Origin of the sequence: Aquaticitalea lipolytica (genome assembly GCF_014641635.1) — a bacterium.
Lineage (GTDB): Bacteria > Bacteroidota > Bacteroidia > Flavobacteriales > Flavobacteriaceae > Aquaticitalea > Aquaticitalea lipolytica.
Genome location: NZ_BMIC01000001.1, coordinates 794878 through 852548, shown reverse-complemented (window position 1 = coordinate 852548; position 57671 = coordinate 794878). Strand labels below are relative to the sequence as shown.

Sequence of the window (57671 nt, the reverse complement as noted above, 5' to 3'; positions counted from 1 at the left end):
ACATCTTTAAGTGAAGCACCTTCTTTAGCTAAATTCTTTTCTATATTTAAAATTACTTCACGTGTTTGTACTTCAGCATTTAAACGTTTGGTTCCCATTTCGTCAATAATATCAACGCCTGCAATAGTATTGTCTGCACGACGAGAACTAGTTCCAGAAACAAATATAAAATCGCCAACGCGTTTTGTGTGAGGATAAGCACCTCTTGGTGTTACTATTTTTTCACTCATAGTTTAAGTTATTTTAATCCTGCAATTTTATCGTCTTCTAATATGTTTTTAGTAGCTGCTTTAACTTTTTCTAAGATGATTTTTAAATCATCATTAATATTAATGTCTTTGTCTGCAAGTAAGTTTAAAATTGCTTTGTCTTGAGCTCTCCCTTGTAACATTGCTTGCCTATAACCTATATCTTCGTTAAAGGTAACTAACGAATATTTTGAAGAATACTCATTAGGAAATGTTTTTTCTAAAGCCATCTCTAAGTTACGTTTTTCTCTGAAAATAGCATTGTTTACATGATCTTTCATTTCATGAAAATTATCAATAGCTAAATCTGCTATAGCGTCTGTATCTTTTTTACGAGTCTTTTCGTAAGCTTTAAAAACGCTTTCCCAATTTTGATGATGTTCATCTAAAACTTTATCAAATTCTACAACATCTTCAAAAGAGGCATTCATACCTTGGCCATAAAAAGGGACGATGGCATGTGCTGCGTCTCCCATTAATAGTGTATTGCCTTTATAATGCCAAGGCGAACATTTTACGGTTCCTAATGGTGACGTTGGATTTTCAAAAAAGTCGTCTACTAAGTTTGGCATCAACTCTAAAGCATCTTTAAAGTATTTACCAAAGAATTCTAATACACGTTCTTTAGTAGTTAGGTTATTGAAATTGTATTCGCCTTCATCAAAACTTAAAAACAATGTCACAGTAAAACTACCATCTAAATTAGGTAATGCAATGAGCATAAAATCGCCTCTTCCCCAAATATGAAGTGCATTTTTATAAGTTTTGTAGCCTCCATTTTCGGCAGGAAGTATACTTAACTCTTTATAGCCATGGGTTAAATAATCTTGTGAAAAACTGAACAAGAATTTTTTGCCTAGAAAATAACTTTTTCGCATTGCAGAACCAGCTCCATCTGTTGCAAAAATAGCATCTGCATCTTCAATAAATTCTACATTATTTTCGTAATCTTTAAAAGTAGCTGTTGTATTTTCGAAATCTACAGATTTACATTTTCTATTAAAATGTATGGTTACATTTTTATGCTTTTCGGCTTCATCTAGCAACAATGCATTAAGTTCTCCTCTTGAGATTGAATTAATAAATTCGTGCTCACGACCACTGTAAGGTGCTAAAATGGTATTGCCTTCTATATCATGAAGCATTCTGCCATTCATAGGTATGCAAAGTGTTTTAACTTTATCTTCAATACCAACCAATTTCATAGCCTTATTACCACGATCTGAAAAAGCTAGATTTATTGAGCGACCAGCAGAGATATTTACTTTTCGCAAATCTGGACGCATTTCCATTACAGTAACATTGTAGCCACGTTGCCCTAAACGTAATGCAAGAAGACTTCCGCAAAGCCCAGCGCCAATGATGAGTATGTTTTGTTGTTTATTCATTTAAAATAGCTTTCAATTTTTCAACCATTCTGTAAACATCTTCAAAGGTGTTGTATAATGGAACAGGAGCACACCTTATAACATCTGGTTCTCGCCAATCTGTAATGATATGCGCTTTGGTTAATTTTTTATGTAAATCTTTATCAGCATCTTTTACCTGAATAGAAAGTTGGCAACCTCTTTCTTTAGGATTTGATGGTGTTATGATTTTGATTTTGTTGTTATTCAATTCATTAATTAAAAACTCAAAGTAACCTGTTAGTTTTTCAGACTTCTCCCTTAAAGCATCCATCCCAACTTCATTAAACATATCTAAAGATGCTTTTATAGCTGCCATTGATAAAATTGGAGGATTGCTTAGTTGCCAGCCTTCGGCTCCAGGGATTACGTCTAATGGTTGTCGCATATTAAAACGTGTAGATTTGTTATGACTCCACCAACCAGCAAATCGTTTTAATTTTTTATTATGTGCATGCTTTTCGTGTACAAAAAGTCCGCCTAAACTTCCTGGTCCTGAGTTTAAATATTTATAAGTACACCAAGCAGCAAAATCTACTCCAGAATCATGAAGCTCTGGTTTTATATTTCCAACGCCATGTGCTAAATCGATACCAACCATACAGTTCTCAGCGTGCCCTAATTCGGCAATTTTTTTTATATCTAAATATTGTCCTGTGTAATAATTAACACCACCAATAAGTAGCAAAGCAATTTCATCTCCTTGTTCTTTAAGAATAGTTTCTAAATCTTCAATATGTAAAAGCTCTTCACCTTTGCGAGGTTTCCACTCTATTAAGCCTTCAGTAGCATCAAAACCATGAAAATTTAATTGGGTTTGTACTGCATATCTATCAGAAGGAAATGCATCACTTTCAATAACTATTTTATACTTGGTTTTTGTTGGTTGATAAAAACTCACCATTAGTAAATGCAAGTTCGTGGTAAGTGTATTCATAACAACAACCTCAATAGGTTTTGCGCCTACAACTTTTGCCATAGATTCCGTTAAGAACTCATGGTAAGGCATCCAAGGATTTTTAGCTTCAAAATGACCTTCTACACCAAAATTTGCCCAATCTTCTAATTCTTGATTTATATATTTTTTTGTGTTTTTAGGTTGCAACCCTAAAGAGTTTCCTGTGAAGTATAACCAATCATTTCCATCCTTATCTTTTGGAATATGAAATTGACTTCTATAATGAGATAATTTATCGTTTTGGTCTAGCTCCTTAGCAAAATCAAGACCTAATTTATAGTTGGACAAGGCGAATTGTTTTTCGGTTTCCAACAAAAATAGCAATTATAAATTTAGAAATGAACACTTAGTTAAGCGATAAATTGAACTTAGTTTTTTTGTATATTTAATACAAATTATTTGGTATGAGCAAAACAAAAGAATATTCAAACGGAGAAGTTACAGTTGTATGGGAAGCAGAAAAATGCATTCACTCTGCAATATGTGCTAAAGGTTTACCAAAAGTTTTTCAGCCTAAAGATAGACCATGGATTAAAATTGATGCCGAAAACACACAGGCAATTGTTAATCAAGTAAAACAATGTCCATCTGGTGCTTTAAGTTTTTATATGAATGCTGAAGGTGATAAAACATCAGAAAGTATGGAAACAAAAATTGAGGTAGTTGAGAATGGTCCTTTATTGGTTTATGGAACATTAAAAGTGACTCATAAAGATGGTAAGCAAGAAACTAAAAACAGAACAACTGCATTTTGTAGATGTGGACTATCTAACAATAAACCATTTTGTGATGGAACACATGTAAAACAAAATTTTGTTGGATAAAAAAGAGAAAGTGCTTCAACTTGTTAGATGAAGCACTTTAAATATATATAGACGCATACTGCGGAATATTTATACAATATATACGTCTTAATTGTAAGTTTTAGATGTTTTGAAGTAAAATTATTCTTCCAATACTACCTTAATATTTCTTAAAAGGAGATTCCAATCACCTTCTGCTTTTTTATGTTCTAGGGCTATTTTTATGCCATTAAATTCTTGATAATTTTCAAAAGTGTTTGATAATGACGGTTCGGTAGTATTTCCTTCACGATAGCTCCATTCTTTAATAATATAATTATCATCAAAGTAAATGTCATATGCGTCACCAGGAGTATAACCACCTTCATTAGAATACAAAATAGTAATTTTGTTGAGTTTTTCTTTTTTAATTGGAGATTGAGATTTTTCTACTTCAGAAATTGTAGTGCCTTCATCCCAAATTAATTGAAATGGAATTAACGCCCAAAATTTATCATTTATAAACCCTCTATCAGCTTTTAATGCTATTGAGTCCATATTATTCCTATTATACACTGTAACTACACTATCACGAACTAATTTAATGTCATTGGTTTTTGGATTCCATACCCAAGCACGACCACTTTGAGGATCATCTGCTTTACCACCAAATGTAAATTCAAAAGATTTTACCTTATTCCAATGTTCAAAACCGTGAGCATTTGCTATTTTTTCAGCAATAGAAAGTTCTTTAATAGTTTCTTTTTTCTCCTCTTTACAAGAAGAGACTATTAAAAGTAGAATGAATAATGCAATAGAATTTTTCATAGTATTTTTATTCAAAGTTAAGAAAGCTATTGTAATTGATGAACTTATTTTATTTTAGTTGTGAAATTTTAAAAACTATGAGTGATAATAACCATTATTTTGAAACCAATAGAGCAACTTGGAACACTAAAGTGAAAGAACACTCTAAAAGTGATATGTATAATATAAAGGCTTTTAAAGAAGGGAAATCTTCTTTAATGTCTTATGAGTTGAAGGCTCTGAGTGATGTTAAAGATAAATCTTTACTGCATTTACAATGTCATTTTGGGCAAGATACATTAAGCTGGAGTAGGTTAGGAGCTAAATGTGTTGGAGTTGATTTGAGTGATGAAGGTATTAAACTAGCGCAGCAATTAAATAAAGAATTAAAACTTGATGCTGAGTTTGTATGTTGTAATGTTTTAGAAACTTCGAAATATGTAAACAACACGTTTGATATAGTTTTTACTAGTTATGGAGTTATTGGTTGGTTACCAGATTTAAAGCCTTGGGGAAAAATGATTGCCGAGCGTTTAAAGAAGGGAGGAACATTTTACATGGCAGAATTTCATCCAATTGTTTGGATGTTTGACTATCGTGAAGGGAAATCAATTATGAGATATGGTTATATGCAAGACGAAGTTATTTATGAAGAGTATGAAGGAACTTATGCCAACCAAGACGCAAAAATGACAAGTAAAGAATATGGCTGGAATCATGGTTTAAGCGAAGTTATAAACGCGCTTACTGAGGCAGGTTTGCATATTGATTATTTAAATGAGTATGACGAATGTCCTTATAATGTATTGCCAGACTTAGAGCAAACTAAATCTGGAATGTATGCAACAAAAGATAAACTGTATCCTTTAATTTTTGAAATTAAGGCAACAAAGTTTTAATGTTTGCTTTTTAATAACTCTGGAAATTTAGCTTTAAACCTATTTAATCTTGGTATAGATACATTTTGGATGTATGGATTTTCAGGATGTAAACGCTCGTAATTTTGATGATAATCTTCGGCTACCCAAAATTTTTGAAAAGGATAAACTTCGGCAGCTATTTTAGTATTTAGCTGTTTGGCTAGTGCTTCTTTCTTCTTTAAAATAATTTGTTTTTGCTCATCATTCTGATAGAAGATAATGGAGCGATATTGCGAACCTTTGTCAGGGCCTTGTCCATTTACCTGTGTTGGATTTTGAGAACCAAAATAGACATCTACTAAAGTAGCAAAACTCACTATTTTAGGGTCATATATGACTTCAACAGCTTCAGCATGACCAGTTCTACCTGTATTACTAGATTCATAAGTTGGGCTTTTTGTGTAACCACCAGAATAGCCACTTATAACTTCGTCAACCCCTTTAATGCTTTCGTAAATAGCTTCAACACACCAAAAACATCCACTTGCAAAATATGCTTTTGCTTTTCCGTTTTCTAAAGCTACTTCAATAGGTTTTGCATCAATAACAGCTTGTTGTTTGCTGTTAACTTGTGCATTATTCTGACAGCTAAACAAAAGAGTAACAAAAATAAAAGTGAATATGTTTTTCATAATTATAGTTTTCTTTTAGTAGTCGAACAAAACTATAAAACCTTAAAGGTTTAAATGTGAAAATTATACTAAATAAAAAAGCCTTCATTTAGATGAAGGCTTTTGGTATAATTTGATGTTTGCTTATGCTAGCTTAGCAAACATTTTTTCCATTTTTGCTTTTTCTTCTTCAGCAAGTTGTGCATCAACTAAGATACGACCACTATGCTCATCAGTAATAACTTTTTTACGAGAAGCTATTTCTACCTGCACTTGAGGTGGAATTGTAAAGAAAGAACCTCCAGAAGCACCTCTTTCAATTGGTACAACTGCTAATCCGTTTTTTACATTCTGACGAATTCTGTGGTATGCTTCAACTAAACGAGTTTCTATTTGATTTTGGAACTCTTCAGATTTTTTAATTAAAGCTGTTTCTTCTTTTTCAGTTTCAGCTAAAATTGCGTTTAATTCACCTTTTTTATGCTTTAAGTGAGTTTGACGATCTTTAAGTCTGTCTTTAGTTTCAGAAATAACTTCCTTTTTTTGCTCAATCTGAACTTTAAATTCTTTAATATGCTTTTCAGCTAATTGAGTTTCTAATTCTTGAAATTCAATTTCTTTAGTTAATGAATTAAATTCTCTGTTATTTCTAACATTCTTTTGTTGTTCAGCATATTTTTTAATTAAAGTTTTAGCTTCTTCAATTAAATTCTTTTTTGCTTTGATATCGTTATCAATCAATTCAAGACTATTGTTTAACTTTTCAAGTCTGGTATTTAAACCTTCAACTTCATCTTCTAAATCTCTAACTTCTAAAGGAAGCTCTCCTCTTATGTTTCTAATCTCGTCAACTCTTGAGTCAATTAATTGTAAATCATACAAAGCTCTTAATCGCTCTTCAACAGAAAGTTCAGCTTTTTTTGCCATAATTATAAATACTTTACAGGATTGGTGTTTATCATCGATAAAACGACTGCAAAATTAGTAATTTTTTTTGATAGATAGTCAGCTAAAAAGTTTTTTGTGAATTGTTCGCTTTCATAATGGCCAATATCTGCTAAAATTATTTGATTTTCTGCTGAGAAAAAATCATGATATTTAAGATCTGAAGTTATTAAAACATCAGCGTTTACTGACTTTGCTGCATTAATGGCAAAACTTCCAGAGCCTCCTAATACAGCAATTTTTTTAACCTCTTTTTTTGTAATATTTGAATGCTTAATACAAGAAACATTCATTTTTTGTTTTACAAAGTTTAAAAAATCTTCTGTTTTCTGCTCATTTTCAAGTTCTCCAACCATTCCCATACCAATAGTTTGGTTATAATTATCTAAGGTAGCAACCTCAAAAGCAACTTCTTCATAAGGATGATTCTCAAAAAGCGATTTTAAAATTTTAGATTCTAAATGTTTCTGGAAAGTTACCGAAATTTGTGTTTCTTCTTCACTATGTAATTTGCCTTTAGTGCCTATAACTGGATTGGAATTTTCATTGCCTTTATATGTGCCAACGCCATCACTATTAAAGCTACAGTTTTCATAATTACCAATTTGCCCTGCTCCAGCATTAAATAATGCTACTCTTAATGTTTTTGCATCTTTTTTAGGGACATAAGTTGTCAGTTTTTTTATTGTTCCTTGTTGAGGTAATAATATTTTTTTATTTGTTAGTCCAAGAGTGTTACAAATAATATCGTTAACACCTTGTAAGCAATTATCTAAAGCTGTATGAATGGCATAAATAGCAATATTGTTTTTAATTGCTTTTATAACAACTCTTTCGACATAATTAGAGCCATTAAGTTTTTTTAAGCCTTTAAAAATAATAGGATGAAAGCTTACAATAAGGTTACACTTTTTTGCTATAGCTTCATCTACAACTTCTTCAAGCGTGTCTAATGTTACTAATACTCCAGTGAGTTTTGTTTTTTTATCACCAACTAAAAGGCCAACATTATCAAAATCTTCGGCATATTGTAAAGGAGCTAATTCTTCTAAGTAATTTATGACGTCTTGAACAATCATATTATTTTTTTGTATTAGGTTTAAAACAAATATAAATATTATATTTTCGTTGTGATGAAAATATTGAGATACATATTATTTCCTGTTGTTCCTATTTATTATTTGGTAACTTGGATAAGAAATATTTTATACGATTTAGGAATAAAAAACTCTAAAGCGTATGATTTACCCATAATTTGTGTTGGTAATTTAAGTGTTGGTGGAACAGGTAAAACACCAATGATTGAATATTTAATCAATTTACTTAAAAAAGACAACAAGGTTGCAACTTTAAGTAGAGGTTATAAGAGACACACAAAAGGGTTTATTGTGGCTGATGAATCTGCTTCTGCTTTATCCATTGGAGATGAACCATTTCAATTTTATAAAAAATTTAATGATATAATAGTTAGTGTTGATGCTGATAGGCAAAGAGGTATTGATAGTTTATTAAATTTAGAGTCAAGACCTGATTTAATATTGTTGGATGATGCTTTTCAGCATCGAAAAGTAAAAGCTGGATTTTATGTTTTACTAACACCTTATAGCGACTTGTATGTTAACGATATGTTGCTTCCAACAGGAAATTTACGTGAGCCAAAAAATGGAGCAAATAGGGCAGATGTTATTGTTGTTACTAAATGCCCTGATGGTATTGATAATAACGAAAAGCAATCAATAATTGCTGCATTAAAACCAAAAGCGCACCAAAAGGTGTTTTTTAGTACAATAAAATATTCTGAAGTTTTGAAGAGTGCTACTGATGACAAAGATTTTAATTTTTTAAAGTCTAAATCATTTACATTGGTAACTGGAATTGCAAACCCAAAACCTTTAGTAGATTTTTTAAAAGCTAAAGATTTAAATTTTGAGCACCTTAATTTTGATGATCATTATGAGTTTACAGAAAGCGATGTAAAGCTTTTGCGTGAAAAAGAATTGATAATTACTACAGAGAAAGATTTTATGCGACTTAATTCGCATTTTAAAAAGGACGATAATTTGTTCTATTTACCAATAAAAACAGATATTGATAATAGTACTTTATTTAATAAAATAATTACTGATTTTGTTAAATAGAAGTTGCTGATTTTTTATTATTAATTAGAGCATTGTATAGCTTCTTCTCAAAATCATCTTGTTTAAACGGTTTTGAAATAATATCATTAAAACCAGCCTCATCAAACTCATGCATTTTGTCTTCTAAAGTCACAGCAGTTAAAGCAAAAATTGTAAGCTCTTTATCGAAGGTTCTAATAATTTTAGTAGCTTCTAGGCCACTAATTCCTGGCATATGAATATCCATTAAAACAACATCATAACGATTTTGTTTTACACGTTCTACAGCGTCTTCTCCGTTGTCAACAATATCACAAGAGAGACTCATTTTGTTTAAAATCTTTTTGGTTATCATTTGATTGATTTTGTTGTCTTCAACAACCAAAATTTTAATAGTACTTAAGTCCAATTCGTTAATGTTATTAAAATGATTAGGTTTTTCAACTTTTATAGTTTCTTCAGAATATGTTAGAGGGATTTCAAAAATAAATGTTGACCCTTTTCCAAGCTCGCTTTTAAGGTATATTTTACCTTTTAGAATTTCAATAAGTCCTTTTACAATAGAGAGACCAAGACCAGTTCCTCCATATTTTCTGTTAATTTGAATTGAACCTTGTGAGAAACTTTCAAACATATGTTCTTGCTTTTCTTTTGTAATACCAATTCCGTTATCTTCAATTTCAAATCGGAGTGTATAATCATTGTCTTTTTGGCTTATTTTATAAACCCTTACCCAAATATCACCATCTTTAGTGAACTTAATTGCGTTACCAATTAGATTGATTAATATTTGAGATATTTTTAATTGATCAGCAATGTAAGTTTCAGGCAATCCTTTTTCAAATTCATAATGCATTATTACATTATTGTCTAAAGCCGAATTATTAAGTGCTGAAACAACATTTTCTACTTTCTTTTTTAAGTTAAAAATCTCTGGATCTAATTCAACTTTGTTTGCTTCAATTTTATTTATTTGTAGTATGTCATTAATGAAAGTTAGTAAATAATCACCTGAAAATTTTAAAGACTTTAAGTGAGTTATTTGATCTGGTTTTGGGTCTTCGTCAAGTAGCATATTTGTTAACCCGGTTACTGCATACAAAGGAGTTCTTAGCTCGTGAGTTACAGTAGATAAAAAGTTAGCTTTTGTTTTTGAAGCTAGTTCAGCTTTTTCTTTAGCAACAATCAACTCATCATTTTTTTTATGAAGCATGTTGTTTGTTTTTAGTCTAATATTATTATTCTTATAAAGAGAAAGTGTAAGTAATGATAGGATTGTAATTAATGCAATACTTAAAATGGTTGTAATTCTTGTTAAGCTATTTTCAGCATCAGCCTCTTCTAGTTTCACCTCCATATCTTTAGTTTTCGCATCTTTATACTCATTTATAAATTGAGCTCTTCGTTCTGGAGATAAGTTTTCACGCTTTATATCTAAAAGCGAGTCTGAAAGTCTAATATGTTTTTTTAAAAATTCATTAGCAAGTTTATAGTTTTCTACACCTTGGTATACATCGCTTAATGTTAAATAGCCATCATTAATGTTTTCTATTATGTTGTTAGATTTTGCAATTTGCAAACCTTCTTCAGTCATAGAAAGTGATGAAGGATTGTTTTTATCAATATGCTGTAATACTTTACCGCTATTAATAAGCGCGCTACTTAATATTTTTGTTTGATTATGTTTTTTTGAAAGAACAATAGTTTTTTCTAAGAGTGATTTTGCGTTTTTGTAATCTTCAAGTTCTATATAAACTTTTGCTTCATTTAAGGTTACTTCAGAAATATATGCTTCTAATCCTTCTTCTTCAAATTTTGTTTTTGCTGAGTTAAAATATTCAAGAGCAGTTTTGTATTCTTTTTTACTACTATGTAATATTCCTCTAATGTTGTAGGTAACAGCAAGGTCAGCATAATCATTAATTTCTCTTTGTAATTCTGCTGCTTTGGTAAGTGATACTAAAGCATTTTCAGGTTCCTCTACTAAATATTGAAGTTTGGCTATTTTAGTATAAATATTACCTGTACTTTTTTTGTCGTTAACTTTTTTAGCTAATTCTAATGCTTTTTGAAGGTTGTCAATTGCATTATAATAATCGCCACGATCACTCTCAAAACCTGATTGAGTGACATAATTATCAACACGCATTTTTAATAGTTCAACGTCTTCATTTGCACTATTTTGTGCAGATAAAATTGTTGAAAAGCATATTAAAATAGTAACTATGTAATACTTGATTGGGGACATATTTGGCCACTTTAATTGAACAAATATAATTATTTATTCGATAAAAGTTACGATTTGTCCGATAAATTGCAAATTAAATCAATAATTCTGCAAGAGTAGCCAGTTTCGTTATCGTACCAACCTACAATTTTTATCATGTTTCCTATAACTGAAGTCATTTGAGAATCAAAAACACAAGAGTGTGGATTTCCAACAATATCAATAGATACAATTGGGTCTTCAGTATATTCTAAAATGTTTTTCAGATATGTTTCTGAAGCTTTTTTAAATGCCGAATTTATATCCTCAATTGATACAGTTTCTACAACATTAAAAGTAATATCTGTTAGTGATCCGTTTGCAACAGGAACGCGTATTCCGCAACCACCAATAACATCAGACAATTCAGGAAAAATTTTTGTTAAAGCTTTTGCTGCTCCAGTTGTAGTAGGAACTATAGATTGTCCTGCTGCTCTAGCACGACGTAAATCTTTATGAGGTTGATCATGTAAGCTTTGATCTGTAGTGTATGAGTGTATAGTAGTAATATATGCTTGCTTAATTTTGCATAAACGATTTATAACATCAATCATTGGCGCTGCATTATTTGTCGTGCATGATGCGTTAGAAATAATGGTTTCTGTACCATTTAAAACAGATTCATTTATGCCAATTACTACAGTTTTTATATCATCTTCAGTTGGAGGTACAGATAAAATTACACGTTTTGCTCCATTATTAATATGATATTGTAATTCACTTTTGGTTTTAAATTTTCCTGATGATTCAATAACAAAATCAACCTTAAAAGGTGTCCAATCAATATCTTCAGGGTGTTTATGATTTAATAGACTAATCTTTCTACCATCAACAATAATAAAACCGCTTTCTGATGAAATAGGTTTATTAAACACACCATGAATGCTGTCATACTTTAACAAATGGCTTAATGTTTTTGCATCTGCTAAATCATTAATAGCAACAATTTGCATATCACTACGCTCTTGTATTAATCTAAACACACGTCGTCCTATTCGACCAAAACCATTTATTGCAACATTAATCATTAGTTAATGTGTTTTTGTGCTTTGTATGAAGATCTAACCAATGCACTACTTTCTACATGACGGAAACCTAAGTCTAAACCAATCTGTTTATATTCATCAAATTGTTGTGGTAAGATAAATTGTTTTACTGGTAAGTGTTTTTTACTTGGCTGCAAGTACTGACCAATAGTTACAACATCAACATCATTAGCTTTTAAGTCGTGAAGTGTTTCAATAACCTCTTCTCTTGTTTCACCAAGCCCTAACATAATACCAGATTTTGTGCGACGTTGTCCTTGAGATTTTAAATATTTTAAAACTCCTAGACTTCTATCATATTTAGCTTGAATACGTACTTCTCGAGTTAAACGTCTAACAGTTTCTATATTATGCGAAACGACCTCTGGAGCAACATCAATAATTCTGTCAATATGCTGTTCTATACCTTGAAAATCTGGAATTAAAGTCTCTAATGTAGTTTCAGGATTCATTCGTCTAACTGCTTTAACAGTTTCTGACCACATAATACTTCCCATATCTTTTAAATCATCTCTATCTACACTTGTTAATACAGCATGTTTAATATTCATGATTTTTATTGAACGGGCAACTTTTTCAGGCTCATCCCAATCTACAGTTTCAGGACGTCCTGTTTTTACACCACAAAACCCACAAGAACGTGTACACACATTTCCTAAAATCATAAATGTTGCAGTACCTTCTCCCCAACATTCACCCATATTTGGGCAACTTCCAGATGTGCAAATTGTATTAAGCTTGTATTTATCAACTAATCCTCTTAACTCAGTATATTTCTTTCCTGTTGGAAGTTTAACACGTAGCCATTTAGGTTTTGCTTGACGTTCTGGTAATATATTTGAAGACGTTTCTGTATTCATTTAAAATGCAATTAACTCATGCAAAGATACAAAGTTAAATTGTAATAAAATGTTATAATGTAGATAGATACCAAATGCTAAAAGCGATTAAAAATAGGATGCCTAAAATGCTTAAAATGTGCATTTTTATTGAAGGTTGCCACTCTTTAGGAGTGTGCTTGCTACTAATTAATCTGTAATTTATAATAGCGTAAAATGGTGCAGTAAGAAATGATAGTATAGTTGCTATTTTAATTAATAATCCCATTTCTGAGTTTAAAAAGAAGAAAATAAAAATAGTTCCTAAAGCTAGTATGAGTAGCCACAATAAATATCCTCTTTTTAGAATGTTACCAAATAGCAATTGGGTAGTTTTTTCCATTGCTCGAGGTGAAGCATCTAATGTTGTTAGTGTAGTGCTAAACATTGTTGTAAAAGCAGCAATGCCAATTATTACATAAGACCAACTGCCTAAATTTTTAGTATACATATTAATAAGTTGGTTTGAGAACTCACTAGCTGAGCCACTAAAAACATCTTCGGTATGAAACATTACCAAAGCACCTAAAGAGATAAAACCTAATCCTAAAATTATTGTAAATAAATAGCCTACATTAAAATCGAAAAGTGATGATTTTACATCATAAGTATTTGTGTCTTTGTGTTTTTCAATTGCCCAAAGAGAATGCCAAATTGAAATATCTAAAGGAGCTGGCATCCATCCCATAAAAGCAATTAAAAATGCTATTTCTACACTGTTTTTTGGAAGTATTTGTGCAAATGAAAAAGATGTTTGGTTATTTGACAATGCGATAATTACAGCTACAACAGTACTAATTGTAAGGGTTAGCACAATTACTTTCATTAGTTTGTCAAGAAAACTATATTTCCCAAAAACAAGAATAGAAAAACTGATACCTAAAATTATTACTGTCCAAAATTCTAAAGAAATAAAATCTCCAAAAATAGATGAAGCCAAACCTGCAGTTACTATAGTTACTGCAAGTTGGATGGTAAACATTGTAGCAATGCTTAAAATGAAATAGGTAATTAAAACGCCTTTTCCTAATTTTTTGTAACCATCTAAAAGGCTCTCGCCAGTTGCTAAAGCATAACGCGGACCAAATTGAAAAAAAGGATATTTAAAAATGTTTACAAGTAGTAAAGCCCAAACTAGGCCAAAACCAAAATCTGCTCCTGCACGTGTTGATTGTACCAAATGAGAAACACCAATAGCAGCACCAGCAAATAATAACCCTGGGCCAATATTTTTAAGGTTAAAACTCAAAAATCGATGCTTTTTTAAATTTAAAACTGTTTCTAATTTTTATTAAATGTTGATTGTCAACATATATAGGTTCAAGTACAGTAGTGATATCTTTTTTTCCTTTTCCTCTTTCGGTTACTCTTATATTATCAATTGTAACTATACTTTTTTGTTCAGTATCAGATTTGTAAACTGAAATTTTTGAATGTCTTAAACCATCACCTTTTTTTAATTCACTAATTGCTTCTGAAGGATTAATTTGAAATTTTTCTATGAACTCTTTTTTGAATGCAATATGTTCGAAATCAAAATCAATATAATCTTTTTTAAACCATTTGTTGTCTTTTTCTGAAAATGGAATTGTTTGAAAATGTAAATAATTATTATATGACAAAAACATGATTATAGCAGCTTCAACCAACCAAACTAACCATAAAACAATGCCTTTAAATGTAGTTCCAAACATTTCCCAAACACCAAATTTATTTATGATAATTATATTTTCAATTACTAAATCTGGTCTGAATATCATATTAATAAAAAAAGTAATTCCATCTATAAAACTAAATTCAACAGAATTAATAATATATAAATACCATATCCATTGAAAACACACAGCTATAAAAGCTAAAACTAAAGTGATGATAATGCTTTTTTTCCTGTTTCTTATTTTGAATATACTATTGAAAAAACGACTAACAAAGGAGATTGAAATGCCAAATCCTATAGCAATTAAAAAATTAAAGTAAACAAGAGGTAGGTAGTGAGTAATTATACTGTAAAGAAAACTCAAAATGCATATTGCAATGAGGCTGCATGTTACTGATAGCGAAATATTTAGTGGGTTGGCTATTCCAGATTCTTGATAAAACTGACTTTGTGTTTGATTCATACTTACTTCTTCTTAATAATTTCTGCCAATAGTTTTTTAGCACGAAGCAACTTTACTTTCACATTGTTTATGGGCTCGTTTAGTTGATCTGAAATTTCTTTGTAGCTTAACTCTTGGAAGTATCTTAAATTAATAATTTCTTGATAATGAGGTTTTAACTTCTTTATGTCTCGAAGTAATTTTGCTAAGTTTTGCTCTGTGATTAAGTCATCTTCAGGCGAAGGAGATTCATCAATAATATCGTAAAAATCATTATCATGAGGTTTACTTGTAGTATTTGCTATTGATGATTTTTGCTTTCTAACCAAATCAATATGAATATTCTTTGAAATGGTTATTAACCAAGTTTTAAATTCATAATTTTCATTATAAGTATGAATTTTATCAAACGCCTTAGAGAAGGTTTGTATGGTTATGTCTTCTGCATCATTTTCGTTTTCTGTACGTTTTAACTGAAACCCATAAACATCATTCCAAAAGGTGTCCAATAAATAATTAAACGCCATTTGGTCGTTTAATTTGGCTTTCTCAATAGCTTGTTTTATTTCCAATGATTGGGCTTTGAAGATATATTTTTCATAAATATAGAGAATTGCGAGGTAATTAAAAACAATTCTAACAAAGGTAAATAGGGTATTAGGTCGTTTTCTTTAAGTTTTTTTGATGTAACTATAAAACTTGTAAAGAGAACAATGTATCTTAAAGCTATTAGTATAAGTACAATTTTCCAATATGTAAGTGTGCTTATTAATAGAATAGCTAAAACATAAAAAAGTATCTGTGACGCATAAAATGTAGCTAATAGTAATTTATGTTTTGATTTGTAATGCTTTGCTGTGCTAATATGTCTTCTTTTTTGAAGTATCCAGTCTTTAAAATTCTTTTTAGGGATTGATTCTGTAAAGCTATTTTGGTTTATACAAATTATTGTATTTGAAGCATCAGCAATTTGATTTATAAACAAATCATCATCACCAGATTTTATATTCATATGATCCATAAAACCTCGAGCTTCAAAAAAGGTGTCTTTTGTGTATGCTAAATTACGACCTACTGCCATGTAAGGACTTCCCATTTTTGCATAAGAGACATATTGGGTTGCTGTTAATAAGGTTTCAAATCGTATAAGTTTATTTAAGAATGATTTCTTCTCTTTTTTATATGGACTATATCCAATTACTATCGATTTTTTATCAGAAAAATGACTGCTCATCTCACTAATCCAGTGTTTTGATACAGGTTTGCAATCTGCATCAGTAAATAGTAAATGATTATGTGTTGATGCTTTTATTCCAAGAGTAAGCGCATATTTTTTGTTTCCCCAAAACGCTTCAATACTTTTTACATTAACAATTTTAATATTATTGTGTAATTCTTTGAAGCTCTCCATTACTTTTAAAGTTTTATCTGAAGAACAGTCATTAATTAAAACGACTTCAAAGTTTGGATAATCTTGTTCTAAAATTGAAGGCAAAAAATGTTTTAGGTTTTTTGCTTCGTTTTTAGCACATATAATTACTGAAACTGGGTGTTTTTTTGAGGTTTTATGAAGAGTGTTTTGTTTTTTGAAAGCAACAAAAAATACACCGTAATAAATAATCTGAATAAGTATAACTACAATAAATAAGTAGAATAGAATATTAAAAATTAGCATTAATACCTATGAGTGTTGAGGTTCATTACAATTTTCAAATTGATCTGGAGTCTTGCCACAAAAACCACAAGATTCACCACTTTTATTCAACATCGGATTTTGACTTGCACAAGTTCCAGCAAATTTTCCATCCTTTTTTGCCCAAATTTTTATTGCAATTCCTGCTATTGCAAGTCCTAAAAGAATAAGAGTAATTAAAAAAAGTTTCATTATAAAAATATTTATGCAAAGATAGTGCTTTTCATAAATATAAACGAACATCTTTTTAAGTCTTAAACGCTAATTTATTTGCATAAAAAAACCACCATAATTTGGTGGCTTTTTTTAATATTAAAAAGATACTAATATTTGTTTTTTAGTGTAATTTCTGCAACTTCATTTTCTGCTGTTGCTCTCTCACTTACTTTATTTTTTGGTTCAATTGTAATACTTAAGCCAAGTGCGTTTTCCATGTAAGGAATAGATTTTAAACGTCTGTCATTAGCATCAAGAATTCCAAGATTTACCATTCTATCTTGCAACTCAGCCCAAATTTGGTATTGTTGCTCTTTTGGTAATTTTGGTAATGAAACAACATCTATCATTGATGTTTTATCAACCGAATTAATATAGGCTACAGTTTTTAAATCTTTAGCTCTATCATTACCACGTAACACATATTTTTCAGTTTCTGGATTGTTTAATTTCATTAACTGACGCATTACATTGTCTAGCTTGTTGTTGTTATTTTCAATATCGCTTCGTAAATCAAAAAGTTCATCAACAACTACGTTATTTTCTCTTATTAAGTCGCTATTTTTTTGATACAATAAGAATGCTGTGACAGCAAACATAATTGCTGCAAAACTAGCAGCTATGCTGTACCAAGGTGTGTGTTGTTTTCGTGTATTTAATGCAATTACTGGTTTGTCATTAATATCATTAAGAATTGCATCTAAAACAAACTTTGGTGCCTCAACAGCATTAGCTTTTGCAATAATTTCTAAATTATCTTGTAGTCTGTTATATTCAGCTTTTACCTCAGGATACGTTGAGATATAGTGTTCAACTTCTAATGTTTCATTAGGAGTAGTTGTACCTAATATATATTTATCTATTAGGCCAGATTGTAAAAAAGAATGTAGTTTTTTTTCCATTATTTCCACTTTTTTATGGAGTATAGAGTTTTTTTAATTCTCTTAATCCTATTTTTAATCTAGACTTTATAGTACCTAATGGAATATCTAATTCATCACTTGCTTCTTGTTGTGTCATACCTTCAAAAAACAAGGCATTTAGTACAATTTGATACTTCTCGTCTAGTCTCCCAACATGTTCTTTAATATCAATAACATCTTGATTTAAACTTGATGTTGGTAGTATATATACGTTTGATTTATCGATTTGGACTTCTTTTTCAAATCTATTGTTGTGGCTTCGTAGTTTATCTATAGCTGTATTTCTTGCAATTCTATATAGCCAAGTGAATAATTTTGCCTTTTTAGAATCGTATTTTTTAGCATTCTTCCATATTTTAACAAAGCTTTCTTGTAAAGCATCTTGAGCTAATTCTTCATTTTTTGTAATCTTTAAAATAACACCATAAAGGCTGTCTGCATAATTTTCATAAAGTAAATTTATGGCAGCGGTATCACTTTTTTCGAGTAATTGTACAATATGTTGTTCTAAAGAAGTGCTCAATTTTTTTTATTGTAAAAAATCCAAATAGGCTTTTTAAGCGTATATATATTTAAGAAGTAAAATTAGTAAAATATAACGTAACAGTATTTTTAAAATAATATTGTTTTTACAGCATAGAATGTTATTCCCTCAAAAGAATTGATTAATAGCTTTTTCAAAACACATTCTATTATAAATTAAGAGTTTCAGAATTACTGAAGCTCTTTTTTTATATAATATTAACTTCGGTTTCTATTGTAATTTCAAAAAGGCGATTAATTGTTTTTTGAATTAATCTTGCCAAATCTAAAATATCTTTTCCATTTGCGTCTCCATAGTTTACAAGCACAAGAGCTTGGTTTTTATGCACGCCATAATTTCCTAATGTTTTTCCTTTAAAACCAGCCTTTTCAATTAGCCAACCTGCTGGAACTTTTACTTCTGTTTCTGATATAGGATAACTAGGAATATCAGGAAAATTTAATTTTAATGTTTCAAAGTGTTTAGTTGATATTACAGGGTTTTTAAAAAAACTACCACTGTTTCCAATCTTTTTTGGGTCTGGAAGTTTATTTTGTCTTATGGCTATAACAGCGTTTGAAACATCTTGAATTGTTGGCTCTGTAATCTTCATTTCATTTAATTGAGATGTTATAGCGCCATAATCAGTACGAAGCACATGATTATTCTTTGTTAGCTTAAAAGTTACATTAATAACAATATATTGGTCTTTTACTTCTTGTTTAAAAACAGATTCTCTATAGCCAAATTTACATTCCTTGTTATTGAAAGTTCTGATTTCTGAAGTTTTTATATCAATCACCTCACAAGATTCAAATACATCTTTAAGCTCTACGCCATAAGCGCCAATATTTTGAATTGGTGCTGTGCCTACATTACCAGGAATTAATGATAAGTTTTCTATTCCGCCTAAATTGTGATTTAAGCACCAAAGCACAAACTCGTGCCAATTCTCACCAGCATTAGCTTTAACAAAAATATGATTATCATTTTCAGAAACTACTTCAATTCCCTTAAGATTTACATGAACCACTAAATCTTCAATATCTTTAGTAAGTAACATATTACTGCCTCCACCAAGAATAAACTTATTTGGGAATGAATCTGATTTTAAAACACTTTGTAATTCTTCAATTGATTTAACCGAAATATAATGTTTAGCAATGGCATCAATACCAAACGTATTATAAGGTTTTAGTGATATGTTTTTTTGTATTTGCATTAATCTTTATAAACTTTTAATGCCTCTCCAAGAATTTTAACAGCTTTAATTAAACTTGTTTCATTAAGTACATAAGCGATTCGTATCTGATTTAGTCCAACTCCAGGAGTTGAGTAAAAACCAGCAGCAGGTGCTACCATTACTGTTTCGTTATTATAATCGAAAGTCTCTAATAACCACTGTGCAAATTTATCTGCGTTTTTAATTGGTAACTCTGCAATACAATAAAAAGCCCCATTTGGTTTAGCTACTTTTACACCTTCAATTTTTTCTAATTCGTTAATTAGAATGTTTCTTCTTTTTACATATTCATCAATAACTTCATCAAAATAGCTTTGAGGAGTTTGCAATGCAGCCTCACTTGCTATTTGAGCTAGAGTAGGAGGGCTCAATCTTGCTTGTGCAAATTTTAATGCTGTTTTAATTACGTTTTTGTTTTTTGAAACTAAATAACCAATACGAGCTCCACACATACTGTATCGTTTAGAAACAGAGTCTATCATTATTGCATAATCTTCTAAACCTTCTTCTTGCATGATAGAATAAAACTCATTGCCATCGTAAACAAACTCTCTATACACTTCGTCTGCAATTAAAAACAAGTCATGTTTTTTTACAATTTGAGCTAATTTTTTAATTTCATCCTTAGAATATAAATAACCTGTTGGATTACCAGGATTACAAATAAGTATTGCTTTTGTTTTTGGAGTAATTAGCTTTTCAAATTCTTCAATAGCTGGTAAAGCAAAATTATCTTCAATTTTAGAAATTACTGGAACTACTTTAATATTTGAAGCTGTTGAAAATCCATTGTAATTTGCATAAAATGGTTCTGGGATAATAATTTCATCATCAGAATCCATAATACTTCCAAAGGCAAAAAGCAAAGCCTCACTTCCACCAGTTGTTACAATTATATCTTCATGAGACACATAAATATTATTTTTTTTATAATACTCTGCAATTTTTTTTCTGTATTCTTCAGAGCCTTCAGACCTTGTATAGGCTAAAATGTCTAATGAGTGCACTTTAACAGCATCTAAAGCTACTTGTGGTGTTTTTATATCTGGTTGTCCAATATTTAAATGATATACTGTTTTTCCTTTTTTATATGCTAATTCAGCATAAGGAACTAGTTTTCTAATAGGCGACTCTGGCATTAATTGCCCTTTTTGTGAAATTTTTGGCATTATCTAATGTTTAGGTGGCAAAGTTCTGAAATTTATCTTAAAGTTTTTTTAAAATATTGACATAAAAAAAATAGTTCAGATAAAGATTTGTAAATTGTTGTTAGACATTACAATAATCATTCAGTATGATAAAACAAAATACGCTTTTTTTACTATTATTACTGATATCCATTTTTTGTTTCTCACAAAGTAGTTTTAATATTCCCAGATCAACATCTGATAAGATTAAATTTAAATTAATTGATAATTTAATTGTTTTGCCTGTTGAAGTTAATGGAGTTGAGTTGTCTTTTTTATTAGACTCTGGAGTGAGCAAGCCTATTTTGTTTAATATAGCCAATCATGCAGATTCTTTACAAATAAACCATGTTGAGATTATTTATCTTAGAGGTTTAGGAGGAGAAGGTTCTATTGAAGCATTAAAGTCTAAACATAATTTATTCAGAATTGGAAATGCAATTAATGTAAATCAGGATGTATTTGTAGTTTTTGATAATGCTATAAATTTTACACCTCGACTTGGTGTTCCAATTCATGGTATTATTGGTTATGATGTTTTTAAAGATTTTATTGTTGAAATAAATTATTCAAAAAAGTTTATTAAGCTACACAATCCTAAAACATATGTTTATAAAGATTGCAAAAAATGTGAAACACTTAATCTTACATTAAATCAAAACAAACCTTATATAGACGCTTCGGTAGAAATAAATTCGAATATAATTCCTGTTAAATTATTAATTGATTCTGGAGGTAGTGATGCTTTATGGCTTTTTGAAGACGAAAATATTGGAATGGCTCCTGTTGGAGATAAATATTTTGAAGATTATTTAGGAAAAGGACTTAGTGGTAGTGTTTATGGGAAACGATCTAAAGTAACTTCATTTTCTCTTAATAGTTTTAAACTTGAAGAGGTTAATGTTGCTTTCCCTGATTCTATATCTATAAGTATTGCTCGAAAATTTAAAGAGCGAAGTGGTAGTATTTCTGGAGAGCTATTAAAACGTTTTAATATTATTATGGACTACCCTAATGGAAAGGTAACATTCAAAAAGAATGGTAATTTTAAGTCTCCATTTCACTATAACAAAAGCGGAATTGTTTTAGAACAAGATGGAATAAGAGTTGTTAAAGAAAGTAAAGATAATGTGTTTTTTAAAGGAGATAAAAGCTCAGATACTTCTAATAGGATTATTGTACAAACATCATACAATTATGCCGTTAAACCTGCTTTTAAAATAGTTGAACTTAGAAAAGATTCACCAGCTGAAAAAGCTGGTTTACATCTTGGAGATATAGTTGTATCAATTAATAATAAAGAAGCTCATGATTTAAGCCTTCAAGAAATAAATGGAATATTTAGAGCTGATGATGGAAAGCACATTAAAATGAAAGTAGATAGAAATGGTGTTATTCTAACATTTCGTTTTGTGCTTGTAAATTTATTTTAAAAAGATAAAGCCCTTTTTATAAGTTATAAAAAGGGCTTTATTAATATTTTTTATATAGCTTTTATTGCTCCATAACACTTTTACCTTTTTTCTCTAGCACACTAGTTTTAGAAGAGTCTACTACTTCTCCTTTGATTTTTAGGGCTACAGTTGGTGTATCAGCATTAGAAGTTACTGTAATAGTTTTTCTAATAGGATTTACTCTGTTTGTATCATATTTTACAGATATTTCACCTGTTTGTCCTGGCATAATTGGTCCTTCTGGTTTTTTTGGAACTGTACAGCCACAAGTTGACTTAACATCAGAAATAATTAAAGGAGCATTACCTGTGTTTGTAAAAACAAATACTCTAACGCCATCAGATCCTTTTTCAACTGTTCCATAATCAATAGTGTCGGTCTTAAATTCAATTTTTGCCACTTTTTCTTGAGCAAATACTCCAAGACTCATCATTCCTACAAATAAAATTGTAATTAAATTTTTCATCACTTTATATTTTTTATTATTACTTTCTAGTTTAAAACTAACTATCAAAACTACTTACTTTTTGTGATTTTGCAAAATTATTTAGACATATTACGTTAAACGGCTTTCAATTCACAAATTTTAAACACATTAATTGTTTTTATAATTTCACAAAAAAAGAAATATAAGTACTTTTGCAAGTCATTATACAAAAACAATACCAAAGCATGCAAATACCAACAAAATATTCAGCTTCAGATGTAGAAAGCAAATGGTATGCGTATTGGATGAAAAATAATTATTTTCATTCTGTACCAGACGAAAGAGAGCCATATACTATTGTTATTCCTCCACCAAATGTCACTGGAGTATTACATATGGGACACATGCTTAATAATACAATTCAAGATGTATTAATACGTCGTGCTCGCTTGCAAGGAAAAAATGCATGCTGGGTTCCTGGTACAGACCATGCATCTATTGCTACTGAAGCAAAAGTTGTTGCCAAACTAAAGGAGCAAGGAATAGATAAGAATGATCTAACCAGAGACGAATTTTTAGCACATGCTTGGGATTGGACACATGAATATGGAGGCGTAATTCTTGAACAATTAAAAAAACTAGGCTGCTCTTGTGATTGGGATAGAACCAAATTCACAATGGATGATGATATGAATGAAGCCGTAATAAAGGTTTTTGTTGATTTGTTTAATAAGGGCTTAATTTATCGAGGTTATCGAATGGTAAATTGGGATCCTGAAGCTAAAACAACATTGTCAGATGAAGAGGTGATTCATGTTGAGCGTACTGACAAATTGTACTATGTTAAATATAAAATTGATGGTGAAGATGGTTTTGTAACCATAGCAACTACTCGTCCTGAAACTATTTTAGGTGACACAGCTGTTTGTATTAATCCAAATGATGAACGTTTTACTTCATTAAAGGGTAAAAAGGTTATAGTACCTATTTGCAATCGTGTTATTCCAATAATTGAAGACGATTATGTAGATATTGAGTTTGGTACAGGATGTTTAAAAGTAACACCTGCTCATGATGTAAATGATAAAGAAATTGGTGACAGGCATAATCTAGAAGTTATTGATGTATTGAATGAAGATGGAACTATGAATAGTTTTGGGTTACATCATCAAGGAAAGGATAGAGTAGTAGCGAGAAAAGATGTTGCTAAAGAACTAGATGAGTTAGGAATTCTTGTAAAAACGGAAGACATTACTCATAAAGTTGGTACAAGTGAGCGTACAAAAGCAGTGATTGAACCAAGACTATCTGACCAATGGTTTTTGAGCATGCAAGAACTTGTAAAACCAGCTATTAAAGCTGTTTTAGATGATGAGGACATAAAGCTATATCCTAAACGATTTAATAACACCTATCGTCATTGGATGGAAAATATAAGAGATTGGAATATCTCTAGGCAATTACTTTGGGGACAACAAATTCCTGCATATTATTATGGTGATGGTAAAGACGATTTTGTTGTTGCTGAAACCAAAGAAGATGCTTTAAAACTTGCTCAAGAAAAATCTGGAAATGATAGCTTTAAAGCAGAAGATTTAACTCAAGATAAAGATGCTTTAGACACATGGTTTTCTTCTTGGTTATGGCCAATGAGTGTTTTTGATGGTATAAGAAATCCAGAAAACGAAGAGATTAAATATTACTATCCTACAAACGATTTAGTTACAGGACCAGACATTCTTTTCTTTTGGGTAGCTCGTATGATTATAGCTGGTTACGAGTATAAAGGAGAAAAACCTTTTGAAAATGTGTATTTAACAGGATTAGTTCGAGATAAACAACGACGTAAAATGTCTAAATCATTAGGTAATTCTCCAGATGCATTAAAATTAATTGACGATTATGGAGCTGATGGAGTACGTGTTGGATTACTACTAAGTAGTGCAGCTGGTAATGATTTAATGTTTGATGAAGATTTATGCCAACAAGGAAAAGGATTTGCTAATAAAATATGGAATGCCTTCAGACTAATAAACGGTTGGGAAGTTGCAGATATTGAGCAACCAGAATCATCTAAGATTGCTTTACAGTGGTACGAAAATAAGTTTCAAAATGCACTTGCAGAAATTGAAGACCATTATAGCAAATATAGATTATCAGATGCTTTAATGACGATGTACAAATTGGTTTGGGATGATTTCTGTTCTTGGCTTTTAGAAATGATTAAGCCAGACTACCAACAACCAATCGATGCTAAAACACACAGCACAATTATTGAGATATTTGAAAACAACCTTAGGATTTTACATCCATTTATGCCTTTTCTTACTGAAGAGATTTGGCAGTATATAGCTGAGCGTAAACCAGAAGAAGCTTTAATAGTTGCACAGTATCCAAAGCTTGAAACTTTTAATGAGAAATTGATTTCAGACTTTGAAGTTGTTAAGGAAGTAGTGTCTGGTATAAGAACTATTAGAAAAGATAAAAACATATCTTTTAAAGATAGTATAGAGTTATCTGTTATAAATAATGAAAATTTATCAAATCAGTTTAATTCAGTAATTGCTAAACTTGGAAATATATCTAAAATGGAATCTGTAACAGATTCTGTTGATGGCGCTTTAAGTTTTAGAGTACAATCTAACGAGTATTTTATTCCTATTTCTGGAGCAGTTAATATTGATGAAGAAATCAAAAAGATAAATGCTGAATTAACTTATACAGAAGGGTTTTTAAAATCGGTTCAAAGCAAGTTGTCTAATGAGCGTTTTGTAAATAATGCTCCAGAGCAAGTATTACAAAATGAGCGTAATAAAGAAGCAGATGCTTTAGCTAAAATTGAAACTTTGAAGTCTAGTTTAGCGAGTTTAAAATAAAAAATTAGACTTTGTAATATTGTAAAAGGGACTAATATTTAGTCCCTTTTTATTTTTATTACCACTCGTTAATTCTGTTTGAATCTAATTTAACAAATATAAAGAGTAAAATAGTAAAGCCCCATAAACTAGAGCCACCATAACTAAAAAAGGGTAGAGGTATACCAACTGTTGGTATTAATCCCATTACCATACCAACATTAATCATAAAATGCACAAATAAAATTGAAGCAACACAGTAGCCATAAACCCTACTAAATTGTGATTTTTGAAGCTCTGCAAGATGTAGAATACGTATTAATAGTGCTACAAATAAAATAACAACAAGAGCACTACCAAGAAAACCCCATTCTTCACCAACTGTACTAAAAATATAATCGGTATGTTGTTCTGGGACAAATTTCCCTGTTGTACGTGTGCCTTCTAAATAACCTTTACCAGTAAAGCCTCCAGATTTAATTGCTTCTTCAGATTGAAGCAGATTGTATGCTTCTTTCTTTTTCATTAACTCTAATTTTGCTGGATCTTTTTCTAAGCGTAACCATAAACTGATTCTATCTTTTTGATGGTCTTTTAAAATATCTGTATAGAAATATTTAATTCCGAAGGAAAAACCAATACATAGTAATAGTATAACTATAGACTGAATAATTGAAGATTTCTTTTTACGTCTGTAAAAATATAGAGCTAGTATAAAAACAGCCGATATTATTGATGTATATAAAATTCCAAATTTAAGTGCAAGAACAGATAAAAATATAATTGCTGTGCCAATAATTAAATAGATTTGCTGAAGGCCTTCTCTATAAAAAACAAAAAAGAAACCAGCATAAACAATTGTACTACCAGCATCGTTTTGCAACAGAATAAGAATGGCTGGTAAAACAATTATAGCCATTGTTTTAAGTTGGTCTTTTAGTGTTGTTATGTTAGTTTGCATATCACTAATGTATTTTGCGACTGCTAACGAAGTTGCAAATTTTGCAAATTCACTAGGTTGTAATGTCATACCTCCAATGGCATACCATGATGTTGCTCCATTAACGTTTTTTCCAAACAAGAATAAACCAATCAGCGAAATAATTGAGAAAATGTATATTATACTAGCAAAACGTTCATAAAATTTGGCTTCTATAGATAATACTATAACGATAAGTACTAATGTAAGAACTATAAAAAAGGATTGTTTCCCGTAAGGTTGGTTCATGTCAAAATACTCAATAATATCACCAACATGAGAGGCTGAAGTTATATTAACCCATCCAAATCCTACTAATAAAAAAAACAGAATTATGGTTAGCCAATCTAATCTAAAACTTTTATAATCTCTCTGCATTTTTAAACTAGTTAGTTGTCTTTGCTTTTACATTAACACTATTTTTTTTTAAATCCTTATCTGTTTTTGGAGGTTCAACAATATCAATAGTTGCACCTTTGTTAATAGTAAAAGGTTTTCCAGAATAGGGTTTGCTGTATTCAGTTTCAAGACCATGAGTTAGTATCCATGTTTCCATGTCTTTTCTTGTGATTTCTCCCTTAATATACTTTTCAATCATTAAACTAGCAATTCTACCTGCAAATCTACTTCCCCAATATCCGTTTTCAACAAAAACAGCAATAGCAATTTTTGGATTGTCTTTTGGAGCAAAAGCAACAAATATAGAATGGTCAGTTAGTTGAGTTTTAACTCCATTTATTCTCACAAAATTTTCGGCAGTACCAGTTTTACCACATATCTCAATTCCTGGCACTTGTAATGTTGAAGCTGTACCATGGTTGTATACATCAAACATACCTTGAACAACAGGTTCAAAATATTGTTTGTCTATTGTTGTGTAATTTGGTGTAGTATATTTAGAATCTATTTTTTCACCTTCAATATTTTTAATTATATGTGGTGTAAAATAATAACCACGATTACCAATAGCAGCTACCATGTTTGCTAATTGAATTGGCGTTGCTTCTACTTCTCCTTGACCAATAGCATTAGATATAATATATGTTGAAGCCCATCTGTCTTTACCATACCATTTGTCATAAAAAGCTGCATCAGGAATTCTTCCTTTTTGTCCAACTGCTAAATCGTTATTTAAATAATTACCTAAACCAAAACTTTTAACATGGTTACTCCAAACATCCATTCCATCGCCAGCATCTTTATGTTTATCAATAATTCGTCTATAAACGTTAGCAAAATAAGCATTGCAAGATTGTGCAATTCCACCATTCATAGCTAAAGGACTCGAATGACTATGACAACCAGTTAATCTTCTGCTACCAACATAATAACCCATTCTACAACCAAATTGATCATCTGTTGTTACAACTTGTTCTTGTAAACCAATAAGGGCGTTTAGTACTTTAAATGGTGAGCCTGGAGGATATTGTGCTTGAAGACCTCTATCGAAAAGAGGCTTTGCTATTGAGTCATTATATAATTTTGAAAAATTTGCAGAACGTTGTCTTCCAACTAATAAATTTGGATTATAAGTAGGAGCAGAAACCATTGCAAGTATTTCTCCACTACTAGGTTCTATGGCAATAATTCCACCACGTTTATTTTGCATTAGTAGTTCGCCATACTCTTGTAATACTGCGTCAATTGTAATTGTTATATCGTGACCTGCTTTAGGTAAAGTATCATAAATACCATCTTTGTATGGGCCAAGGTCTCTGTTGAACCTGTCTTTTTGAATAAACTTTATGCCTTTTACACCTCTTAAAATTTCTTCATAAGTTTTTTCAACCCCTTGCTTGCCAATTAAATCTCCCATATTATAATATGGGTTGTTATCTATAATGGCGTTATTTACTTCGCCAATATCACCTAAAACGTTAGCCCCAATTGTGGTTTGATAATCTCTTAAAGATCTTTTTTGAATATAGAAACCTTGAAATTTTCTTATTTTTTCTTGAAGGACTGCATATTCTTCTCTAGATAATTGAGGGATAAAAACAGAAGGTAATCGAGGTGAGTAAATATATGCTTTATCATATATTCTATTAAAATCTTCTTTAGTTATACGTAATAAACTACAAAACTCAAGTGTGTCTAATGGTTTTACTTCTCTAGGAATAAACATGACATCGTAAGATGGCTGATTTGCCACTAAAAGCTTGCCATTTCTGTCATAAACATAACCGCGTTTAGGATAGTCATAAACTTTTCTAATAGCATTATCGTCGTATAAGCTATATGTATCTTGATTATAAACCTGTAAGTAAAATAATCGTGCAATAAATATTAGACCTACAGAAAAAACAATAGAGGTAAGTAACAGTTTTCTCATTTACGTTTGTTGCTAAAAAGAATTGTAATTAATAAACATAATAGTATAGTAAATATACTTGAGAATAACGTTTTTTGAAGGACTAAAATTATTTTTGAAATGTTAAATACTTCTAGGCTAAACAAAATGAAGTGATGTACAACAGTTATTATTGAGAAATAAGTTAGCCTTGTTCCAATTTCGGTTTGGTTGAATTTTATAGTCTGATAATCATAAATAGAGCCAAAAGAGAATTTAAGTATGGTAGGTCTTATATAAGCTATGGTAACACAAGCTGCTGCATGAATACCTCCAGAATCTGAAAAAATATCAACACATAATCCTAATATGAAACTTAAAAAAACTATAGCTGTTCGGTTATTTCTTACTGGGAAAAGTATAGTAAATAAAATATATGGATAAGGATTTATATAGCCTAGAAAGTTAATATTGTTAAGGACTAACACCTGAACCAAAATTAATATAACAAAACGCGATATGATATTTATTGAAGCACTATTCATTTGGCTTTTGTTCTAGTGATTTAAGCTCTTCAGCATTTAAATTCTCAATAATATAAACATGACCAATATTAGTCATATCATTAAATAGTTTCACATTTATGGTATAAGTGTCACCACCAGTATCTAAAGAAAAAGAGTCAATACTACCAATTAAAATACCTTGAGGAAATATAGTAGACTGACCACCAGTTATAATAGTGTCTCCAACTTTTACTGGAGCAAATTTTGAGACATCTACCATTTGTACAAACTCTGGCGATTTAGTATTCCATTCTAAAGAACCAATATGGCTTGTTTTTTTTAGTTGAGCGTTAATTCTACTTTTAGTGTTTAAAATGGATAATACAGACGCATAATTATCAGAAGTGTTTTCAATAATTCCTACAATCCCTTTGGAGGTTATTACTCCAAAATCTTGTTTTATGTTATCTTTTTTTCCTCTATTAATTGTTAAGTAGTTATTAGACAAACTATAACTGTTTTTATAAACAGAAGCTGTTCTAAATTTAAAATATTCACCTAGAAAAGTACTATCGGTAATTGTATAATTTAATGTGTCAATATTAATATTAAACAAAAGAGTTTTTAGCTTTTTATTTTCTTCAATTAAAGCTTCGTTTTCTTCTTTTAAGTTAAAATATTGTTTAATACCATTAGTTTTTTTATAGATACCTCCTGTAACATAGTTAGCAGAGTTTATAAACTTACTTTTATGATAAGAATGCGATTGAATAGTAAAAAACAAAGACACACCAAAGAGTAACAAAAACAAAAGAAATGTTTTGTTTCTTAATACAAAGTTGATGATTTGTTGCATTTGGGTTTACTATTTTATAAGTACGCTTTTAAATTTCTGAAGATTTTTTAGTACAATACCTGTACCTCTAACAACAGCTCTTAATGGGTCTTCAGCAATATATACTGGTAAGTCTGTTTTTTGAGACAAGCGTTTGTCTAAACCTCTTAACATCGATCCTCCACCTGCAAGATAAATTCCAGTATTGTAAATATCTGCTGCTAATTCTGGAGGTGTTTGAGATAATGTTTCCATTACAGAATCTTCAATTCTTAATATAGATTTATCAAGTGCTTTTGCAATTTCTCTAAATGATATTTGTACTTGCTTTGGTTTTCCTGTTAATAAATCACGACCTTGAACACTCATTTCATCTGGTGGTAATTCTAAATCTTCAGTAGCAGCACCAATCTGTATTTTTATTTTTTCAGCTGTACGTTCTCCAACATATAAATTATGTTGTGTTCTCATGTAGTATATAATATCGTTGGTAAATACATCACCAGCAACTTTAACAGACTTATCACATACAATTCCGCCAAGAGCAATAACGGCAATCTCTGTTGTACCACCACCTATATCAACAATCATGTTTCCTTTTGGTTGCATAATATCAATACCAATACCAATGGCTGCAGCCATTGGTTCGTGTATTAAATACACTTCTTTACCATTAACACGTTCACAAGATTCTTTTACAGCTCGCATTTCTACTTCAGTAATACCTGACGGAATACAAACAACCATTCTTAATGCTGGAGTGAATAATTTCTTTTTAAGAGCAGGAATATTTTTAATAAATAAATTTATCATTTGCTCTGAAGCATCAAAATCAGCAATTACACCATCTTTTAATGGTCTAATTGTTTTTATGTTTTCATGCGTTTTTCCTTGCATCATGCTGGCTTCTTTACCAACTGCAATTATTTTTCCTGTTATTCGGTCTCTGGCAACTATTGAGGGACTATCCACAACTACTTTATCATTGTGAATAATTAATGTGTTTGCTGTTCCTAAATCTATAGCTATTTCTTCTGTTAAGAAATCAAAAAATCCCATCTGCGTCTGTTATGAAAGGTTGATATGTTAAGTTCTTTTGTTGGTTTTGTAAATGTAGTAAAAGTTACTAAATATTAACAATTTAATTATATACGAGTTTTTTCTTTAAATAGTTGAGACTAACTAAAAATATTAATGTTTAAAATGACGCGTCCCTGTAAATACCATTGCAACATTATTTTCATTGCAATAATCGATACTCAATTGGTCTTTAATTGATCCTCCTGGTTGGATTACTGCTGTAATTCCAGCGTTTTTTGCGATCTCAACACAATCTGGAAAAGGGAAAAAGGCATCACTAGCCATTACAGCTCCTTTTAAATCAAAATTAAAAGATTGAGCTTTATGTATAGCTTGGTTAAGTGCATCAACACGACTTGTTTGTCCTGTTCCGCTTGCACATAATTGTTTGTTTTTTGCTAAAACGATGGTGTTAGATTTAGTATGCTTGCAAATTTTTGATGCAAAGATTAAATCTTCTAACTCGTTTTGAGTTGGTTTATTGTTTGTTGCATTAGATAAATGCTCAATAGCATCTGTAATATTATCTCTCTCTTGAACTAAAGCACCATTTAAACACGTTCTTACGGTTGTTTTTGGAAGTTCAATATCGTGTTGAACTAATAAAATTCTGTTCTTCTTTCCTTCAAGAATTGTTTGTGCTTCTTTTGAAAATGAAGGCGCAATAACAACTTCACAAAATAAATCATGAATTTCTTCAGCTGTAGATTTGTCTATTTCTACATTGCTAATCAAAATACCTCCAAATGCCGAAACAGGATCTCCAGCTAACGCATCAACATAAGCTTGATGCACAGTATTGCGTTGAGCAAATCCGCAGGCATTATTATGTTTTAAAATTGCAAATGTTGGAGCTTCACCTTTAAATTCATTCATTAAATTAACTGCTGCATCAACATCTAAAAGGTTATTGTAGCTTAACTCTTTACCATGAAGTTTAGTAAACATTGCATCAAAATCTCCAAAGAAAAACCCTTTTTGATGCGGATTTTCTCCATAACGAAGCACTTGACCTTTTGTTTCACTAATTTTTAAAACAGCTTCTTCATGATTTTTATTGAAGTAATTAAATATTGCCGAATCGTAATGTGAAGATATATTGAAAGCTTTTGAAGCAAATCGTTTTCTGTCTTCTTCCGATGTTGTTCCGTTTTTAGATTTTAATAATTCTAAAAATTCTGAATAGTCTTCAACCGATGATACACAAACCACATCTGCATAATTTTTTGCAGCGGCTCTAATTAGTGAAATACCACCAATATCAATTTTTTCTATAATATCTGCATTGCTCGCGCCAGAAGCTACAGTTTTTTCAAAAGGATATAAATCAACAATTACTAAATCGATTTGTGGGATTGTAAATTCTTGCATTTCTGCAACATCACTTTCGTTGTTTTGTCTGTTTAAAATACCACCAAAAACTTTTGGATGCAATGTTTTTACACGACCTCCTAAAATTGAAGGATATGAAGTGACATCCTCAACAGGAACTACATTTATGCCTAAATCTTTAATAAATTTTTCGGTTCCACCAGTAGAGTAAATAGTAACTCCTTGTGAGTTTAATTGTTTTACAATTGGTTCTAATCCTTCTTTGCTAAAAACCGAAATTAATGCCGATTTTATGGTTTTGTTGTTATTCATGTTGTTGTTGTGTAGTTTAAAGTTGCAAAAGTACATATTCTTAAAGAGAATTTATGATAAGACGAGTGAGTTTATTTAAGTTTTTTGTAACAAAAAATTGTTAAAAACGTCCTATCTTTAAATTCGTTTTAAAACAGCCAATATTCATGTTACTTTACTTACGACTATTTAAAGAAAGTTTTTCGTTTGCCATTAATGCTTTACGAAATAATAAATTACGAACATTTCTGTCTTTATTAGGCGTAACTATTGGTATTTTTTCCATAATTGCTGTACTAGCCGCAGTAGATTCATTAGATAAAAATATACAAGACCAATTGAGTGGTTTAGATAAAAACACAATGTATGTTACCAAATATTCATTTGGCCCTACTGATATACCAAGATGGCAGCGAGATAACTATCCTCAAACTGAGAATGATAGTTATGAGTTTATAAAGCGTAATGTCCCAGATATTGAAGCTATAGCTTATGTGATTTTTGCTGGAGGCGAAAGTATAAAATATGAAGGAGAAACAATTTCTGGTGTTGATGTAACTCCAGTGTCTAATGGTATTGCTGATATAGAGAATTTAAAAATTGAACAAGGGCGTTTTTATAATGAAGCTGAATCTGTGTCAGGAGCATCGGTTGTTGTTTTAGGATATTCAATTGCTGAAAATCTATTCAAAAATTTAAATCCAATAGGTAAGACTGTTCGTATTTACGGACGTAAGTTAACTGTAATTGGAGTTCTTAAGAAAGTTGGGTCAGGTTTAGGAGACTCTTCTGATGAACAAGCTTTTTTACCTGCTAATTTTGTGAGACAATTTAGAAATGGTGGCTCAGAAGGAATACCTGGAGCAGTAATTATAAAGCCTAAAAAGGGAGTTGATATAGGTGCGTTTGAGCAGGTGTTAAAACAGAAATACAGAGCTTATAGAGGTTTAAAAGCTGATGAACCAGACAACTTTTTTGTAAATAAACTTTCTGGTATGACTGATGCTATTGATAGCGTTATTGGTACTATGAATGTTATGGGATGGATTATAAGCGGATTCTCACTACTAGTAGGTGGATTTGGAATTGCCAATATTATGTTTGTGAGCGTAAAAGAACGTACAAATCTTATTGGAATACAAAAATCATTAGGAGCAAAAAACAGATTTATTTTGTTTCAGTTTTTATTTGAAGCAACAATACTTGCTGTTATTGGAGGATTGGTTGGATTGTTCTTTGTTTGGTTAGTTTCGCTCTCAATTAACTTATCAGAGGTTACAGGAGATTTTAAATTTGCATTATCTGCAGGTAATATGATGCTCGGATTTGTTTTATCAACAATTATTGGGCTAATTTCTGGAGTTATACCTGCAATTTCTGCTTCTCGTTTAGATCCTGTTGAAGCGATTAGAACAGGGATGTAATCAAATTTTCATGAAAAAAAATAAAATTTTTTGGTGGTTTTTTAAAAGATTAACATCCTATATTTTTATTATTTTAACCTCTGTTTTTTTAATTACATTATTTTCAACAGATGCTAACTTTGGAATTAATAAAACAGTGGGTTGGGCTTGGGATTTTTCAAATATTAATTTTTGGTTTGGAATATTTCAAGTTATTGTATTTTTATTAGTAATTTTACTCAGCTTGACTTTTATAATTATGAAAATATCAAATTACATTAAGAGATAAAATTCTTAATTAAAGGATTCCAGCTACTTTTTCACAAACAAACTCTAAAAATCGTTCATCGGCTTCAGTAAAAGGATCTGGTGTGTTTGAGTCTATATCTATTTGTCCAACATTTTCACCATTAACAAAAACAGGCACAACAATTTCGGCTTTTACTGTAATACTACAAGCTATATAATTATTTTGAGCTGATACATCTGGAACCACAAAGTTTTGATTGCTTACAGCTACTTGTCCACAAATACCTTTACCAAAAGGAATAATAGTATGGTCTGTATGTTCGCCAACATAAGGGCCAAGTTTTAATTCTTCTTTGTTACCATTTCTAAAATAAAATCCAACCCAATTATAATAAGGAACATTAGCTTCTAAAAGTTCGCATATTAATAGTAGTCGTTCATCAACAGATGTATTGTTAGAAATTATAGATTCTACCTGAGGTTTAAGTTGTTCAAAAGTCATTGTTCAAAAAGTTTTGGTAAAAGTATTTAAAAAGTAGAATTACTATCTTTCTTTTTATATAAATTTAACATCACTAATGTAAATCTCCTTTTTTGAAAGAGTTAATCATAAAATACAAGTCGGTTATTAAGTTTATACTAACCTTTATATTAGTTTATGCAGCCTTATCTTTTTCATATAAGTTATATTTAGATGCTTCAGTTGATGACAAATATTATCCTGACTACCTAACTAATTTAGTTGCTAAGCAAAGTCAAACATTATTAGAAACATTTGGATATAATGCTACAATAGAAGAGCATCCTAATGAACCTTCTATGAAACTTATTATTAATAACAAGTTTGTAGCACGTGTGGTTGAAGGTTGTAATTCGGTAAGTGTTATTATTTTGTTTGTTTCATTTATCATCGCTTTTGCAGGAAAAGCTAAAACTACATTTCTTTATATTTTGGCTGGAAGTGTACTTATATATGTAGTTAATTTATTAAGAATAGTAATACTTTCAGTAGGATTATATCATTATCCTTGGCGACGAGAAGAGTTGCATACTGTTATTTTTCCTATGATAATTTACGGAATGGTATTTTTATTATGGATGTTTTGGGTTAATCGTTTTTCTAACATAAAAAAAGCAAATGTCTAACGTTATAAAAATGATATTGCTTCTAGTATTCTTCGGGTTGTTAATCTTGATAAGAGCTTTTGAAAACGAATTGTTTTATGACCCTTACTTATCGTTTTTTAAAAATGATTATTTATACATTGATAACCCAAGGCGCGAAATTTTTAAACTAACAATTTATACTACTATAAGATTTTTGCTTAATTCAGCTATTTCATTAGGGATTATTTTTCTGTTTTTTAAAGATAGAAGTATTGTTAAATTCTCAGCATTAGTGTTTGCTGTTTCGTATGTGATTTTAATTCTTTTTTTCTTATATTTTGTAATTAACCCAAATAAAGAAGACTACTATATTTTCTTCAATATTAGACGATTTTTAATTCAGCCTTTATTGTTATTGCTCTTGTTGCCAGCGTTTTATTATCATAAACTGAAGCAGTAAAATGTTAATAGAATTATAATTTAGCTACTTATAGTTCAAAAATCATTAATTTTGCATTGTGTTAAAACAAGTACTACATAAAAGCTTTTCAATGCTAATGGCACTTTTAGTGTTGTTGTCAACAGTATCTTTTACAGTTGAGAAACACTTTTGTGGTGACGTTTTAATTGATACAGCAGTATTTACAGAGGCGCAAAAATGTATGATGGAAGCTTTTGAAATGGAGCAAGCTCTAATTACAAAAAAGAATTGCTGTAAAGATGAGTTAGAAGTTATTAAAGGTCAGGACAAATTAAAGTTGTCTAAGTTTGAAGAACTTCCAAGTATTCATAAAGTTTTTATTACAAGTTTAGTATATTCTATTTTTGATCTTTTTGAAACAGTTGATAAAGAGATCATTCCTCATAAAGATTATTCTCCACCTAATTTGGTTGCCGATATACAGGTTTTAGACCAGGTCTTCATAATTTGATTTTATAGTTTTTTCTATTTCTGTTAAAAAACAGAAAACTTAAACTATTTATTAATCAAATATATTTCAAAAATGAAACATACATATATAGTTACAGGAATGACCTGTAATAGTTGTAAGGCTAGTGTAGAAAAAGCCTTGCAAGAAATAGACAACGTTGAAAATGTGTCTGTAGATTTAGAGTCTTCAGAAGTAATTATCAACATGAAAACACACATTACTACTGATGTTTTGCAAAAAGCATTATCTAGCAAATACTCAATTACAGATAAGAAAGAACAAAACGTTTTTAAATCGGCTTCAATGCCAATTGAAGAAGAAAAAAGTGATTTGCAACAGCTATTTCCTTTGTTTTTAATCTTCGGATATATTACTGTAGCATCAATTTTATTAAATATTAACCCTTGGGATGGAAACAGTTTTATGCTCGACTTTATGGGACTGTTTTACATTGTATTTAGCTTTTTTAAGCTATTAGATTTAAAAGGTTTTCCAGAATCGTTTAAAATGTACGATCCTTTAGCAAAAATTATTCCTTCTTATGGTTGGGTTTATCCTTTTATTGAATTAGCACTCGGAGTATTATTCTTAATGAGAGTTCAAATTCCGTTAGCATTAATAATTACTTTAATCATTTTAGGAATTACAACTTTTGGAGTTACTAAAACCCTATTAGATAAAAAATCAATTCAATGTGCATGTTTAGGTACAGCCTTAAAACTGCCAATGACCAAAGCTACTTTTATTGAAAACAGTATTATGATTATTATGGCAATCATTATGCTAATTAAAACTTACAACTAATGAAAAACATATTATATATATTATTAATACTGCCAACAGTTTTGTTTTCTCAAGACAAGATAAGCGGTATGATTATGGAATCAAATCCAGAAAAAAAACATATTGGTTTGCCTGGAGCAAATGTATATTGGTTAGATACAACTATTGGAACAGTAACTGATATAGATGGAAAATTCACAATTCCTTATAAAAAGGAATATACAAAACTTGTTATAAGTTATGTTGGGTTTAAAACCGATACTTTAACTATTACTGAGCCAAAAATGGTTCATCATTGGTTAACACCAACTAGTGAGTTAGACGAGGTCACAGTGACTTCTCGTAAGCAAGCAACTTCAAAATCTTATTTACAGTCTGCAAATATTATGACTGTGAGTAGTGATGAGCTATTAAAAGCTGCATGTTGTAATTTATCTGAAAGTTTTGAAACTAATCCGTCAATTGATGTAAATTTTGCCGATGCAGTAACAGGAACACGACAAATAAGAATGTTAGGTTTAACAAGCCCTTATATTTTGATTACTTCAGAGAATATTCCAACAATTCGTGGTGCATCACAAGCTTATGGATTAAGCTTTACTCCAGGAACTTGGGTGGAAAGTATTCAAATTACTAAAGGAGCAGGAAGTGTAGTTAATGGATTTGAAAGTATAGCTGGGCAGATTAATACAGAACTAGTAAAACCAACAACAGATGCTAAATTTTTTGTAAATGCTTATGCTTCAGAAAATGGAAGGTATGAACTGAATACTCATTTAAATACTAAAGTTAGTGATAAGTGGAGTACTGGGTTATATGTTCATGGTAATATAAGAGATAGAAAATTTGATATGAACGATGATTCTTTTTTAGATGCGCCAATACAAAAGCAGATAAATTTTATGAATCGTTGGCAATATACCAATCCCGAAAAAGGCTTTGTAAGTTTCATTAATTTCAGATATTTAAATGATGCTAAACAAACTGGACAAACTGATTTTAATCCAGATACAGATAAATTTACCACCAATGCTTGGGGAAGCGAAATAAATACACAACGTATAGATGCATCTGTAAAAACAGGTTATGTTAACCCTGAAGTACCTTGGCAAAGTTTAGGAGTACAAGCTGCATTTAGCCGTCATAACCAAGAATCGTATTTTGGATTGACACGATATGATATATTGCATAATAGTTTGTATACAAGTGCTATTTATAATTCAATTATTAGTGATTCAAGGCATAAAATAAAAACAGGTTTAAGTTATACTTACGACCATTATGATGAGTTTGTTGATACATCAGATTTTGAGCGTACTGAAAACTCTATTGGTGCTTTTTTTGAATATAATTTTGATAATTTAGAAAAATGGAATGTATCAGCAGGTGTTAGAATAGACAGACATAATCTTTTAGGAACATTTGTGACACCTAGGCTTCATGCACGTTATACACCTTGGGAAAAATCTGCCTTACGCTTTTCGTTTGGAAGAGGTAAACGTAGTGCCAATATTTTTGCTGAAAATCAATCGATTTTCTCAACTTCAAGAAGTTTAAATATTATTAATTCTGGAGGAGAAATATACGGATTAGATCCTGAAATAGCATGGAACTATGGGTTGTCTTTTTTACAAGGGTTTAACCTCTTTGGAAGAAAAGCAGACGTCACTTTAGATTATTACAGAACCGATTTTCAAAATCAAGTAGTAGTAGATTATGAAAACCCAACTGAAATAAATTTCTATAATTTAGAAGGAGATAGCTATGCAAACAGTTTTCAATTAGAGTTTAACTATAATGTTTTTGAAGGTTTTGATTTACGAACTGCATATAAATTTTATGATGTAAAAACTCAGTATAATTCAGGTAAACTTGAAAAACCTTTAACATCAAAACATCGTTTGTTTGCTAACGCTTCTTACGAAACACATAAAGAAGGAAGTGAAGCACAATGGAAATTTGATGCTACATATAACTGGTTAGGTAAACAACGTTTTTCATCAACAGCTACAAACCCTGTTCAGTATCAATTACCAGAATATTCACCAACTGTAGGAACATTAAATGCTCAGATTACTAAAGTGTTTTCTGATAAATTTGAAGTATATTTAGGCGGAGAAAACATAACAAATGTTACTCAAGATAATCCTATTTTAGGAGCAGACGACCCTTTTGGAGCTAATTTTGATACAACGTTTGTTTATGGTCCAATTTTTGGAAGTATGTATTACGCAGGATTAAGATTTAAAATTAAATAACATAAAATTATAAGTGATGAAAAAAATAGCATTTGTACTATTATTATTAGTAGTAACAACTATAACATTTGCACAAAACAAAAATGCCAAAGTATCTATTGAGGTAGATGGTGTTTGTTTAATGTGTAAAGAGCGTATTGAAAAAGCAGCAATTAGAGCAAAAGGAGTGAAGTCTGCAATTTGGAATGTAGAAACTCATGAGTTGAAGTTGATTTACGATGAGCGTAAAACCAATTTAAAAGCTATACAACAATGTATTGCAGATGTTGGTCATGATACCAAAGAAATAAAAGCAACAGACGAGGCTTATAATAGTGTTCACCCTTGTTGTTTGTATAGAGATAAGGATGTGCAAAAAGATCATAAGAATTAACTTCAATAATGGCTATAGTTAATTTTTTCTTAAGAAGAGGATAATAAGATTGTGTTCGTTCGTAATTTTAGTATAGATTTTAAATCATAGAAATTATGGCATTATCAAATCAAACTGGAAAGCCTCAAGTAACTAAAGCTTCACAAAAGCAACCAGTTAAAAAGGCACTACAACCTACTGCTAAAAAGAAGTAAGTTGCATTTAGAGTTTTGTAATAAACTCTTTTTAGAAAAATGCTTAATAAGCAGAAAAACACCTCAATGTACTTGAGGTGTTTTTTTGTTTAATAAATTAATAAGACTATCACAACTTACTATACCTTCTTTTGTGGCAGTTAGCTTTATATCAAAAGAGCCTCTCATGCTCATAATTATGTTTTTGAGAAGTTTCTCGTCTTTAAATCCAAATTTTTTATTTCTAAAATCATCAAAATCTGTATGATATATAAAATAATTACCTACATATTCTTTTTGAATGTTTTCCATTCTTAAATAGCTTTTTTGCATGATTTTGTAATAAGAATAATGTTTTTCTATTGCAGTTTTAGTTTCAAAATCATCAATCAACTTTAAATCTCCAGAATTTATTAATGCTTGATATGTATTGTCTTTAGGAGTGAAATCAGTTAAATTTACAATGCTAAATATTTTTCCTACAATCATCATTTTGTCTGGAACGTCTGTATTTAGTTTAGGTAAAATTTCATCTGCAGTTTTGATTTTTTTTTCAATTTCAATTGCATTTTGCTCAAGAGTTATTTTATCGGAAATAACATCGTCTTTTAGATTGATTAAATACTGATTTTTTTGAGCTTCGTTTTTAGAATTTTCAGCACATTTATTCATGCTAAAAGCGATAGAGATACCGATGATGACAATCAATATTTCTCCAAAAGTGTATTGCCAATTTACTTTTTTCATTTTTTAAATACTTACTGATTAATTAGTTGTACCTCTTTGATTTCTGATATCAATTTACCATCTTCGGTAAACCCTTGAATAATAACAACCACCTCATTTATATTTGTATTAAATATATTATAAGTTGCATTACCATTAGCGTCAGTTTCTATATTTGATTTCCAGTTTATTGACCCGTATCGTAAAAAGTTACTTTTCGAAAGCGCATAAAATTCAGGGATGTAATACTCTTTTTCGACAGAGAAACCACCATTTATAATAACCTCGTTTGCACTGTTGTTTTGATAAGTTGTTTTGTTTTTAACTCCTTTTTTCTTATAAATTCTTATAATTCCAGCACTTCCTCTAGAACCGTATCCATTTCCATTTGGGTCAATAAAAATCTCATCTATTTCTTCTAGATTCATATTATAAATTATATCATAATTTCTATCATAATTAACGTCATCAATTATTAATAATGGCTCATTGCTTGCAAGAAAGGATACAGGATTTCTGTTTTTAATTCTTACCTGTCCAGCACCTTCTAATTGGTCAACTACAAAACCATTTGCATTAATAATATCTGAAACATAATTATAGTATCTTTTGGTTATTGAATCGATTTTTATGCCTTTGCTATAAACATTTGCTATATAAGATTTTTCATTTTCTAATTCGTCAGTGTCTTTAATACGAATATACGACAGACTTACAGTGTCTAAAACTTGACCAGCATTTGCAAAAGTGCCAGCTATTGAAGTTTGGTTTTCATAAATAGTTTCTGATTTAAATTCACAATGGTTTTTAGTTTTAAAGGGATGATTTACTAATGCTTTGTTATTATTAACTATTTCTGTAAACGGTTTTATTGAATTTACTTTTACACCATCTCTTAATACAGAAATATTTACTTGAGCCGAATCTTTTAAAAAGTAATTATTAAAATAAAAATTATTTTTTTCATCGATAAATGCTTGCTCATTAAGTCTATTAGGTATTGAAAACATTTGAACAGTATAACCTACACGATTTGTTTTAGGAATATTAGCAATTCCTTTAATAGAAAGACCAGCATCAAATGAATGGGTTAGCTCTTGTGCTCCATTTTTTATATTATCCCAATTATATTTACTCCAACCTTGAGTTAATAGTAAAAGGTCTAAATCGTATTTTTTCAATCTGTCAACATTTGAAAAATAATAATATGGGTTTTGTATATACCCTTTTATATATGGAGCAATTAAAAAAGCACTTATAATTTCTTCTTTTTTCGTGTAAGCAATAGACTCTTTTGGTAATATAGCTACACTTAAATTTGCTGAAATCGGAATATTGTTTTTGGTTGTAGTCTTTAGGTTTATAGGTATAGAGTCGTTATTGTTTTTAGTAGTGTATAAGCTTGATTTTATAAACAAAGCTTCATCATAATTAAAAATTAATCGTTCTAATAACGGATTTAATTGGTCGTCAAAAAATGTTATTGTATTAACACCACTAACAAGATTGCTTGTTTGAATTGGTATTGTATTTGTTTCTTTTAAATTATTTATTTCAATTTCAACAACCGATGATTTTTCATTTTGATTTATTGCTAAATAATAGATTTTGCCAGCTTCTTTTTGTAAAGTTTCTTTATTGGTTTTTAGATTTATATACGTTACAGAAGCATTGGTGTAATTATTAATAGATATTGTAAAACCTTCATTTTTGCTTTTAGGTAATTTGGTTGTATAGTCAATTTTATTAATGATGTATTTTGCTGTATAAACTTCATCTTTTACCATTAAAAGATCAAATTTTCCTAACCCAAAAGCATTGCTTTTAAAATTAGCCACTTCAATATTTTTTGAATTGACAATAACACCTTCTATGTCTATTCCTTCGGCTTCACAATTAATTATTTTAAAACCAATTGTATTAGTTACATCTGAAATACAATAACCTCCTTCTGGTAAAAATTGTAAATCATAACTAGGTTTTGTTAATTGTGCTGCTTCTGCTGTTGTAGAGTTGGGATTAATAATTTGAATTGGATATGATGTGTACGATTCATCTTCTTTAAAATTATTCATCCAATTAGTATAAGCTCTAACTGTATATTCTCCTGTTTCTAAATTATCATTTATATCAAAGCTTCCAGTAAAAACTCCTTTTTGAGCAAAAAACAATTTATTATCAATTTCTTTTCCTTTACTATCGTATAAAGCAACAAACACATTCGTTGTGTTAAAAAATGGAATACCATTTTTTTTATCAAACACATATCCTTTAAACCAAATAGGCTCTTTAGTTAAATAGATATTTTTATTAAAATGTAGATATATGGTTTCTCTTTCTGCATTAAAATATGATGAGTAAGCGTTTTGCAATGCTTCTTTTTTTGATGCAGTATTTTGAGCAATAAGTGGTGTTATTAAAAAAAGAGATGCAAAAATTATTAAATATACAGACTTCATTTACAAAAGTGTTTATAAACTTATTAAGTTATTAAATAATGATGAATAAAAAAAACGCTCCAAGATTTTGGAGCGTTTTTTATTAGTTTAATCTAATAGATTAATTTCTTTAAACTCTGAAATGAGCTTGCCATCTATACTAAAGCCTTGAATAATTAATATAGCTTTATCTATATTATTGTTTCTAACATTAAAAGAGGCATTCCCACTTAAATCGGTAGATATGTTTGATTTCCAGCTAATAGAGCCATAATTTAAATAATCACTTTTTGATAGTGCATAAAATTCTGGAATGTAAAACTTTTTTTCAGTAGAAAAGCCATCCTTAACAACTAGCTGATTAGCATATAGCTTATCCATTTTGCCATACACAGCACCTTTTTTTCTATAAATAGTGATTACTCCACCACCACCTCTGGTACCATAACCGTCACCATTTTTATTGAAATAAATTTCATCTATTTCGTCTAATGTCATCAAGTATAACATATCATAGTTATTGCCTAAAGTAACATCATCAATAATTAGTAAAGGGCTTCCTCCAGAAATGAAAGAGATTGGTCGTCTACTACTAATAGAAACGCGTCCTCCTCCTTGATCAGCATTAAAACCATTTGCATTAATAATATCTGTAACAAAAGGATACATCAATAACGCAGTAGAATCTATTTTTACTCCTTTGCTATATGCATGTTCAAAGCGTGAATTTTTATTTGTTAACTTTCTCTCTTTTAACTTTTTAGTTGCAAATAAACTTATTGTGTCTAACAATTGTCCTTCCATATAAAATGGGTCATTTATCACTATAGGATTAGAAATTTTCTTTTCAATTTGTGCACATACACCAATCGGGTCAAAAGCTTTCGTTATAAGTGATCTTTTATTTTCTGTAAGTTGTAAATACATTTTTGGGTTTTTAACCTCATTACCATTTTTGAGTATTGCAAATTTTATTTTTGCTGAATCTTTGAGGTAAAAGTTTTTATAATAGAATTTATTATCTATATCAATTGAAGTTACTTCATCTATGTTATTAATAAATGAATACATGTGTATTTTATAATCACTACCTGAATCTAATTTTTCATTTATTGTTCCTGTAATTGATAGACCTTTATCAAATGGAAAAATTAAATTTGGTGCACCTTGCTGAATGTTTTTCCACTCATATTTACTCCATCCTTGTGTTAATAATAGCAGGTCTAAATCATATTTTTTTAGTCTATCTACATCAGTAAAATAATATTGTGGGTTTTCTATATTTCCTCTTAAATATGGAGAAATTAAAAAAGCACTTAAAATATTCTCTTTTTTGCTATATGCTATTGATTCTGATGGTAAAACTGAAACGCTTAAGTTGGTTGAAATAGGAGTGTTATTTTTAGTTGATGTAAACACGTCAATTTTAATTGAATCGTTAACAGCTTTATTGACTTTTATTTTAGATTTTACAAAGGAATTTTCATCATACTTAAAAATTAAACGCTCTAATAGAGGCTCTAACTTATCATTAAATAAAGTAATGGTATTAACACCAGTTAGCAATTTTTCTGTTTCAATTGTAACAGTGTGCTCAGTTTTTAAATTATTAATTTTCAATTCTGTTACTGAACTTTTGTTAGTTTGATTAATTGCTAAATAATATGTTTTATTTGCTTCATTCTTTAATGTTTCGTTATTAGTTTTAAGATTTATATATGTGAATTTAGGGTTAGTATAATTGTTTACTGAAATAGAAAAACCATAAGGTTCACATTTAGGTAAATCGATAGAATAAGTTTTATTGTTTACAGTATATTTGGCTGTATAGGTTTCACCATTAACCATTTGTAAATCTACTTTACCAATCCCAAAATTATTGCTTTTAAAATTTGTAATTACTTGGTTTTTAGAGTTTAAAATCTCGCCTTCAATCTCTGTACCAATACCTTCACAATTAATAATTTTAAACCCTATTGAGTTATTTACATCTGCAATGCTATGGCCTCCTTCAGGTAAAAACTGCAAATCGAAGTCAGAGTTAGTATTGTTAGTTGTTTGTTCAGAATTTGGATTTAATACCTGAATAGAAGTAGAGGTATAAGTTTCATCTTCTTTAAAGTTTTTCATCCAATTAGTGTAAGCCTTTACATAATAATGACCAGTTTCAAAACTTGACTTCACATCAAAATTACCAGAAAACGTACCATTTTTTGCATAAAAAAGTTTTGTTTCTAATTCGTCTCCATTTGAATTATAAAGAGTAACATAAATATTTGTTGATGTCACAAAAGGGATATTACTCTTTTTATCATACACATAACCTTTAAACCAAATTGGTTCGTTTGTAATAAATGTATTTTTGTTAAAATGAATAAATATTGATTCTCTCTCTGCGTTAAAATAAGATGCATATGCGTTCTCGATAGCTTCTTTTTGTGCAGATTCTTGACCTAACACTGTAGTAGTAGCTAATAAACAAATGTTTAAAATTAATAAAGTAGTTTTTAAACTTTGTTCAATGAAATTCTGGAAATGAGTGTAACTTTTTTTCATGATAATAAGTTTTAGAGGTGAATATAAGAATCCACTCACAACAATTATACCATAAAAAAACCACTACAACAATTTTGTAGTGGCTTAATATTAAAATATTTAGAAAAATTATTACATCATTCCAGGCATTCCACCTCCACCCATTGGCATAGCTGGCGAATCTTCTTTAATATCTACTAAAGCACATTCAGTTGTAAGAATCATACCAGAAACAGATGCTGCATTTTCCAATGCAATACGTGTTACTTTTTTAGGGTCGATTATTCCAGCTTTAAGCATATCTACATAAGTTTCAGTTTTTGCATCAAAACCAAATGAACCTTTTCCTTCCATAACTTTAGATACAACTACGCTACCTTCACCACCTGCATTTTCTACAATAGTTCTCAAAGGTGCTTCAATTGCACGAGCTACAATTTGTATTCCTGTAACTTCATCAAGGTTTTCAGTAGTTAATTTATCTAAAACAGATTTTGCTCTTACTAAAGCAACACCACCACCAGCAACAATACCTTCTTCTACAGCAGCACGTGTAGCATGTAATGCATCATCAACTCTATCTTTTTTCTCTTTCATTTCTACTTCACTTGCAGCGCCAACATAAAGTACAGCAACACCTCCAGCAAGTTTTGCTAAACGCTCTTGAAGCTTTTCTTTATCATAGTCGCTAGTTGTAGTTTCTATTTGAGCTTTGATTTGATTTACTCTAGCTTTTATGTCAGCTGCTTTTCCAGAACCGTTTACTATTGTAGTATTGTCTTTGTCAATTGTAATAGTTTCAGCAGTTCCTAACATTGATAAATCTGCATTTTCAAGAGAGAACCCTCTTTCTTCAGAAATAACAACACCACCTGTTAAAATTGCAATATCTTCTAACATTGCTTTGCGTCTGTCTCCAAAACCTGGAGCTTTAACAGCTGCAATTTTTAATCCACCACGTAATTTGTTTACTACTAAAGTAGCTAAAGCTTGTCCTTCAACATCTTCTGCAATAATTAATAATGGTCGACCAGATTGTGCAACTGGTTCTAATATTGGAAGGATTTCTTGTAAGTTAGAAATCTTTTTATCAAATAATAAAACATAAGGATTGTCTAAATCGGCAATCATTTTGTCTGCATCTGTTACGAAATAAGGAGATAAGTAACCTCTATCAAACTGCATACCTTCTACAACATCTACATAAGTGTCCATACCTTTAGCTTCTTCAACAGTAATAACGCCTTCTTTACCAACTTTGCTGAATGCTTTAGCAATTAAATCACCAATAGTATCGTCATTATTTGCAGAAATTGAAGCCACTTGTTTTATCATTTCTGATGAGCTTCCTACTTTTTTAGATTGTTTTTCAAGATCTTTAACGATAGCTTCAACAGCCTTGTCAATACCACGTTTTAAATCCATTGGGTTTGCACCTGCAGCAACATTTTTCAAACCTTCTTTTACAATTGCTTGTGCTAATACAGTTGCAGTTGTTGTACCATCACCAGCTAAATCGTTGGTTTTTGATGCTACTTCTTTTACCATTTGTGCTCCCATATTTTCTAGAGCATCTTCTAATTCTATTTCTTTTGCTACAGAAACACCGTCTTTAGTAACTTGAGGTGTGCCAAACGATTTACCAATAATTACATTACGACCTTTTGGCCCTAGAGTTACTTTTACTGCATTTGCTAATGCGTCTACACCACGTTTTAATCCGTCACGTGCTTCAATATCAAATTTTATATCTTTTGCCATTTTTTTAGTTTTTTTAGATTAAACAATTGCTAGAATGTCACTTTCGCGCATGATTAAATAATCTTTGCCTTCAAGTTTTAGTTCAGTTCCTGAATACTTACCATAAAGTACAGTATCACCAACTTTAACTGTCATTGGTTCATCTTTTGTTCCTTTACCAACTGCCATTACTTTGCCTTGTTGAGGTTTTTCTTTAGCGTTATCTGGAATAATGATTCCAGATGCTGTTTTAGTTTCAGCTGCAACAGGTTCAATAAGAACTCTATCTGCTAATGGTTTAATGTTTAAGCCCATTTTTTATATGTTTTTTATTAATTAAAATTATTATTAACGCTTTAGCGTTATGCTAAAAATGTGCCAATAAAAAATCACTGACAAAGTTTCAGTAATAAAAAAATGCCAACTCTTGTAGGTTGGCATTTTCTTTTATAGTTATAAAAACCTTAGACTATTTATTGTCCTCAGTTTTTGGTGCGTCATTATTTGTTGGAGCAGGAGTAGTAGTAGTAGTAGTTTTTACAGGTACATCACCAGAATCTAATGCTTTTGATTCTGTATTACCACCACTATTAATAGCAACATTAGATAATAAGATTAATGCTAATAAAAGTGTAGCTAAAGCCCAAGTACTTTTGTCTAAAAAGTCACCTGTTTTTTTAACACCACCTAATTGTTGTGTTCCGCCACCACCAAATGATGATGATAACCCTCCACCTTTCGGATTTTGAACCATTATTACTACAACTAGTAAAAAGGCTACTATCACGATAAGAACTAAAAATATTGTAAACGTACTCATGTGTTATTCTTTATTATTTTCTTGTAATTGTTTTACTGCTTTAATTTGGTCTGCAAAGAAACCACTTTTTTCTGGATATTTCAAACTTAAAATTTTATAAGATTGAATTGCTTTATCATAGTTTTTTTGTTCGAGATAAATTCTTGCTAAAGTCTCAGTCATTAAGCCATCATTTGGCGTTATTTGTGCTTTAGCTATATTATGAATTGGTGCATCTTTTGACGGAACTATCTTAGGATTTGCATCTAAAAACTTATCAATAAGCTCAAATTTTTTCTCAATTGATGATTCATTCTTATTATCTATCTCATCAGAATTATCTTCATCAACTTTTTCATCTCTTTCAATAGGCTTAAAACTTGTAATTTTTAGCCATTCGGTAAAAGAATGTGTTTCAGATTTATTAAACTCTAACGGTTTACCAATATTTAACTGTTCTTCAGGTGTTTGTTTAATTTGCTCTGTATCAATTTCGAAAACTGGCAATTTAGGAGCTTCATTAATATCTGAAATAAATTGAGCAACATCTTCGGCTTTTATTTTTTCTTCAAATAAATAAGGGTCTAAAACTCCTTCGCTATTCTTTATGTGTTGTTTTAACGCCTCATCAATGGTAACACTTTTATGCACTGAAATATCATCAATATCATTAACAGTAATATTTTTCAGATGTTCTGAATTTTGTTTTATTTGTTGTGATATTTCGTTTTGATTAAAGGCTTCAGAAGTAATAAAATCGAACAAAATACTTCTGTCTGTAGTGTATGCAGCAGTAGTTTTTAATTCCTGATTGTACTTAAAGCTTTCTTTATTTTTTAAGCCTTTTAAGTATAAAGCTCTAGCTGGTTGAAAATACGGGTAATTTGCAATTATGGAAGTCATAGCACTGGTTTGCTCAGCAGTGATGTCTTGCGGATGTTGTAATAAATATGTAAAATCCTTTAATTGCATAAGTTGGTTTATTACCATTTAGCTAAAGTAGCATTTAAAATGTCTTGTGTTAAGCGATCAAAAATTTCTGTAATTGCTGTGTCTTTTTGACTGCCAACTAATTGAGCGTTTCCTGCATAATCATAAAAAAAGGAAAAACGCTGTTCGAGTTCTGCATCTTCATCTGTTTTGTCATAAAAACGAACATTAACACTTATGGTTAATCTGTTTTGTGCAGCAGTATTATCTGCTGTTGCTGTGGTTGGAGAAATTCTGTATTCTGTTATTTCACCTTCATAAATAATATCACCACCAGATCTTACTAAAGCTAAACTTGTTTGATTTAAGACTAAATCGGTTAAAGAGTTAGTGAAATCACGTTCTAGACCTGGCTCTATTAAAGGCGCATTATTTTGAAAATAATTAACCTGAAATGTTTTTGCTTTTGTTGTAGTTGGTTGTGTTAAGCCATATTGCATTTTGCAGCCAACAAAAGTTAATGCTGTGATAATTAAAACTATATATTTTAATGTTTTCATTAATATGTATTTGGGCGTTTCATGGTTATAAACGCATAAATATAACCTGCATTGTCTGCAACTTCAAAAGAGGCAGTAATTAAACGATACCCTTGGTAGTGTTTTTCGTTTATAAAATCTTCGGCTTCTTGTCTTAAGGCTTCTGAGCTTTCTCTACCAAATGATTTTCGTAGTCTAAATATTTCTACTGCTTTCATTACAAATCGTATTGTTTAATTTTTCTGTATAAAGTGCGTTCGCTTATGCCTAGTTCTGCGGCAGCTAATTTACGCTTTCCTTGATGGCGCTCTAAAGATTTTTTAATAAGCTCTAGCTCTTTGTCTTGTAAAGATAAAGTTTCTTCTTCTTCAATTTCTTCAGCAAAGTGATATTTGTCTTGACTATTTTCTATTGTTGGAGTTTCAATAATTGTTTTTTCAGGTATTGATAAAACTTCTAAATCTTCAACTGCATCATCAAAAGATTCGTCTTCATCTTCGTCTCCATAAATTTTTTGAATTAGCCCTTCATTTTTCTTTTGAACATCGCTCGCATTTCCACTCTTCATAAGCTCCATTGTGAGTTTTTTAAGATCATTCAAATCACCTTTCATATCGAATAATACTTTATATAAAATCTCACGCTCACTACTAAAATCACTTTCAGATTTAGAGGTGTTTATAATTGCAGGTAGGTTGCTACCTTGACTAGGTAAATAACTCTGAAGTGTTACTGCGCTTATGGTTCTGGTTTGTTCTAATACCGAAATTTGTTCAGCAACATTACGCAATTCTCTAATATTTCCGTTCCAACGATGTTTAACTAAAATAGCAACAGCATCATCTTCTAATTTAATAGTTGGCATTTTATACTTTAACGCAAAATCACTAGCAAACTTTCTGAATAGTAAATGAATGTCTTCTTTTCGTTCTCGTAGTGGTGGAATGTTAATATCTACAGTACTTAACCTGTAGTATAAATCTTCTCTGAACTTTTCTTTTTTAATGGCTTCAAACATATTTACGTTTGTTGCAGCAACAATTCTTACGTTGGTTTTTTGAACCTTACTAGAACCCACTTTTATAAATTCACCATTTTCTAATACACGAAGCAAGCGTACTTGGGTTGTAAGTGGTAGCTCACCAACTTCATCCAAAAAAATTGTACCACCATCTGCAACTTCAAAATACCCTTCACGAGTTTGTGTGGCTCCAGTAAAAGACCCTTTTTCATGACCAAACAGTTCACTATCTATTGTGCCTTCTGGTATAGCACCGCAGTTTACAGCAATATACTTACCATGTTTGCGATGTGAAAGTTGATGTATAATTTTTGGAATACTTTCCTTACCAACACCACTTTCGCCAGTAACTAAAACCGATATATCTGTAGGAGCTACTTGTATGGCTTTTTCTATGGCACGATTAAGTTTTGCATCGTTACCAATTATACCAAATCGTTGTTTTATAGCTTGTATTGATTCCATATGTATTTTCCGTTAAAGTATAATCTTATTGATTAGTGACTTTATGAATGGTTTTAATTAAAAATTTTCTAACTTTTTTTTGTATCTTTTTTGAAAGTAAAATGTCTGTATTTTGATCGTTTAATATGTAAAAGGTAGTAATCTTTCTTGGTATATCTACCAGTCTTCCTTTAAAATACAGCTTTGTTCCTCTTTCGTAAGCAGAATCATATGTGATTTCCCTTTTCGAATCCAAATAAATAGTAAATGGAATAGTTGACCATTTTTTATACTCTATTTTTGAACTGGAATAGTTGTGAAATATGTTTTCTTCTTTTATTACTTTTTTAAAAACTCCAAATTCCTTTTCAAGCTCAGAAATAAATTTATCGTTATCAAAAGAATGAAATATTATAACTGATGTTACAAGCGTCTCTTTATCAACTTGAGATTTCACTACATGAATACTATATGCTTGTGGATCATACTGCGAAAACATGACGTTCACTGATAAGAAAAAAACTATTACAGATAAAAGAATCTTCATTCTAATTGTTTTTTGAATATCCAATTGCATCTCCAATAAGTGTTGCACTAGTACAATTGGTTACAGTTACATTTACCAAATCTCCAATTTTATAATTCTCTTTTGGGAACACAGCTACTATATTTTGTGAAGTTCTTCCTGACCATTGTTCTGACGATTTTTTCGATTCTCGCTCTATTAATACTTCAACAACTGTGTTTAAATATTCTTTAGTTCTAATTTCACTATGCTCACGTTGTAATTGTACAATCTCTTCTAAACGTCTTTGCTTGATTGCTTCAGGTATATCGTCATCCATTTTACGTTCTGCCAATGTTCCAGGACGTTCAGAATATGTAAACATATAGCCGAAATTGTACTTTACATACTCCATTAAACTCAATGTGTCTTTATGATCTTCTTCAGTTTCAGTTGGAAAACCAGCAATTAAATCTTGAGAAATAGCACAATTAGGTATTATACGTCTGATGTTATCAATTAATTCGAAATATTCTTCACGAGTGTGTAAACGATTCATTTCTTTTAAAATTCGATTACTTCCGCTTTGCACAGGTAAATGAATATGTTTACAAATATTATCATATTTTGCCATTGTCTCTATAACATCTAATGTTAAATCTTGAGGGTTAGATGTTGAAAAACGAATGCGCATTTTTGGTTGTGTTTTAGCACATAATTCTAATAGTTGAGAAAAATTTACTGATGTCGCTTTTTGAAGCTCACTAGCTTTATCGAAGTCTTTTTTAAGTCCACCACCATACCATAAGTAACTATCTACATTTTGACCAAGTAATGTTATTTCTTTAAAACCACGATTCCAAAGATCATTAACTTCTTCAATAATACTTTGAGGGTCTCTACTGCGTTCGCGACCACGAGTAAAAGGGACAACACAAAATGTACACATATTATCGCAACCACGAGTAATAGATACAAAAGCAGAAACACCATTACTATTTAAACGTACAGGAGAAATATCTCCATAAGTCTCATCTTTTGATAATATAACGTTTATTGCATCTCTCCCTTCATCTACTTCTGCTAATAAATTTGGTAAATCTTTGTAAGCATCTGGGCCAACAACGAGGTCAACAATTTTTTCTTCTTCTAAAAATTTGCTTTTTAGGCGTTCTGCCATACAACCCAAAACACCAACTTTCATTTTTGGGTTTATACGTTTTACAGCATTATATTTTTCTAAACGTTTACGAACAGTTTGTTCAGCTTTATCACGAATAGAGCATGTGTTTACCAAAACTAAATCAGCATCTTCAAGATTTTGAGTAGTATTAAAACCTTCATTAGCCAAAATAGAAGCTACAATTTCGCTATCACTAAAATTCATAGCACAACCATAACTCTCAATATAGAGTTTACGCTTATTTTCATTCTTTGGTTCTAAAATTAGGCTTTCGCCTTGCTTACTTTCGTCTATTGTCTTTTCCATAATAATACTGAAACTATAATCTTTCAATAAGTGTGCAAAGATAAGATTATTTTAATGAAAGTGACAAAGTGGCAGAGTGTAATTTGTTTTGCAGATATTAAAAAAAGTAGTTTCTTTGATATTAAACCAACTAAACAATTTATAAAATGACATTATCAGAAATACAATCTAAAATTAATAGTGCTAAAGCTTTAGATTTTGGTACTATTTTTAATCAATCTATTGAATTATTTAAGAAAAGCTGGCTTCAAGGATTCTTGATGCAGTTATTCGTCATCATTATTATGTTACCAATTATATTGGTAATGTATGTGCCTTTTATAATGATGATAATTTCACAATCTGAAAGTGGTCAAGTAGACCCAGATGCTTTTAGTTCCTTTTTAGCAGGTTTTTCGGTTGTTTATTTAATAGGCTTTTTTATAGCAATAATATTATTGAGTTCTGTATCTGTTGCATTGCAAGCAGGATTGTTTAGGATTTTAAGAGAATTAGATGCTAAAAGAGAAGTAAAAACTGCTGACTTGTTTTACTTTTTTAAAGGTAAATACTTTGGTAAAATGATACTTTTAATGTTGGTGTCTACGCTAATTGCTATTCCTGCAGCATTATTATGTTATATACCATTAATATATGCAATAGTACCTTTGTCTTTTTTTACTATATTTTTTGCTTTTAACCCAGATTTAAGTATTGGAGATATTGTTAGTGCCAGTTTTAAACTTGGAACAAAAAAATGGCTACTATCTTTCGGTTTATTATTCGTTTCTGGTTTACTAGCATATATTGTTGGATTATTAATGTGTGGTATAGGTACTTTAATTACAATGCCATTTATTTATCATCCTTTATATTTTATATACAAAGAAGTTATTGGTTTTGATGATGCAGATGAAATTAATGAAATAGGCGCTACAAATTAATTGCAAATAAAATAAATGTAAAAGCTCCATAATTATGGAGCTTTTTCTATTAAAAAACAATAAGATTAAATGTTCAAATAATTTTAAATTAGGATGAATAATTTTTTTTCATATACATTTGTGGCTATAAAAATTGAAACATGGCGAAGAATTTAGTTATAGTTGAGTCACCTGCAAAAGCAAAAACCATTGAAAAATTTCTAGGAAAAGATTTTAAAGTCGAATCTAGCTTTGGTCATATTGCAGATTTACCATCTAAAGAGTTAGGAGTAGATGTTGAAGGTGATTTTATGCCTAAATATGAAGTATCTAAAGATAAAAAAGCGGTTGTAAAAAAGCTAAAGGATTTAGCCAAAAATGCCGATATGATATGGCTGGCTAGTGATGAGGATCGAGAAGGAGAAGCTATTGCTTGGCATTTAGCCGAAACATTAGATTTAGATAAAGCAAAAACTAAACGAATTGTTTTTCATGAGATAACTAAATCGGCTATTTTAAAAGCTATTGAAAACCCTCGCGATATCGATTATCATTTGGTTGATGCTCAACAAGCGCGTCGTGTTTTAGATAGAATTGTTGGTTATGAATTATCTCCAGTTTTATGGCGTAAAGTAAAAGGAGGTTTATCTGCTGGACGAGTTCAGTCTGTTTCTGTAAGGTTAATTGTAGAAAGAGAACGAGAAATACAAGATTTTGTTCCTGAAGCATCTTACCGAATTGATGCAGAGTTTTCTAATGAAGAAGGTCAAACATTTAAGGCTAAACTACCTAAAACGTTTAATACAAAAGAGGAGGCTTATAAATTTTTAGAGTCTAATGCATCAGCATCTTTTAAAGTTGCAGATTTAGAAAAGAAGCCAGCAAAAAAATCACCAGCTGCTCCATTTACAACATCAACATTACAACAAGAAGCGTCACGTAAATTATATTTTTCTGTACTCAAAACTATGACAATGGCTCAGCGTTTATACGAAGCTGGACTTATAACGTATATGAGAACAGATAGTGTAAACCTTTCTGATGATGCTCGTAATGCTGCTAAAGTAGAAATAGAAAGTGCTTTTGGCAAAACATATAGTAAATCAAGAAATTATAAAGGAAAATCTAAAGGTGCTCAAGAAGCGCATGAGGCTATTCGTCCTACCGATTTTTCTCGTCATTCAGTAGATATAGATAGAGATCAGGCTAGGCTTTATGATTTAATATGGAAACGTGCAATTGCATCACAAATGAGCGATGCCGAATTAGAGCGTACCAATGTTAAAATTAGTGCTTCAACTCATAAAGAATTGTTTTCTGCAAATGGAGAGGTTATTACATTTGATGGGTTTTTAAAAGTTTATTTAGAAGGTACAGACGATGAAGATTCTGAGCAAGAAGGAATGTTGCCAGCAATGAAAACGAACGAAACACTCCTTAATAATTATATTACAGCTACAGAGCGTTATACAAGACCTCCATATAGATATACTGAAGCTTCTTTAGTTAAGCAACTAGAAGAGCTTGGTATTGGTCGTCCTTCTACTTACGCTCCAACAATTTCTACTATACAAAACAGAAACTATGTTGAAAAAGGAAGTGTTGAAGGTGCTGAGCGTAAATATTCGCAATTAACACTTAAAAAAGGAACTGTAAAAGATAAAGAGCTAACTGAAAAAGTAGGTTCTGATAAAGGTAAATTAGTACCAACAGATATAGGAATGATTGTAACCGACTTTTTGGTAAATCATTTTGAAAGTATTTTAGATTATAATTTTACAGCCAAAGTTGAAGATGAGTTTGATGATATTGCTGAAGGAAAAGTAAACTGGACTACAATGATGAAAGATTTTTATAAAACCTTTCATCCACAAGTAGAAGATGTTCAAGAAAATGCGGAAAGAGAATCTGGTGAACGTGTTTTAGGTACAGATCCAAAAACAGGACGTCAGGTAAGTGTACGATTAGGAAAATTTGGGCCAATGGTACAGATAGGAACTGTTGAAGAAGAAGAAAAACCTCAATTTGCAAGTTTATCACCAGATCAACAGTTAAATTCAATTACTTTTGAAGAAGCGATGGATTTGTTTCAGTTGCCTAAAGATTTAGGTACTTATGAAGGAGAACAAATAGAAGTAAATAATGGTCGTTTTGGGCCTTATGTAAAATTTGGTAAAAAGTTTATATCACTACCTCCAGGTGTTGATGCCTTAAGTGTAGAGTTAGAAGATGCAATAGAGCTTATAAAAGAAAAGAAAAAAGCAGACGCTCCTATTTATACATATAAACAATTGCCTGTAATAAAAGGTAAAGGTCGTTTTGGTCCATTTATTAAATGGAACAACACTTTTATTAATGTGAATAAAAAATATGATTGGGATAGTTTGTCCGATAAAGATATTGAAGAACTAATTGAAGATAAAATTCAGAAAGATAAAGACAAATTAATTCATCATTGGGAAGCAGATGGCATAAAGGTAGAAAAGGCACGTTGGGGAAGGCATACTGTTACTAAAGGAAAAACTAAGGTTGAGCTTGATAAATCTGTCGATGTTTCAAAAATGACTCTTGAAGAAGCAATTGCTCTTATTGATAGTAAAGCTCCAAAAAAGAAAACAACTAAAAAAGCAACTAAGAAAAAAGCGACTCCTAAAAAGAAATAATATATGAACTTTAATTTTCTCTCTCCTGTTTCTGATGCTGTATTAGCTCATAACGAGTTATTATCTCAACAAGCTTTAGGTAGAAAATTAAAAATTCATTCTAAACAAAACGGAATTCCAGATTTAGATGGTGTAAAAGTTGCTATACTAGGAGTTCTTGAAAACAGAAATGATGTAAACTATATAGGAGGTGAGTTGCAGTTTGATACTATACGTAAATCATTATATGCATTATTCCCTGGCAACTGGCATACTTCAATAGCCGATTTAGGCGATATACTTAAAGGAGACTCAGTTGATGATACTTATTTTGCATTAAAAACTACACTGTCAGTTTTATTAGAAAAGAAAATCATACCTATTATATTAGGAGGAAGCCAAGATTTAACATATCCTAACTATAGAGCTTATGATACGTTCTCTCCAATGGTTAACATAGTTAATGTGGATAGTAATTTCGATTTAGGCGATGCAACTCAGCCAATAAAGAATAATAGCTATCTAGGAAAAATTATTTTAGATAAACCATATAATCTATTTAACTACTCAACAATAGGGTATCAAACTTATTTTAATTCTCAAGAAGAAATAGATTTGATGGAGAAGCTTTACTTTGAGGCTTATCGATTAGGCGAGATATCTAAAAAAATAAATTTAGTAGAGCCAGTTATGAGAGATGCTCATATAGTAAGTCTCGATTTAAAAAGTGTAAAAGCTTCGGAAGTTTCTACAAAACAAAAATACT

Annotated in this window: 55 protein-coding genes (2 of these 55 only partly in view); 16 read left to right on the top strand and 39 right to left on the bottom strand. The window is 30.4% G+C overall.

Going from position 1 to position 57671, the window contains the following annotated elements:
- The 3 genes in view from IEW41_RS03970 to kynU are tightly spaced (at most 8 nt apart) and all read right to left on the bottom strand, a layout consistent with a single transcriptional unit that may run on beyond the window.
- Positions 1–230, bottom strand: the 5' portion of a protein-coding gene (locus tag IEW41_RS03970; protein WP_188605036.1) for a RidA family protein. The gene continues 175 nt to the left of window position 1, outside the view; the window shows 230 of its 405 coding nt (coding positions 1–230); the start codon lies at positions 228–230; its stop codon lies off the left edge, out of view.
- A gap of 8 nt (positions 231–238) precedes the next feature.
- Positions 239–1636: an FAD-dependent oxidoreductase gene (locus IEW41_RS03965; RefSeq protein ID WP_188605035.1), complete on the bottom strand. Its 1398-nt coding sequence runs from the start codon at positions 1634–1636 to the stop codon at positions 239–241.
- On the bottom strand, positions 1629–2900 hold the full coding sequence (gene kynU, locus IEW41_RS03960) for a kynureninase (RefSeq protein WP_188605034.1): 1272 nt from the start codon (positions 2898–2900) through the stop codon (positions 1629–1631). Before kynU ends, IEW41_RS03965 begins: the two co-directional genes overlap by 8 nt.
- 116 nt (positions 2901–3016) lie before the next feature.
- On the opposite strand from kynU, the gene IEW41_RS03955 reads away from it, so the two are divergent.
- On the top strand, positions 3017–3436 hold the full coding sequence (locus tag IEW41_RS03955; RefSeq protein ID WP_188605033.1) for a (4Fe-4S)-binding protein: 420 nt from the start codon (positions 3017–3019) through the stop codon (positions 3434–3436).
- Between the two features lie 120 nt (positions 3437–3556).
- Here the strand turns inward: IEW41_RS03955 and IEW41_RS03950 are convergent, their stop codons facing one another.
- Entirely contained in the window at positions 3557–4222 is a 666-nt protein-coding gene (locus IEW41_RS03950) for a hypothetical protein (RefSeq protein ID WP_188605032.1), read from the bottom strand.
- A 77-nt stretch (positions 4223–4299) separates the two neighbouring features.
- Between IEW41_RS03950 and IEW41_RS03945 the strand changes: the two genes are divergently transcribed.
- Positions 4300–5100: a class I SAM-dependent methyltransferase gene (locus IEW41_RS03945; RefSeq protein WP_188605031.1), complete on the top strand. Its 801-nt coding sequence runs from the start codon at positions 4300–4302 to the stop codon at positions 5098–5100.
- Here the strand turns inward: IEW41_RS03945 and msrA are convergent.
- The 3 genes from msrA to IEW41_RS03930 all read right to left on the bottom strand — a co-directional run bounded on the left by msrA (position 5097) and on the right by IEW41_RS03930 (position 7756).
- Positions 5097–5753 (bottom strand): peptide-methionine (S)-S-oxide reductase MsrA, encoded by a 657-nt coding sequence (gene msrA, locus IEW41_RS03940; protein ID WP_188605030.1) that lies wholly within the window; start codon positions 5751–5753, stop codon positions 5097–5099. The genes IEW41_RS03945 and msrA overlap by 4 nt on opposite strands.
- Before the next feature lie 123 nt (positions 5754–5876).
- On the bottom strand, positions 5877–6659 hold the full coding sequence (locus IEW41_RS03935; RefSeq protein WP_188605029.1) for a zinc ribbon domain-containing protein: 783 nt from the start codon (positions 6657–6659) through the stop codon (positions 5877–5879).
- A 2-nt stretch (positions 6660–6661) separates the two neighbouring features.
- The gene (locus IEW41_RS03930) at positions 6662–7756 is read right to left on the bottom strand and encodes a Nif3-like dinuclear metal center hexameric protein (protein ID WP_188605028.1); all 1095 of its coding nucleotides are present in this window, start codon (positions 7754–7756) and stop codon (positions 6662–6664) included.
- Between the two features lie 54 nt (positions 7757–7810).
- Here IEW41_RS03930 and lpxK point away from each other — a divergent pair, with 54 nt between their 5' ends.
- Positions 7811–8815, top strand: coding sequence for a tetraacyldisaccharide 4'-kinase (gene lpxK, locus IEW41_RS03925; RefSeq protein ID WP_188605027.1), 1005 nt, complete (start codon positions 7811–7813; stop codon positions 8813–8815).
- On the opposite strand, the gene IEW41_RS03920 is transcribed toward lpxK, so the two are convergent.
- From IEW41_RS03920 to IEW41_RS03865, 12 genes are all read right to left on the bottom strand, one after another.
- Positions 8808–11042, bottom strand: coding sequence for an ATP-binding protein (locus tag IEW41_RS03920; RefSeq protein WP_188605026.1), 2235 nt, complete (start codon positions 11040–11042; stop codon positions 8808–8810). The two genes, lpxK and IEW41_RS03920, sit on opposite strands and share 8 nt — an antisense overlap.
- Positions 11043–11089: 47 nt before the next feature.
- Positions 11090–12088 (bottom strand): type I glyceraldehyde-3-phosphate dehydrogenase, encoded by a 999-nt coding sequence (gap, locus tag IEW41_RS03915; protein WP_188605025.1) that lies wholly within the window; start codon positions 12086–12088, stop codon positions 11090–11092.
- Entirely contained in the window at positions 12088–12966 is an 879-nt protein-coding gene (lipA, locus tag IEW41_RS03910; protein WP_188605024.1) for a lipoyl synthase, read from the bottom strand. The genes gap and lipA overlap by 1 nt, the downstream gene beginning before the upstream one ends.
- Positions 12967–13018: 52 nt before the next feature.
- Positions 13019–14233 carry an Nramp family divalent metal transporter gene (locus IEW41_RS03905; RefSeq protein WP_188605023.1) on the bottom strand — a complete coding sequence of 405 codons (1215 nt, stop codon included), beginning with the start codon at positions 14231–14233 and terminating at the stop codon, positions 13019–13021.
- The gene (locus tag IEW41_RS03900; RefSeq protein ID WP_188605022.1) at positions 14223–15104 is read right to left on the bottom strand and encodes a hypothetical protein; all 882 of its coding nucleotides are present in this window, start codon (positions 15102–15104) and stop codon (positions 14223–14225) included. Before IEW41_RS03900 ends, IEW41_RS03905 begins: the two co-directional genes overlap by 11 nt.
- A 2-nt stretch (positions 15105–15106) precedes the next feature.
- Entirely contained in the window at positions 15107–15655 is a 549-nt protein-coding gene (locus IEW41_RS03895; RefSeq protein ID WP_188605021.1) for an RNA polymerase sigma factor, read from the bottom strand.
- Positions 15646–16758: a glycosyltransferase gene (locus IEW41_RS03890; RefSeq protein WP_188605020.1), complete on the bottom strand. Its 1113-nt coding sequence runs from the start codon at positions 16756–16758 to the stop codon at positions 15646–15648. The genes IEW41_RS03895 and IEW41_RS03890 overlap by 10 nt, the downstream gene beginning before the upstream one ends.
- Positions 16759–16764: 6 nt before the next feature.
- Entirely contained in the window at positions 16765–16968 is a 204-nt protein-coding gene (locus IEW41_RS03885; RefSeq protein ID WP_188605019.1) for a membrane or secreted protein, read from the bottom strand.
- A 131-nt stretch (positions 16969–17099) separates the two neighbouring features.
- Entirely contained in the window at positions 17100–17894 is a 795-nt protein-coding gene (locus IEW41_RS03880; protein ID WP_188605018.1) for an anti-sigma factor, read from the bottom strand.
- A gap of 13 nt (positions 17895–17907) precedes the next feature.
- Positions 17908–18438: an RNA polymerase sigma factor gene (locus tag IEW41_RS03875; protein ID WP_188605017.1), complete on the bottom strand. Its 531-nt coding sequence runs from the start codon at positions 18436–18438 to the stop codon at positions 17908–17910.
- A gap of 208 nt (positions 18439–18646) precedes the next feature.
- Entirely contained in the window at positions 18647–19660 is a 1014-nt protein-coding gene (murB, locus tag IEW41_RS03870) for a UDP-N-acetylmuramate dehydrogenase (RefSeq protein WP_188605016.1), read from the bottom strand.
- Positions 19660–20850 carry a pyridoxal phosphate-dependent aminotransferase gene (locus IEW41_RS03865; RefSeq protein ID WP_188605015.1) on the bottom strand — a complete coding sequence of 397 codons (1191 nt, stop codon included), beginning with the start codon at positions 20848–20850 and terminating at the stop codon, positions 19660–19662. Before IEW41_RS03865 ends, murB begins: the two co-directional genes overlap by 1 nt.
- Positions 20851–21107: 257 nt before the next feature.
- On the opposite strand from IEW41_RS03865, the gene IEW41_RS03860 reads away from it, so the two are divergent.
- A complete protein-coding gene (locus tag IEW41_RS03860) occupies positions 21108–22301 on the top strand; it encodes an aspartyl protease family protein (protein ID WP_229660158.1) in 1194 nt (397 codons plus the stop codon).
- Positions 22302–22362: 61 nt separating this feature from the next.
- Here IEW41_RS03860 and IEW41_RS03855 read toward each other — a convergent pair whose 3' ends face one another.
- Positions 22363–22788, bottom strand: a complete 426-nt coding sequence (locus IEW41_RS03855) for a DUF1573 domain-containing protein (protein ID WP_188605013.1) — start codon at positions 22786–22788, stop codon at positions 22363–22365.
- Positions 22789–22994: 206 nt separating this feature from the next.
- Between IEW41_RS03855 and IEW41_RS03850 the strand changes: the two genes are divergently transcribed.
- The gene (locus IEW41_RS03850; protein WP_188605012.1) at positions 22995–25625 is read left to right on the top strand and encodes a valine--tRNA ligase; all 2631 of its coding nucleotides are present in this window, start codon (positions 22995–22997) and stop codon (positions 25623–25625) included.
- Between the two features lie 58 nt (positions 25626–25683).
- On the opposite strand, the gene rodA is transcribed toward IEW41_RS03850, so the two are convergent.
- The 6 genes from rodA to purH all read right to left on the bottom strand — a co-directional run bounded on the left by rodA (position 25684) and on the right by purH (position 32938).
- Complete coding sequence (gene rodA / locus IEW41_RS03845; RefSeq protein ID WP_188605011.1) at positions 25684–26961, bottom strand: rod shape-determining protein RodA; 1278 nt, start codon at positions 26959–26961, stop codon at positions 25684–25686.
- 7 nt (positions 26962–26968) lie between these two features.
- Entirely contained in the window at positions 26969–28915 is a 1947-nt protein-coding gene (locus tag IEW41_RS03840; protein WP_188605010.1) for a peptidoglycan D,D-transpeptidase FtsI family protein, read from the bottom strand.
- Complete coding sequence (gene mreD, locus IEW41_RS03835; protein WP_188605009.1) at positions 28912–29418, bottom strand: rod shape-determining protein MreD; 507 nt, start codon at positions 29416–29418, stop codon at positions 28912–28914. Before mreD ends, IEW41_RS03840 begins: the two co-directional genes overlap by 4 nt.
- Complete coding sequence (mreC, locus tag IEW41_RS03830; protein WP_188605008.1) at positions 29411–30235, bottom strand: rod shape-determining protein MreC; 825 nt, start codon at positions 30233–30235, stop codon at positions 29411–29413. Before mreC ends, mreD begins: the two co-directional genes overlap by 8 nt.
- Before the next feature lie 9 nt (positions 30236–30244).
- Positions 30245–31273, bottom strand: a complete 1029-nt coding sequence (locus tag IEW41_RS03825) for a rod shape-determining protein (protein WP_188605007.1) — start codon at positions 31271–31273, stop codon at positions 30245–30247.
- Positions 31274–31405: 132 nt separating this feature from the next.
- Complete coding sequence (purH, locus tag IEW41_RS03820) at positions 31406–32938, bottom strand: bifunctional phosphoribosylaminoimidazolecarboxamide formyltransferase/IMP cyclohydrolase (RefSeq protein WP_188605006.1); 1533 nt, start codon at positions 32936–32938, stop codon at positions 31406–31408.
- A gap of 146 nt (positions 32939–33084) precedes the next feature.
- Between purH and IEW41_RS03815 the strand changes: the two genes are divergently transcribed.
- Together IEW41_RS03815 and IEW41_RS03810 are read left to right on the top strand one after the other, a co-directional pair.
- Entirely contained in the window at positions 33085–34341 is a 1257-nt protein-coding gene (locus tag IEW41_RS03815; RefSeq protein WP_188605005.1) for an ABC transporter permease, read from the top strand.
- Between the two features lie 10 nt (positions 34342–34351).
- Positions 34352–34609, top strand: a complete 258-nt coding sequence (locus tag IEW41_RS03810) for a hypothetical protein (protein WP_188605004.1) — start codon at positions 34352–34354, stop codon at positions 34607–34609.
- 9 nt (positions 34610–34618) lie between these two features.
- Here IEW41_RS03810 and IEW41_RS03805 read toward each other — a convergent pair whose 3' ends face one another.
- Positions 34619–35071 (bottom strand): XrtF-associated fRMsr-like GAF protein, encoded by a 453-nt coding sequence (locus tag IEW41_RS03805; RefSeq protein ID WP_188605003.1) that lies wholly within the window; start codon positions 35069–35071, stop codon positions 34619–34621.
- Positions 35072–35163: 92 nt separating this feature from the next.
- Between IEW41_RS03805 and xrtF the strand changes: the two genes are divergently transcribed.
- The 6 genes from xrtF (at position 35164) to IEW41_RS03775 (ending at position 40022) form a co-directional block, all read left to right on the top strand.
- A complete protein-coding gene (gene xrtF / locus IEW41_RS03800) occupies positions 35164–35715 on the top strand; it encodes an exosortase family protein XrtF (RefSeq protein WP_188605002.1) in 552 nt (183 codons plus the stop codon).
- Positions 35708–36136: an exosortase F system-associated membrane protein gene (locus IEW41_RS03795; RefSeq protein WP_188605001.1), complete on the top strand. Its 429-nt coding sequence runs from the start codon at positions 35708–35710 to the stop codon at positions 36134–36136. Before xrtF ends, IEW41_RS03795 begins: the two co-directional genes overlap by 8 nt.
- 91 nt (positions 36137–36227) lie before the next feature.
- Positions 36228–36608 carry an HYC_CC_PP family protein gene (locus IEW41_RS03790; RefSeq protein WP_444541725.1) on the top strand — a complete coding sequence of 127 codons (381 nt, stop codon included), beginning with the start codon at positions 36228–36230 and terminating at the stop codon, positions 36606–36608.
- 72 nt (positions 36609–36680) lie between these two features.
- A complete protein-coding gene (locus IEW41_RS03785) occupies positions 36681–37412 on the top strand; it encodes a heavy-metal-associated domain-containing protein (protein ID WP_188604999.1) in 732 nt (243 codons plus the stop codon).
- A complete protein-coding gene (locus tag IEW41_RS03780; RefSeq protein ID WP_188604998.1) occupies positions 37412–39649 on the top strand; it encodes a TonB-dependent receptor in 2238 nt (745 codons plus the stop codon). Before IEW41_RS03785 ends, IEW41_RS03780 begins: the two co-directional genes overlap by 1 nt.
- Positions 39650–39665: 16 nt before the next feature.
- Entirely contained in the window at positions 39666–40022 is a 357-nt protein-coding gene (locus tag IEW41_RS03775) for a heavy-metal-associated domain-containing protein (protein WP_188604997.1), read from the top strand.
- Positions 40023–40279: 257 nt separating this feature from the next.
- Here IEW41_RS03775 and IEW41_RS03770 read toward each other — a convergent pair whose 3' ends face one another.
- From IEW41_RS03770 to miaB, 12 genes are all read right to left on the bottom strand, one after another.
- Positions 40280–40942, bottom strand: a complete 663-nt coding sequence (locus tag IEW41_RS03770; protein ID WP_188604996.1) for a DUF6090 family protein — start codon at positions 40940–40942, stop codon at positions 40280–40282.
- 11 nt (positions 40943–40953) lie between these two features.
- On the bottom strand, positions 40954–43380 hold the full coding sequence (locus IEW41_RS03765; protein WP_188604995.1) for an MG2 domain-containing protein: 2427 nt from the start codon (positions 43378–43380) through the stop codon (positions 40954–40956).
- Between the two features lie 87 nt (positions 43381–43467).
- Positions 43468–45915: a hypothetical protein gene (locus tag IEW41_RS03760; protein WP_188604994.1), complete on the bottom strand. Its 2448-nt coding sequence runs from the start codon at positions 45913–45915 to the stop codon at positions 43468–43470.
- A 111-nt stretch (positions 45916–46026) separates the two neighbouring features.
- A complete protein-coding gene (gene groL / locus IEW41_RS03755; RefSeq protein ID WP_188604993.1) occupies positions 46027–47655 on the bottom strand; it encodes a chaperonin GroEL in 1629 nt (542 codons plus the stop codon).
- Positions 47656–47673: 18 nt separating this feature from the next.
- Complete coding sequence (locus IEW41_RS03750) at positions 47674–47949, bottom strand: co-chaperone GroES (protein WP_188604992.1); 276 nt, start codon at positions 47947–47949, stop codon at positions 47674–47676.
- A gap of 154 nt (positions 47950–48103) precedes the next feature.
- Complete coding sequence (secG, locus tag IEW41_RS03745) at positions 48104–48454, bottom strand: preprotein translocase subunit SecG (protein ID WP_188604991.1); 351 nt, start codon at positions 48452–48454, stop codon at positions 48104–48106.
- A gap of 3 nt (positions 48455–48457) precedes the next feature.
- Positions 48458–49405 carry a DUF8458 domain-containing protein gene (locus IEW41_RS03740; RefSeq protein WP_188604990.1) on the bottom strand — a complete coding sequence of 316 codons (948 nt, stop codon included), beginning with the start codon at positions 49403–49405 and terminating at the stop codon, positions 48458–48460.
- Positions 49406–49416: 11 nt separating this feature from the next.
- Complete coding sequence (locus IEW41_RS03735) at positions 49417–49923, bottom strand: LptE family protein (RefSeq protein ID WP_188604989.1); 507 nt, start codon at positions 49921–49923, stop codon at positions 49417–49419.
- Entirely contained in the window at positions 49923–50120 is a 198-nt protein-coding gene (locus tag IEW41_RS03730) for a hypothetical protein (protein ID WP_188604988.1), read from the bottom strand. The genes IEW41_RS03735 and IEW41_RS03730 overlap by 1 nt, the downstream gene beginning before the upstream one ends.
- Positions 50120–51388 (bottom strand): sigma-54 interaction domain-containing protein, encoded by a 1269-nt coding sequence (locus tag IEW41_RS03725; RefSeq protein WP_188604987.1) that lies wholly within the window; start codon positions 51386–51388, stop codon positions 50120–50122. The genes IEW41_RS03730 and IEW41_RS03725 overlap by 1 nt, the downstream gene beginning before the upstream one ends.
- 25 nt (positions 51389–51413) lie before the next feature.
- A complete protein-coding gene (locus IEW41_RS03720; RefSeq protein WP_188604986.1) occupies positions 51414–51914 on the bottom strand; it encodes a hypothetical protein in 501 nt (166 codons plus the stop codon).
- Position 51915: 1 nt separating this feature from the next.
- Positions 51916–53361, bottom strand: a complete 1446-nt coding sequence (miaB, locus tag IEW41_RS03715; RefSeq protein ID WP_188604985.1) for a tRNA (N6-isopentenyl adenosine(37)-C2)-methylthiotransferase MiaB — start codon at positions 53359–53361, stop codon at positions 51916–51918.
- Between the two features lie 146 nt (positions 53362–53507).
- Between miaB and IEW41_RS03710 the strand changes: the two genes are divergently transcribed.
- From IEW41_RS03710 to IEW41_RS03700, 3 genes are all read left to right on the top strand, one after another.
- Positions 53508–54284: a hypothetical protein gene (locus IEW41_RS03710; protein ID WP_188604984.1), complete on the top strand. Its 777-nt coding sequence runs from the start codon at positions 53508–53510 to the stop codon at positions 54282–54284.
- A gap of 140 nt (positions 54285–54424) precedes the next feature.
- Positions 54425–56926 carry a type I DNA topoisomerase gene (gene topA, locus IEW41_RS03705; RefSeq protein ID WP_188604983.1) on the top strand — a complete coding sequence of 834 codons (2502 nt, stop codon included), beginning with the start codon at positions 54425–54427 and terminating at the stop codon, positions 56924–56926.
- 3 nt (positions 56927–56929) lie between these two features.
- A protein-coding gene (locus IEW41_RS03700) for a formimidoylglutamase (RefSeq protein WP_188604982.1) crosses the window boundary here: on the top strand, positions 56930–57671 show its 5' portion. Its footprint extends 425 nt past the window's final position; only the first 742 of its 1167 coding nucleotides appear in the window; the start codon lies at positions 56930–56932; its stop codon lies beyond the right edge, outside the window.

What these genes read in the sequence shown, in the direction of transcription:
- IEW41_RS03720 (WP_188604986.1), bottom strand. Translation starts at nt 51,914, where the DNA reads ATGAAGATTCTTTTATCTGTAATAGTTTTTTTCTTATCAGTGAACGTC.
- IEW41_RS03950 (WP_188605032.1), bottom strand. Translation starts at nt 4,222, where the DNA reads ATGAAAAATTCTATTGCATTATTCATTCTACTTTTAATAGTCTCTTCT.
- secG (WP_188604991.1), bottom strand. Translation starts at nt 48,454, where the DNA reads ATGAGTACGTTTACAATATTTTTAGTTCTTATCGTGATAGTAGCCTTT.
- IEW41_RS03880 (WP_188605018.1), bottom strand. Translation starts at nt 17,894, where the DNA reads ATGGAAAAAAAACTACATTCTTTTTTACAATCTGGCCTAATAGATAAA.
- IEW41_RS03930 (WP_188605028.1), bottom strand. Translation starts at nt 7,756, where the DNA reads ATGATTGTTCAAGACGTCATAAATTACTTAGAAGAATTAGCTCCTTTA.
- IEW41_RS03750 (WP_188604992.1), bottom strand. Translation starts at nt 47,949, where the DNA reads ATGGGCTTAAACATTAAACCATTAGCAGATAGAGTTCTTATTGAACCT.
- IEW41_RS03730 (WP_188604988.1), bottom strand. Translation starts at nt 50,120, where the DNA reads ATGAAAGCAGTAGAAATATTTAGACTACGAAAATCATTTGGTAGAGAA.
- mreD (WP_188605009.1), bottom strand. Translation starts at nt 29,418, where the DNA reads ATGAATAGTGCTTCAATAAATATCATATCGCGTTTTGTTATATTAATT.
- IEW41_RS03710 (WP_188604984.1), top strand. Translation starts at nt 53,508, where the DNA reads ATGACATTATCAGAAATACAATCTAAAATTAATAGTGCTAAAGCTTTA.
- lpxK (WP_188605027.1), top strand. Translation starts at nt 7,811, where the DNA reads ATGAAAATATTGAGATACATATTATTTCCTGTTGTTCCTATTTATTAT.
- IEW41_RS03865 (WP_188605015.1), bottom strand. Translation starts at nt 20,850, where the DNA reads ATGCCAAAAATTTCACAAAAAGGGCAATTAATGCCAGAGTCGCCTATT.
- IEW41_RS03790 (WP_444541725.1), top strand. Translation starts at nt 36,228, where the DNA reads ATGCTAATGGCACTTTTAGTGTTGTTGTCAACAGTATCTTTTACAGTT.
- IEW41_RS03890 (WP_188605020.1), bottom strand. Translation starts at nt 16,758, where the DNA reads ATGCTAATTTTTAATATTCTATTCTACTTATTTATTGTAGTTATACTT.
- lipA (WP_188605024.1), bottom strand. Translation starts at nt 12,966, where the DNA reads ATGAATACAGAAACGTCTTCAAATATATTACCAGAACGTCAAGCAAAA.
- IEW41_RS03965 (WP_188605035.1), bottom strand. Translation starts at nt 1,636, where the DNA reads ATGAATAAACAACAAAACATACTCATCATTGGCGCTGGGCTTTGCGGA.
- rodA (WP_188605011.1), bottom strand. Translation starts at nt 26,961, where the DNA reads ATGCAGAGAGATTATAAAAGTTTTAGATTAGATTGGCTAACCATAATT.
- topA (WP_188604983.1), top strand. Translation starts at nt 54,425, where the DNA reads ATGGCGAAGAATTTAGTTATAGTTGAGTCACCTGCAAAAGCAAAAACC.
- IEW41_RS03780 (WP_188604998.1), top strand. Translation starts at nt 37,412, where the DNA reads ATGAAAAACATATTATATATATTATTAATACTGCCAACAGTTTTGTTT.
- IEW41_RS03770 (WP_188604996.1), bottom strand. Translation starts at nt 40,942, where the DNA reads ATGAAAAAAGTAAATTGGCAATACACTTTTGGAGAAATATTGATTGTC.
- murB (WP_188605016.1), bottom strand. Translation starts at nt 19,660, where the DNA reads ATGCAAATACAAAAAAACATATCACTAAAACCTTATAATACGTTTGGT.
- groL (WP_188604993.1), bottom strand. Translation starts at nt 47,655, where the DNA reads ATGGCAAAAGATATAAAATTTGATATTGAAGCACGTGACGGATTAAAA.
- IEW41_RS03740 (WP_188604990.1), bottom strand. Translation starts at nt 49,405, where the DNA reads ATGCAATTAAAGGATTTTACATATTTATTACAACATCCGCAAGACATC.
- IEW41_RS03825 (WP_188605007.1), bottom strand. Translation starts at nt 31,273, where the DNA reads ATGGGATTTTTTGATTTCTTAACAGAAGAAATAGCTATAGATTTAGGA.
- IEW41_RS03805 (WP_188605003.1), bottom strand. Translation starts at nt 35,071, where the DNA reads ATGACTTTTGAACAACTTAAACCTCAGGTAGAATCTATAATTTCTAAC.
- IEW41_RS03775 (WP_188604997.1), top strand. Translation starts at nt 39,666, where the DNA reads ATGAAAAAAATAGCATTTGTACTATTATTATTAGTAGTAACAACTATA.
- miaB (WP_188604985.1), bottom strand. Translation starts at nt 53,361, where the DNA reads ATGGAAAAGACAATAGACGAAAGTAAGCAAGGCGAAAGCCTAATTTTA.
- IEW41_RS03920 (WP_188605026.1), bottom strand. Translation starts at nt 11,042, where the DNA reads ATGTCCCCAATCAAGTATTACATAGTTACTATTTTAATATGCTTTTCA.
- IEW41_RS03815 (WP_188605005.1), top strand. Translation starts at nt 33,085, where the DNA reads ATGTTACTTTACTTACGACTATTTAAAGAAAGTTTTTCGTTTGCCATT.
- IEW41_RS03885 (WP_188605019.1), bottom strand. Translation starts at nt 16,968, where the DNA reads ATGAAACTTTTTTTAATTACTCTTATTCTTTTAGGACTTGCAATAGCA.
- IEW41_RS03810 (WP_188605004.1), top strand. Translation starts at nt 34,352, where the DNA reads ATGAAAAAAAATAAAATTTTTTGGTGGTTTTTTAAAAGATTAACATCC.
- purH (WP_188605006.1), bottom strand. Translation starts at nt 32,938, where the DNA reads ATGAATAACAACAAAACCATAAAATCGGCATTAATTTCGGTTTTTAGC.
- IEW41_RS03735 (WP_188604989.1), bottom strand. Translation starts at nt 49,923, where the DNA reads ATGAAAACATTAAAATATATAGTTTTAATTATCACAGCATTAACTTTT.
- IEW41_RS03855 (WP_188605013.1), bottom strand. Translation starts at nt 22,788, where the DNA reads ATGAAAAATTTAATTACAATTTTATTTGTAGGAATGATGAGTCTTGGA.
- IEW41_RS03725 (WP_188604987.1), bottom strand. Translation starts at nt 51,388, where the DNA reads ATGGAATCAATACAAGCTATAAAACAACGATTTGGTATAATTGGTAAC.
- IEW41_RS03795 (WP_188605001.1), top strand. Translation starts at nt 35,708, where the DNA reads ATGTCTAACGTTATAAAAATGATATTGCTTCTAGTATTCTTCGGGTTG.
- IEW41_RS03765 (WP_188604995.1), bottom strand. Translation starts at nt 43,380, where the DNA reads ATGAAGTCTGTATATTTAATAATTTTTGCATCTCTTTTTTTAATAACA.
- IEW41_RS03840 (WP_188605010.1), bottom strand. Translation starts at nt 28,915, where the DNA reads ATGAGAAAACTGTTACTTACCTCTATTGTTTTTTCTGTAGGTCTAATA.
- mreC (WP_188605008.1), bottom strand. Translation starts at nt 30,235, where the DNA reads ATGCAACAAATCATCAACTTTGTATTAAGAAACAAAACATTTCTTTTG.
- IEW41_RS03850 (WP_188605012.1), top strand. Translation starts at nt 22,995, where the DNA reads ATGCAAATACCAACAAAATATTCAGCTTCAGATGTAGAAAGCAAATGG.
- IEW41_RS03760 (WP_188604994.1), bottom strand. Translation starts at nt 45,915, where the DNA reads ATGAAAAAAAGTTACACTCATTTCCAGAATTTCATTGAACAAAGTTTA.
- IEW41_RS03955 (WP_188605033.1), top strand. Translation starts at nt 3,017, where the DNA reads ATGAGCAAAACAAAAGAATATTCAAACGGAGAAGTTACAGTTGTATGG.
- IEW41_RS03945 (WP_188605031.1), top strand. Translation starts at nt 4,300, where the DNA reads ATGAGTGATAATAACCATTATTTTGAAACCAATAGAGCAACTTGGAAC.
- gap (WP_188605025.1), bottom strand. Translation starts at nt 12,088, where the DNA reads ATGATTAATGTTGCAATAAATGGTTTTGGTCGAATAGGACGACGTGTG.
- IEW41_RS03935 (WP_188605029.1), bottom strand. Translation starts at nt 6,659, where the DNA reads ATGGCAAAAAAAGCTGAACTTTCTGTTGAAGAGCGATTAAGAGCTTTG.
- msrA (WP_188605030.1), bottom strand. Translation starts at nt 5,753, where the DNA reads ATGAAAAACATATTCACTTTTATTTTTGTTACTCTTTTGTTTAGCTGT.
- IEW41_RS03785 (WP_188604999.1), top strand. Translation starts at nt 36,681, where the DNA reads ATGAAACATACATATATAGTTACAGGAATGACCTGTAATAGTTGTAAG.
- IEW41_RS03900 (WP_188605022.1), bottom strand. Translation starts at nt 15,104, where the DNA reads ATGAATCAAACACAAAGTCAGTTTTATCAAGAATCTGGAATAGCCAAC.